General features: G+C 43.0%; 55 protein-coding genes. 27 read left to right on the top strand and 28 right to left on the bottom strand.

All coding sequences use genetic code 11. From position 1 onward, the window contains the following. Window positions 1–168: 168 nt before the first annotated feature. From IJE10_08830 to IJE10_08765, 14 genes are all read right to left on the bottom strand, one after another. Window positions 169–1,128, bottom strand: coding sequence for an AEC family transporter (locus IJE10_08830; protein MBQ2968206.1), 960 nt, complete (start codon window positions 1,126–1,128; stop codon window positions 169–171). A 15-nt stretch (window positions 1,129–1,143) separates the two neighbouring features. Beyond that, a complete protein-coding gene (locus IJE10_08825; protein MBQ2968205.1) occupies window positions 1,144–1,914 on the bottom strand; it encodes a histidinol-phosphatase HisJ family protein in 771 nt (256 codons plus the stop codon). Next, window positions 1,911–2,561, bottom strand: a complete 651-nt coding sequence (locus IJE10_08820; GenBank protein MBQ2968204.1) for a bifunctional phosphoribosyl-AMP cyclohydrolase/phosphoribosyl-ATP diphosphatase HisIE — start codon at window positions 2,559–2,561, stop codon at window positions 1,911–1,913. Before IJE10_08820 ends, IJE10_08825 begins: the two co-directional genes overlap by 4 nt. 12 nt (window positions 2,562–2,573) lie before the next feature. After that, on the bottom strand, window positions 2,574–3,332 hold the full coding sequence (gene hisF, locus IJE10_08815) for an imidazole glycerol phosphate synthase subunit HisF (GenBank protein MBQ2968203.1): 759 nt from the start codon (window positions 3,330–3,332) through the stop codon (window positions 2,574–2,576). Beyond that, entirely contained in the window at window positions 3,329–4,042 is a 714-nt protein-coding gene (gene hisA / locus IJE10_08810; GenBank protein ID MBQ2968202.1) for a 1-(5-phosphoribosyl)-5-[(5-phosphoribosylamino)methylideneamino]imidazole-4-carboxamide isomerase, read from the bottom strand. Before hisA ends, hisF begins: the two co-directional genes overlap by 4 nt. A 6-nt stretch (window positions 4,043–4,048) precedes the next feature. Further along, on the bottom strand, window positions 4,049–4,666 hold the full coding sequence (hisH, locus tag IJE10_08805) for an imidazole glycerol phosphate synthase subunit HisH (protein ID MBQ2968201.1): 618 nt from the start codon (window positions 4,664–4,666) through the stop codon (window positions 4,049–4,051). Further along, window positions 4,666–5,253 carry an imidazoleglycerol-phosphate dehydratase HisB gene (gene hisB, locus IJE10_08800; protein MBQ2968200.1) on the bottom strand — a complete coding sequence of 196 codons (588 nt, stop codon included), beginning with the start codon at window positions 5,251–5,253 and terminating at the stop codon, window positions 4,666–4,668. Before hisB ends, hisH begins: the two co-directional genes overlap by 1 nt. After that, on the bottom strand, window positions 5,253–6,314 hold the full coding sequence (locus IJE10_08795; protein ID MBQ2968199.1) for a histidinol-phosphate transaminase: 1,062 nt from the start codon (window positions 6,312–6,314) through the stop codon (window positions 5,253–5,255). The genes hisB and IJE10_08795 overlap by 1 nt, the downstream gene beginning before the upstream one ends. 5 nt (window positions 6,315–6,319) lie before the next feature. Next, complete coding sequence (hisD, locus tag IJE10_08790; protein MBQ2968198.1) at window positions 6,320–7,594, bottom strand: histidinol dehydrogenase; 1,275 nt, start codon at window positions 7,592–7,594, stop codon at window positions 6,320–6,322. After that, on the bottom strand, window positions 7,587–8,219 hold the full coding sequence (locus IJE10_08785; protein ID MBQ2968197.1) for an ATP phosphoribosyltransferase: 633 nt from the start codon (window positions 8,217–8,219) through the stop codon (window positions 7,587–7,589). Before IJE10_08785 ends, hisD begins: the two co-directional genes overlap by 8 nt. Beyond that, a complete protein-coding gene (locus IJE10_08780; protein MBQ2968196.1) occupies window positions 8,212–9,327 on the bottom strand; it encodes an ATP phosphoribosyltransferase regulatory subunit in 1,116 nt (371 codons plus the stop codon). Before IJE10_08780 ends, IJE10_08785 begins: the two co-directional genes overlap by 8 nt. Continuing rightward, window positions 9,320–9,622, bottom strand: a complete 303-nt coding sequence (locus IJE10_08775) for a hypothetical protein (GenBank protein MBQ2968195.1) — start codon at window positions 9,620–9,622, stop codon at window positions 9,320–9,322. Before IJE10_08775 ends, IJE10_08780 begins: the two co-directional genes overlap by 8 nt. 61 nt (window positions 9,623–9,683) lie before the next feature. Further along, a complete protein-coding gene (gene pfkB, locus IJE10_08770; protein ID MBQ2968194.1) occupies window positions 9,684–10,610 on the bottom strand; it encodes a 1-phosphofructokinase in 927 nt (308 codons plus the stop codon). Between the two features lie 244 nt (window positions 10,611–10,854). Next, window positions 10,855–12,381 carry a hypothetical protein gene (locus IJE10_08765; protein ID MBQ2968193.1) on the bottom strand — a complete coding sequence of 509 codons (1,527 nt, stop codon included), beginning with the start codon at window positions 12,379–12,381 and terminating at the stop codon, window positions 10,855–10,857. 161 nt (window positions 12,382–12,542) lie between these two features. On the opposite strand from IJE10_08765, the gene IJE10_08760 reads away from it, so the two are divergent. Genes IJE10_08760 through IJE10_08750 form a run of 3 tightly spaced genes read left to right on the top strand, consistent with a single transcriptional unit; the run spans window position 12,543 to window position 13,498 of the window. Beyond that, entirely contained in the window at window positions 12,543–12,671 is a 129-nt protein-coding gene (locus IJE10_08760) for a spore coat associated protein CotJA (protein MBQ2968192.1), read from the top strand. Further along, window positions 12,668–12,916 carry a spore coat protein CotJB gene (locus IJE10_08755; GenBank protein ID MBQ2968191.1) on the top strand — a complete coding sequence of 83 codons (249 nt, stop codon included), beginning with the start codon at window positions 12,668–12,670 and terminating at the stop codon, window positions 12,914–12,916. Before IJE10_08760 ends, IJE10_08755 begins: the two co-directional genes overlap by 4 nt. A 12-nt stretch (window positions 12,917–12,928) precedes the next feature. Next, window positions 12,929–13,498: a manganese catalase family protein gene (locus IJE10_08750; protein ID MBQ2968190.1), complete on the top strand. Its 570-nt coding sequence runs from the start codon at window positions 12,929–12,931 to the stop codon at window positions 13,496–13,498. 35 nt (window positions 13,499–13,533) lie between these two features. On the opposite strand, the gene IJE10_08745 is transcribed toward IJE10_08750, so the two are convergent. The 5 genes from IJE10_08745 to IJE10_08725 all read right to left on the bottom strand — a co-directional run bounded on the left by IJE10_08745 (window position 13,534) and on the right by IJE10_08725 (window position 21,805). After that, window positions 13,534–14,805, bottom strand: coding sequence for an alpha-L-fucosidase (locus IJE10_08745; protein ID MBQ2968189.1), 1,272 nt, complete (start codon window positions 14,803–14,805; stop codon window positions 13,534–13,536). 74 nt (window positions 14,806–14,879) lie between these two features. Further along, window positions 14,880–16,223 carry an MBL fold metallo-hydrolase gene (locus IJE10_08740; GenBank protein ID MBQ2968188.1) on the bottom strand — a complete coding sequence of 448 codons (1,344 nt, stop codon included), beginning with the start codon at window positions 16,221–16,223 and terminating at the stop codon, window positions 14,880–14,882. A 225-nt stretch (window positions 16,224–16,448) separates the two neighbouring features. Continuing rightward, a complete protein-coding gene (locus tag IJE10_08735) occupies window positions 16,449–18,140 on the bottom strand; it encodes a DUF5596 domain-containing protein (protein MBQ2968187.1) in 1,692 nt (563 codons plus the stop codon). A gap of 355 nt (window positions 18,141–18,495) precedes the next feature. Further along, a complete protein-coding gene (gene fusA / locus IJE10_08730) occupies window positions 18,496–20,559 on the bottom strand; it encodes an elongation factor G (protein ID MBQ2968186.1) in 2,064 nt (687 codons plus the stop codon). A gap of 175 nt (window positions 20,560–20,734) precedes the next feature. After that, the gene (locus tag IJE10_08725) at window positions 20,735–21,805 is read right to left on the bottom strand and encodes a hypothetical protein (GenBank protein ID MBQ2968185.1); all 1,071 of its coding nucleotides are present in this window, start codon (window positions 21,803–21,805) and stop codon (window positions 20,735–20,737) included. A gap of 101 nt (window positions 21,806–21,906) precedes the next feature. On the opposite strand from IJE10_08725, the gene IJE10_08720 reads away from it, so the two are divergent. The 12 genes from IJE10_08720 (at window position 21,907) to IJE10_08665 (ending at window position 32,862) form a co-directional block, all read left to right on the top strand. After that, window positions 21,907–22,173 (top strand): sporulation protein YqfC, encoded by a 267-nt coding sequence (locus tag IJE10_08720; GenBank protein MBQ2968184.1) that lies wholly within the window; start codon window positions 21,907–21,909, stop codon window positions 22,171–22,173. A gap of 16 nt (window positions 22,174–22,189) precedes the next feature. Further along, window positions 22,190–23,353, top strand: a complete 1,164-nt coding sequence (locus tag IJE10_08715; GenBank protein ID MBQ2968183.1) for a sporulation protein YqfD — start codon at window positions 22,190–22,192, stop codon at window positions 23,351–23,353. Then, window positions 23,331–24,308 carry a PhoH family protein gene (locus IJE10_08710; protein MBQ2968182.1) on the top strand — a complete coding sequence of 326 codons (978 nt, stop codon included), beginning with the start codon at window positions 23,331–23,333 and terminating at the stop codon, window positions 24,306–24,308. Before IJE10_08715 ends, IJE10_08710 begins: the two co-directional genes overlap by 23 nt. Beyond that, window positions 24,302–24,772, top strand: a complete 471-nt coding sequence (gene ybeY / locus IJE10_08705) for an rRNA maturation RNase YbeY (protein ID MBQ2968181.1) — start codon at window positions 24,302–24,304, stop codon at window positions 24,770–24,772. Before IJE10_08710 ends, ybeY begins: the two co-directional genes overlap by 7 nt. A 75-nt stretch (window positions 24,773–24,847) precedes the next feature. After that, window positions 24,848–25,732 carry a GTPase Era gene (gene era, locus IJE10_08700; GenBank protein ID MBQ2968180.1) on the top strand — a complete coding sequence of 295 codons (885 nt, stop codon included), beginning with the start codon at window positions 24,848–24,850 and terminating at the stop codon, window positions 25,730–25,732. Window positions 25,733–25,791: 59 nt separating this feature from the next. Beyond that, window positions 25,792–26,364 (top strand): RpiB/LacA/LacB family sugar-phosphate isomerase, encoded by a 573-nt coding sequence (locus IJE10_08695; protein ID MBQ2968179.1) that lies wholly within the window; start codon window positions 25,792–25,794, stop codon window positions 26,362–26,364. A 417-nt stretch (window positions 26,365–26,781) separates the two neighbouring features. Next, window positions 26,782–27,561: a DUF4393 domain-containing protein gene (locus IJE10_08690; GenBank protein MBQ2968178.1), complete on the top strand. Its 780-nt coding sequence runs from the start codon at window positions 26,782–26,784 to the stop codon at window positions 27,559–27,561. 184 nt (window positions 27,562–27,745) lie between these two features. Then, a complete protein-coding gene (locus IJE10_08685) occupies window positions 27,746–27,931 on the top strand; it encodes a YqzL family protein (GenBank protein MBQ2968177.1) in 186 nt (61 codons plus the stop codon). Beyond that, window positions 27,873–28,610 carry a DNA repair protein RecO gene (gene recO / locus IJE10_08680; protein MBQ2968176.1) on the top strand — a complete coding sequence of 246 codons (738 nt, stop codon included), beginning with the start codon at window positions 27,873–27,875 and terminating at the stop codon, window positions 28,608–28,610. Before IJE10_08685 ends, recO begins: the two co-directional genes overlap by 59 nt. 93 nt (window positions 28,611–28,703) lie before the next feature. After that, window positions 28,704–31,334 (top strand): pyruvate, phosphate dikinase, encoded by a 2,631-nt coding sequence (locus tag IJE10_08675; GenBank protein ID MBQ2968175.1) that lies wholly within the window; start codon window positions 28,704–28,706, stop codon window positions 31,332–31,334. A gap of 291 nt (window positions 31,335–31,625) precedes the next feature. After that, window positions 31,626–31,874 carry a hypothetical protein gene (locus tag IJE10_08670; protein ID MBQ2968174.1) on the top strand — a complete coding sequence of 83 codons (249 nt, stop codon included), beginning with the start codon at window positions 31,626–31,628 and terminating at the stop codon, window positions 31,872–31,874. A 79-nt stretch (window positions 31,875–31,953) separates the two neighbouring features. Further along, complete coding sequence (locus IJE10_08665) at window positions 31,954–32,862, top strand: DUF5596 domain-containing protein (protein ID MBQ2968173.1); 909 nt, start codon at window positions 31,954–31,956, stop codon at window positions 32,860–32,862. Between the two features lie 25 nt (window positions 32,863–32,887). Here IJE10_08665 and IJE10_08660 read toward each other — a convergent pair whose 3' ends face one another. The 8 genes from IJE10_08660 to IJE10_08625 form a co-directional block, all read right to left on the bottom strand. Next, a complete protein-coding gene (locus IJE10_08660; protein ID MBQ2968172.1) occupies window positions 32,888–33,697 on the bottom strand; it encodes a helix-turn-helix transcriptional regulator in 810 nt (269 codons plus the stop codon). Window positions 33,698–33,717: 20 nt separating this feature from the next. Then, on the bottom strand, window positions 33,718–34,515 hold the full coding sequence (locus IJE10_08655; GenBank protein MBQ2968171.1) for a helix-turn-helix transcriptional regulator: 798 nt from the start codon (window positions 34,513–34,515) through the stop codon (window positions 33,718–33,720). Between the two features lie 18 nt (window positions 34,516–34,533). Further along, window positions 34,534–35,334, bottom strand: coding sequence for a helix-turn-helix transcriptional regulator (locus IJE10_08650; GenBank protein MBQ2968170.1), 801 nt, complete (start codon window positions 35,332–35,334; stop codon window positions 34,534–34,536). A gap of 97 nt (window positions 35,335–35,431) precedes the next feature. Then, window positions 35,432–36,409, bottom strand: coding sequence for a WYL domain-containing transcriptional regulator (locus IJE10_08645; protein ID MBQ2968169.1), 978 nt, complete (start codon window positions 36,407–36,409; stop codon window positions 35,432–35,434). Further along, on the bottom strand, window positions 36,409–36,867 hold the full coding sequence (dtd, locus tag IJE10_08640; GenBank protein ID MBQ2968168.1) for a D-tyrosyl-tRNA(Tyr) deacylase: 459 nt from the start codon (window positions 36,865–36,867) through the stop codon (window positions 36,409–36,411). Before dtd ends, IJE10_08645 begins: the two co-directional genes overlap by 1 nt. A gap of 62 nt (window positions 36,868–36,929) precedes the next feature. Continuing rightward, window positions 36,930–38,000, bottom strand: a complete 1,071-nt coding sequence (locus IJE10_08635) for a Gfo/Idh/MocA family oxidoreductase (GenBank protein ID MBQ2968167.1) — start codon at window positions 37,998–38,000, stop codon at window positions 36,930–36,932. A gap of 187 nt (window positions 38,001–38,187) precedes the next feature. Continuing rightward, complete coding sequence (locus IJE10_08630; protein MBQ2968166.1) at window positions 38,188–39,534, bottom strand: peptidylprolyl isomerase; 1,347 nt, start codon at window positions 39,532–39,534, stop codon at window positions 38,188–38,190. An 84-nt stretch (window positions 39,535–39,618) separates the two neighbouring features. Further along, window positions 39,619–40,113 (bottom strand): shikimate kinase, encoded by a 495-nt coding sequence (locus tag IJE10_08625; GenBank protein ID MBQ2968165.1) that lies wholly within the window; start codon window positions 40,111–40,113, stop codon window positions 39,619–39,621. A 150-nt stretch (window positions 40,114–40,263) separates the two neighbouring features. Here IJE10_08625 and IJE10_08620 point away from each other — a divergent pair, with 150 nt between their 5' ends. From IJE10_08620 to IJE10_08580, 9 genes are read left to right on the top strand one after another with little or no spacing between them, the layout of a single operon-like run. Further along, the gene (locus IJE10_08620; GenBank protein ID MBQ2968164.1) at window positions 40,264–40,572 is read left to right on the top strand and encodes a hypothetical protein; all 309 of its coding nucleotides are present in this window, start codon (window positions 40,264–40,266) and stop codon (window positions 40,570–40,572) included. A 34-nt stretch (window positions 40,573–40,606) separates the two neighbouring features. Continuing rightward, complete coding sequence (locus tag IJE10_08615; protein MBQ2968163.1) at window positions 40,607–42,529, top strand: V-type ATP synthase subunit I; 1,923 nt, start codon at window positions 40,607–40,609, stop codon at window positions 42,527–42,529. Between the two features lie 4 nt (window positions 42,530–42,533). Beyond that, a complete protein-coding gene (locus tag IJE10_08610; GenBank protein ID MBQ2968162.1) occupies window positions 42,534–43,010 on the top strand; it encodes a V-type ATP synthase subunit K in 477 nt (158 codons plus the stop codon). Window positions 43,011–43,023: 13 nt separating this feature from the next. Further along, the gene (locus tag IJE10_08605; protein MBQ2968161.1) at window positions 43,024–43,599 is read left to right on the top strand and encodes a V-type ATP synthase subunit E; all 576 of its coding nucleotides are present in this window, start codon (window positions 43,024–43,026) and stop codon (window positions 43,597–43,599) included. A gap of 15 nt (window positions 43,600–43,614) precedes the next feature. Continuing rightward, window positions 43,615–44,583, top strand: a complete 969-nt coding sequence (locus IJE10_08600) for a V-type ATPase subunit (protein ID MBQ2968160.1) — start codon at window positions 43,615–43,617, stop codon at window positions 44,581–44,583. Between the two features lie 3 nt (window positions 44,584–44,586). Beyond that, window positions 44,587–44,916, top strand: a complete 330-nt coding sequence (locus tag IJE10_08595; GenBank protein ID MBQ2968159.1) for a V-type ATP synthase subunit F — start codon at window positions 44,587–44,589, stop codon at window positions 44,914–44,916. Window positions 44,917–44,931: 15 nt separating this feature from the next. Continuing rightward, window positions 44,932–46,695, top strand: a complete 1,764-nt coding sequence (locus IJE10_08590; GenBank protein MBQ2968158.1) for a V-type ATP synthase subunit A — start codon at window positions 44,932–44,934, stop codon at window positions 46,693–46,695. A 4-nt stretch (window positions 46,696–46,699) separates the two neighbouring features. Next, window positions 46,700–48,070, top strand: coding sequence for a V-type ATP synthase subunit B (locus IJE10_08585; GenBank protein ID MBQ2968157.1), 1,371 nt, complete (start codon window positions 46,700–46,702; stop codon window positions 48,068–48,070). Between the two features lie 17 nt (window positions 48,071–48,087). Then, the gene (locus tag IJE10_08580; protein MBQ2968156.1) at window positions 48,088–48,738 is read left to right on the top strand and encodes a V-type ATP synthase subunit D; all 651 of its coding nucleotides are present in this window, start codon (window positions 48,088–48,090) and stop codon (window positions 48,736–48,738) included. Between the two features lie 72 nt (window positions 48,739–48,810). On the opposite strand, the gene IJE10_08575 is transcribed toward IJE10_08580, so the two are convergent. Continuing rightward, window positions 48,811–49,419 carry a cytidylate kinase-like family protein gene (locus IJE10_08575; protein ID MBQ2968155.1) on the bottom strand — a complete coding sequence of 203 codons (609 nt, stop codon included), beginning with the start codon at window positions 49,417–49,419 and terminating at the stop codon, window positions 48,811–48,813. Window positions 49,420–49,556: 137 nt separating this feature from the next. Between IJE10_08575 and IJE10_08570 the strand changes: the two genes are divergently transcribed. The 3 genes from IJE10_08570 (at window position 49,557) to IJE10_08560 (ending at window position 52,983) form a co-directional block, all read left to right on the top strand. After that, entirely contained in the window at window positions 49,557–49,766 is a 210-nt protein-coding gene (locus IJE10_08570; protein ID MBQ2968154.1) for a DUF378 domain-containing protein, read from the top strand. Between the two features lie 103 nt (window positions 49,767–49,869). Next, the gene (locus IJE10_08565) at window positions 49,870–52,578 is read left to right on the top strand and encodes an S-layer homology domain-containing protein (protein ID MBQ2968153.1); all 2,709 of its coding nucleotides are present in this window, start codon (window positions 49,870–49,872) and stop codon (window positions 52,576–52,578) included. 48 nt (window positions 52,579–52,626) lie between these two features. Further along, window positions 52,627–52,983 carry a helix-turn-helix domain-containing protein gene (locus tag IJE10_08560; GenBank protein MBQ2968152.1) on the top strand — a complete coding sequence of 119 codons (357 nt, stop codon included), beginning with the start codon at window positions 52,627–52,629 and terminating at the stop codon, window positions 52,981–52,983. The last annotated feature ends 140 nt before the right edge of the window (window positions 52,984–53,123 follow it).

Here is a 53,123-nt window from a genome sequence, read left to right as displayed (position 1 = left end):
TGACAAAAAGCAAGCAATGGAGCGGAATCCTCGATGGATTCCGCTCCATTCAACATCTGTTCAAACCGGAGATTCTTCGCTTCGCTCAGAATAACAAATAGTTCTTTGCTTGCGGTAGAACGACTTTTTCGACAGTCTGAGCGAAACAGCAAACTGTTTCGCTTTCTTTTATATTAATGCTAAAGTTCGCAAAATAAACACACCTAAAAACAACGTAAAGATGCACATCAAGGTAGAAATTACGATAATCTGACCTGCCATTTTATAATCGCTTTGCATCTGCTTTGCCATAATATAGCTGGAAACGGCTGTAGGACCACCGAAAATTATCAGAACAATACCAAGTCCAACCGTTCGTATTCCGCAAAAATAAGCACAAAACACAGCGACAAGCGGAACAACAACGGTTTTCATTACAGAAGACAAAACCGCAAGCCCAACTCTTCCCTTTAACGCATTTAAATCAAAGCTCGCACCAAGGCTTATAAGTGCCAACGGCACTGCCATCTCACCCAAGTAAGAAATGCTCTGGTTTGCAAAACCGGGCATTTTAAGTCCCGACACATTCCATAAAAGTGCAAGGGCGATGGCGATAATCAGCGGATTGGTGTAGATTTTTTTGCAAACATTGACCGTCATTTCTTTGGCGGTCATTTTTTTGTCAACCGGAGCGAACACACTTAAAACAATTACAGAATAGATATTGTAAAGTGTTACCACAAACGGCAGACACATGGCGATGGCAGGCTCGCCAACTACCGGAAACATATTACGAGCAACCGTTACACCCAAAATTGCCGCATTGGAGCGGCACATACCCTGAATAAATGCTCCACGTTTGGCATTATCTTTTAAAAAAACACTTACAATTGATGTGGATAACACAAAAAGAACCGTCACTGCCATACAGCAGAACAGAATCAGTTTTAAATTCAGACTTTTATTTAAGTCCACAAATGCGATGTCAATAAAAAGTAAACAGGGTAAACAAAGCTTAAAGCCGATTTTATCACAGCCGTTAAAAAAGCTTTCGCTTAAAAATTGTGTCTGCTTTAAAACAAAGCCGAGAATGACCATGATAAAAATCGGTGCTATAACGCCGGCGCTGTACAAAATGTCATTTAGCATGTTCACACTACCCCTTTATAAGCTATATCCGAGCTTTTTTACGATTTCTTCTGCTAAATCAAATTTATAACACAAAGTGTCTTTGCTGTGACTGTCGCTGTTAAGCATAATTTTACCGCCGTTATCCAGAATATATTTTAAAATTTCAGGGTTAGGATAAGGCGTGGTGCGATAGCCCCGGGAAATTGCACCTGTGTTGATCTCAAAAGGTTTATTAAATTGCAGAAGATAATCGACTGCCTTTTTCCATGCCGCACGGTACATTGGATGCGTTTCGTCAATCAGAGGCTCCTGCTCGTTAAATTTTGTGAGCAAATCAAAATGACCGATAATATCTGCGCCTGTCTCTTCCACCACTTTAGAAACATTTTCAAAATATTTCTCGCAATAAATATAAATATCATTGTCAAAGTGGGTAGAAACCATTTCCTTGATTTCCTCTAATGTACCATCCACATCATACCACTTATCGTCCGCCTGCTGATAGTGAACAGAACCGATAACATAATCGTACCCGTGCTTCGGTTTCCCTGCGCGCAAATCCTGCTCAATACCGCAAAGGATTTCCATTTTTCCTTTGTATTTTTCTTTTAATTCTGCAATCGTCTGACGGTATAGAGCTTCCTTTTCTTCCGGCATACAGTATCTGTTGTCAAAAGGCGTAAAGCCGTGCTCTGAAAAGCCCAGCTTTAAAACGCCCATTTTGTATGCGGATTCTGCAACCTCTTCAGGGGTATGCTTACCGTCACTAAAGCAGGTATGTACATGCATGTCTTGTAAAATCATTTGGTCATTTTCTCCTGCTTTACTTTATGGTCAATAACATGCCGGGATGCAAGCTCTTTGTGCACATCCTCAAGGGTGATGCCCATTTCAACCATCATCACCATTACATGGTATGCAAGGTCTGCAATTTCATAAATGGTTTCTTTTTTATCATCGTCTTTTGCAGCAATGATAACCTCTGTGCTTTCTTCGCCAACTTTTTTAAGGATTTTATCAATCCCCTTCTCAAAAAGATAAGTTGTGTACGAGCCTTCTTTCTTTTCTTCTTTTCTGCCGATTAACAAATCCATTAAGGACTGAAGCGAAAACTCGGAACGGCTATCACTTTCCCAGAGCAGATTTTCAAAACAGGAATCGGTACCCAGGTGACACGCAGGGCCGTCTTTTTCCACCACAACCACCAAAGCATCTTTATCGCAATCTGCAGTAATGGATACAATGTGCTGATAGTTTCCGCTAGTCTCCCCTTTCAACCAAAGCTCTGCTCTGGATCGGCTCCAGAAGCAAGTTTTTTCCTTATCCATAGAAATGCCGAGGCTTTCCTTGTTCATGTATGCAAGGGTTAAAACTTTCTTTGTGATGGCATCCACCACAATAGCAGGAATCAACCCTTTTTCATCAAATTTCAAATCGTCAATTGTAATCATTTTCATTCTCCTTTAAATTCTTACGGGGATATTTTCAGCTTTTAAAGCCTGTTTCAAATCCGGAATGGCAACCTCTTTGAAATGGAAAATGGACGCTGCAAGCCCGGCATCCACTTTAGGCAGAGCGTGGAATAATTCAATAAAATCCTTGATTCCGCCTGCGCCGCCCGATGCGATAACAGGAACAGAAACTGCATTGCAGACCGCATCTAACATTTCTAAATCAAAGCCATTCTTCACACCATCGGTGTCAATGGAATTCAGCACCACTTCACCTGCACCTAAGTCCACACATTTTTTGATCCAGGAAACCGCTTCCATGCCCGTGTTTTCTCTGCCACCTTTTGCAAACACACGAAACACGCCATCTACCCGCTTTACATCAGCAGAGATTACAACACATTGGTCACCATAGCGCTTTGCAGCCTCATAAATCAGATTTGGATTACGGATAGCACCGGAATTCACACTCACTTTATCCGCACCGCATTTTAAAACCCGGTCAAAATCCGAAACCTCGTTGATACCGCCTCCAACAGTGAGCGGAATAAAAATGGTTTTGGCAACCTCGGTTAAAATGTCGGTAAAAAGTGCTCTGCCTTCAGCTGACGCTGTGATATCATAAAATACAAGCTCATCTGCACCGTTGTCACTGTAATATTTTGCAAGTTCCACAGGTGAAGAAACATCCGAGATTCCTTCAAAATTTACGCCCTTAACCACACGTCCGTTCTTTACGTCCAGACACGGAATAATTCTTTTTGTTATCATTTTGCCACCTCAATTGCCTGCTTTAAATCAATTGCACCGGTGTAGTATGCTTTGCCGATGATTGCACCGTACATATCAATTTTTGCAAGCTTTTCCACATCTTCAATAGAGGAAACACCCCCTGAAGCAATGATGTCAATATCAAATTTCTGCTGTAATTCACGGTACAAATCATGATTGGTTCCCTGCATGGCGCCATCTTTAGAAACGTCGGTACAAATAATGGTTTTTACACCCAAATTCTGCATTTTTTCGCAAAATTCCATGCAAGAATACTGTGATTTTTCAGTCCAGCCTTTAATAGCAACAAAACCGTCCTTCACATCTACCCCCACGGCAATTTTTTCGCCGTGTTTTTTTACGGCTTCTTCCAAAAATGCCGGGTCGCTTACCGCAGCTGTACCTAAAATAACACGGTTTACGCCAGCTTCAATATAAGTATCAACCACCTGCATACTGCGGATGCCGCCACCTACTTCGGTAAACAGATTTGTATTTTCTTTAATATATTTAATGGTTTCAAGATTGGGGGTACCGCCTGTTTTAGCACCCTCTAAATCTACAAGATGCAAAAAGGACGCACCTTTGCTTTCAAAATCTTTTGCAATCTCTACGGGATTTTCGCTATACACCGTCATTTTGTCATATTCGCCCTTTAAAAGACGAACCGCTTTACCTTCATAGAGGTCAATTGCAGGGTATATAAACATATGTTGTTACGCCTCCATTTCACAAAATGCTCGTAAAATTTTTAGTCCCACTTCTCCGCTTTTTTCGGGATGAAACTGACAGCCACACACATTTTTATATGCCACTGCCGCGGTTAATTCAGCACCGTATTCCGCTGTAGCAATCACACTTTCAGAGCAGTTTGCACCATAATAAGAGTGCACAAAATAAACGAAATCGCCCTCTTTCAGATGTTTGAAAATAGGATGCTTTTCTTCTCCGAAATGCAATGCATTCCAGCCGATGTGCGGGATTTTATAATCCTTAGGAATAACATCCGAAATGGGACGGATTTCTCCGGGAATTAACCCTAAGCCTTCATGCTCACCATATTCAAAGCTTTTATCCAAAAGAAGTTGCATGCCAAGACAAATTCCCAAAATCGGTTTGCCTTTTTTCGCTTCTTCTTTCAACACGGCATCTAAGTCCGAAGCACGAAGTTTATCTGCCGCATCTCCAAACGCACCAACACCGGGAAGAATAATCTTATCGGCTGAGCGAATCACCTCTACATCCCCGGTTACAACCGTTTCCACATCAATTGCGCCAAAGGAGCTTGCCAGAGAAAACAGATTGCCTACACCGTAATCTACTATCGCAACCATTATAAAACCCCTTTCGTGGACGGGATTTCGTCTGCAAAAGCGGGGTCAATAGCAACCGCTTGCTTTAAAGCTCTTGCAACAGATTTAAAAGTTCCTTCAATGATGTGGTGTGCATTGGAACCTGCAAGTTGTTTGATATGTAAGGTGCATTTTGCACATCTTACAAACCCTAAGAAAAACTCTTCGGTAAGCTCTGTATCAAATGTGCCAACTTTTGCAGTCGGAATTTGCAAATCACAATTTAAATAGCTTCTGCCCGACAAATCCACCGCAGATAAAATCAAGGTTTCATCCATGGGAAGAATCATGTTGCCATAGCGAACACAGCCCTTTTTATCGGAAAGTGCTTCAAAAAAAGCCTCGCCCAAGCAAATAGCGATATCTTCAACGGTGTGGTGATCGTCCACCCATGTGTCGCCTTTACAAACTACGTTTAAATCAAAACGACCATGCTTTGCAAAGAGAGTCAGCATGTGATCCAAAAAACCACAACCGCTTTGAATGTCACTTTTGCCCGTGCCGTCTAAGTTAAGTTTAAGTTGAATATCGGTTTCCGCAGTTTTGCGGTTAATTTCTGCAATACGCATCATTTGCCCTCCAAAATTTCTTTCACAGCCGAAAGAAGCGCATCCATTTGCTCTCTTGTGCCGACCGTGATACGGTTATACTCTTTAATTTCTTCTTTGGTGAAATGCCGAACGAGAACACCTCTTTTTTTAAGCTCCAGATATAAAGTTTCTCCTGAAAAAGAGGGATGTTTAACAAACAGGAAGTTTGCAGTAGAATCAGTCATTTCAAAACCCATTTCTTTTAAAGCCTTTGCAGTATAAGCGCGGTTTTCAATAATGGTTTTGCAATTTGATTTTGTGTATGCTTCATCCAGCATGCAGCCAACGCCCATCGCCATGGTCATGCGGTTTACGTTATACGGATTTGTGGAATACTTAATGGCATTTAAATCACAAATCAGCTTCTCGTTTGCGATACCCACGCCAAGTCTTGCGCCGGCCAAAGAACGGGATTTGGAAAAGGTTTGGGTTACAAGCAAATTGTCGTATTTATGAATCAGTGAAACCGCGCTCTCGTTACCAAAATCCACGTACGCTTCATCCACAACCACAATGTTATCCGGATTGGATTTTATAATGCGTTCAATGTCCGAAAGCGGAAGTGCGATACCCGTCGGTGCGTTGGGATTTGCAATAAATACCGTTTTGTTTACACCGCAGTAATCGCTGATATCAATTGTAAAATCCTCTTTGAGCGGAATTTCGGTAAAGGGCACTCTGTTAATTTCTGCAAACACGCTGTAAAAGCCATAGGTAATGTTTGGGAATATCGCAGGCGTGTTTTCGTCACAGTATGCCATAAATGCAAAGTTTAAAATTTCGTCCGACCCGTTGGTAAAAAGGATTTCCTTTTCTGAAACGCCGTAAACGGTCGCAAAAGTTTTAACCAGGTCACGGCACTCGGGGTCTGAATACAACTGTGCATTTTCCGCTGCCTTTGAAGCATACTCTATCGCTTTTGCAGAAGGCGGAAACGGCGATTCATTGGTATTTAATTTTATGTATTTCATTTCTTTCGGCTGTTCGCCGGGTGTATAAGGGACAAGTGTTTTATACTTGTCACTGAAAAAACGACTCAAATGATTCACTCCTCAAAACGGATGGTTGCACTTTTTGCGTGTGCTGTCAATCCTTCTTTTTCCGCAAAGAATGCCACATCCTCTGCAACGCGCTTCAAAGCATCTTTTGTGTAATAGGTATACTGGGTTTTCTTCACAAAATCATCCACCGACAAGGGACTTGAAAATTTTGCCGTACCGCTTGTGGGCAGGGTGTGATTCGGACCTGCGTAATAATCACCTAAAGCTTCAGGACAATTTTTGCCCATGAAAATAGAACCTGCATGCCGGATACCGTCTAAATAATCAAAGGGGTTGTCTACACAAAGCTCTAAATGCTCGGGTGCAATCTCGTTTGCAATTTCGATTACCACGCCCAAGTTATCGGCTACAATGATTTTACCGTTTTCATCAATAGAAGTTCTTGCAATTTCAGCCCGTTCCAAAAGCGGAATCTGTTCTTCAAGCTGTTGCTGTACAGCCAAAGCCAATTCCATGGAATCGGTAACCAGAACCGCACTTGCCATTTTATCATGCTCCGCCTGAGAAAGCAAATCTGCCGCAACAAATTTCGGGTTTGTGGTTTTGTCTGCCACAACCAAAATTTCACTGGGACCTGCAATCATGTCAATGGAAACAATACCATATACCTGCTTTTTCGCTTCTGCAACAAAGGCATTACCCGGGCCTACAATTTTGTCCACCTTCGGAACGGATTCTGTGCCATATGCCAGTGCCGCAATTGCCTGCGCACCGCCAAGCTTAAAGATTTTATCCACACCTGCAATCTGTGCAGCGGCCAAAATAACCGGATTGATTTTTCCGTCCGCACCGGGAGGCGTTACCATAACAACCTCTTTTACCCCTGCGATTTTAGCAGGTATAGCATCCATTAAAACGGTGGACGGATATGCCGCTGTACCGCCCGGCACATAAAGACCTGCGCGGTCAACCGGAATAACCTTCTGCCCGGTTACAATGCCGTTTTCGTCATTCTGAATAAAGCTTTGACGAACCTGCTTTTCGTGAAATTTACGAATGTTTTCGGATGCTTTTTGTAAGATCTCCAAAAAGCGAGGCTCTACCAACTGCATTGCTTCTTCTTTTTCGGCATCCGAAACCAGTAAAGCGTTAAGTTTTGCCTTATCAAATTTTTCGCAGTACATCAAAAGTGCTTTATCTCCATCCTTACGTACTGTCTGAATGATGTCCGAAACAATTTCTTCCACATTCATTTTCGGGACAACTCTGGCAAAAATATCTTCGTTTGCCACTTCCCCGTATTTTAAAATCTTAATCATTTTTTGCCTCCATTTGTTCTGTCATACTCCGGATGATGGTTTCAATCTGTTCGTTTTTAAACTTAAAGCTGGATTTGTTGGCAATCAATCTTGCGCTGATGGGCACAATGGTGTCTACAACCTCCAGATTGTTTTCTTTTAAAGTGGTTCCGGTTTCTACAATATCCACAATGACGTCCGAAAGCCCTAAAATCGGTGCGATTTCAATGGAACCGTTCAAGTGAATAATATCAATGTCTCTGCCCTGCTCGGTGTAGAATTTTTTTGCGATATTGGAAAATTTAGTGGCAACACGCAGAGTCTTTTGCGGGTCGTCATAAAAATCATTCTTTGCGGCAACCGCCATTCGGCATTTACCGATATCCAGATCCAAAAGCTCATAAACTTCAGGTGCATATTCCAACAAAATATCCTTGCCTGCAACACCGATGTCTGCCGCACCGTGTTCAACATAAATGGCAACATCCGACGGTTTTACCCAGAAATAGCGGATACCTTTTTCAGGGTTTTCAAAAATCAGTTTACGGTTATTTTCATGAATAGACGGACATTCAAAGCCTGCTTTTTCAAACATGGCATACACCTTTTCGCCAAGCCGTCCTTTGGGGAGTGCAACATTAAGCATTGTTTTCAACAATCTCCACTCCTCTCTCTTGTAATTTCAAAAGTTGTTTATAACGGATTTTCTCGGGTACACTTCTTTGCACCATCACGCGCTTGCCGTTATCGGTCAGAAGCTTTACTGCGTTATAAAGCGCATCCGCATTTGCATCTTCATCATACAAAATCACCGCATCCACATCATAGCTTTCGGTGTTTTCGTTCAAGCGCTCCAATAAATCCAGATATACAGCAAAGCCGATAGCTTTTGTATTTCTTTTCATTTTCTGCATCAGCTTGTCATATTGACCGCCTGCTAAAATACCGGTAGGAATACCGTTTACAAAACCTTTGAACACAATCCCGTTATAGTAATGGGTGTCATTGATTACCGAAAAATCAAGACGGATTTTTTCAGACACACTAAAGTTTTTTAGCATCAGAAGAACTTTTTCAAGCTGTGCAACTGCTGTTTGCACCGCATCGCTTTCTGAAAGTTCTTTTAAAACAGGCAAAACGGTTTCGGGACTTCCGTATGTAGCGGCAAGTTTTTTGAGCTTAAAGCCGTCCTTTTGCTCTTTCTGACAAACGTTTTCGATGCCATGTACATTCTTTTCGGAAATGCAGGCAATTACTTCCTTTTCCGCCTCGGGCGAAAGATGTAATTCTTCCAAAAGTGCCGAAAGAATGCCCAAATGCGAAACATCTAAAATAAAATCACCTGAAATACTGTTTAAGCTTTCCGCTGCAAGCATTAAAACTTCAAAAATGCAGTAGTCATCCACTGCACCGATACATTCCAAGCCCACCTGCATAATTTCTTTAAATGCATTTGTACCTTTGGAAACACGGTATACGTTTTCGTCATAGTATACCTTTTGCACATAGTCTTTCGTTTCTTTTGTATTTTTTATAATAGACAGTGTAACGTCTGGTTTTAACGCCATCAGTCTGCCATCGGTATCATTAAATGTGATAACGTTCTCAGAAACCAGAAAATCCTTGTTCCGCACATACAGGTCATACTCTTCAAATTTGCTCATTTTGTACTGGGTATATCCGTATTTGCGATACAGAGAACGAAGCGCAAAAACCGCCTTTTCATCGTTTCTGAGCACTGTGTTGTCAATCATTGTTTTTCCCCTTTTCTGCCATTTTCTGTAATGCCGAAGTATAACCGTCTCTGCCGTACACAAGACATTTGTTTACACGGCTGATGGTTGCGGTACTCGCACCCGTTTTTTTTGAAATTTCCTGATAGCTGATATTTTGGTTTAAAAGCTCTGCCACTTCCCAACGCTGGGAAATAGACTGCAATTCTTTTACCGTGCAGATATCTTCAAAAAAATCATAGCATTCATCTAACGACTCTAAGTTTAAAATCACCTGAAAAAGTCTGTCTGTTTCGGGATTTCTCATTTTATCCATAGTATGACCTCCAATACACTTTCACATTTTAACACACTAAATCGCTAAAGTCAATAGTTTTTTATAATTTTTTAACTGTTTCAGGGCTAATTTTGCCAAAAAGAGCAAGAATTTGTTCTTCTGTTGCCAAATTCTGCGAAAAAGCGGATGCACTTCCTGCGCAAGCTGCAAAACGCAAGCAATCTGCATAATTAAAATGTTTTTCTTTAGCTGTCAGGAATCCTGCAACTGTAGAATCACCTGCACCTGTAGAGTTGATTACCTTACCTCGGGGTGCAGGACAAAAACAGACCTCTCCGTCTTCCGATGCCAGTATTGCACCGTCCCCTGCCATGGAAACCATTACATTTCTTGCGCCAAGTTCCCGAAGCTCCACTGCATAATGCTTTACATCAGCCAAAGACCTGATTTCAACACCGAAAAAGTCAGCAAGCTCAATGTGGTTCGGCTTTATAAGATATGGCTTATATTGCAAGCATGGAGAAAGCAAATTTTTTTCAGCGTCCACAATCAGCTTTATATTTTTGTTTTGGGTAAATTCAGCAATATCTGCGTAAATGGTTTTAGGGATACTACCCGGCACACTGCCTGCAAGCACCAAAATATCTCCCTCATTTAACTGCTTGATTTTACCATACAACGCATCTAACGCATTCGATGAAACCGCAGGTCCGTTTCCGTTCACCTCGGTTTCCTGTTCAGCCTTTAATTTAACATTGATTCGCGAAAATCCATTTTCTAACCGTATTAACTCACTTTGAATGCCTCGATTCAAGAGAAGTCTCTCTATTTCAGCACCCGTAAAACCTGCAGTAATGCCAAGTGCAACACTAGGAATGTGAAGATTTTGTAGCACTAGCGAAACATTAATACCTTTTCCGCCCGGCAAAACCGCCTCTTCTGCAGAACGGTTTACTTCGCCATCTCTGAAATGCGGAATCCGCATAATATAGTCAAGTGACGGATTTAAAGTTACTGTGTAAATCATTTTCACCAAATCTCCTAAAAAACATTTCTTATATTATATATGCTTTTGCTTAAAATGTCAATGAACGTATTGAAATATGTGTTTTTGGTTGACTTCTTCTGCGTTTTGTTGTATGCTTAAATTAGAAATAGGAGTTGACTCGTTTTTTACGTCGGTTACACCTTCAATGGTGGCTGCGTCGGAGTCAACTCCTATTTTTATAAAACGTATAGCATTCTATCTGTTGTACATTCCAATCTATCTTTCAAACAACATCCACAAAAACGGCAATGGACTCCATCTGCTTTCTGTGTTCTGCCTCAATTTCTGCATTCAAAGGAATCATATACTGCTTGTTCAAATCAGTTACCCGTTCTTCAGCCCATCCATCAGATACTCTAGAAGAAGAGATTTCGTCAGCTGTTGTCCCTTGTCGTCCAGTTCTATTATATAATCCGCTAGTCTTAGTATATCCTGTTCCTTCGGGCAAAGAAATAATGTTAGCGCTATAACGTCTCTTGGAATTCCTAATTTCGTCAACCACACTATCATTTGCTTGTGTGCTTCTGTCAGATTGTGTTTTAATGAACTCATCTGCCTCATACCCCATTTCTTTTAAAACAAATTCTATTTCTCCACTGTAATTATCTAAATAGTTAAAGTCCAATCGGAATATTGGTGCAACAGTTCCACCATCACCTTTGTAAAAAAGATAGAAATAATGCTTTGTGTCCTTACGCCCGGAACACGCAATACAATCAAGCAATCCCTCAGTCCTGTTCGAATAATGTTCGGCTGTCTTAAAAGTGTGCCGTAAAACCTCCATATCGGAATTCGGTATTTTTATAGTTGCACCATTATTATACAAAATACCGGGCATACCTCTCAATGAATCCGCAATCGATAATACCTGTTCTTCATGATTGACAAAAACATCATTCGCACTCTTTTGATTTGATTTTATCACATCAGCCTGAACTGTGTCAATACCAACCTTCGCATACTGTTTCGTTCCATCATTTTCCGGCTTGACATTTGACGTGTTTTGTGTTATATTTTTTATAGAGGAACTTTTATTCGATAGCAGGAGATTCTGTTTTGGAATCGTATTGCTGACCGAAGAAGTTCCTCTCTTTTTAAACTCAATAGAATATTGATATTGTGAGTCACCTTTATCTCTAATAGAAAAAACCACGTCAAACGGAACATTATCAAGATATATTTTACTTTCAAACTGATACCAATATTTAACGTTTTTATGTGCGTCATTTTTAGGTTTTTCTCCCAAAACGCTTGGTTCAATTTCAAGTAAAGGACTACGTTGAACATATACACTGTTTTCAAGAATATCGGCCATATCATAAAGCGAATTAATTTTCGCATGAAACTCTTCGCTTGAACTTGCGTTATCCCCATAAATATTTTTCTTTGCAGTAAACTTATCACCTTGGACTGTAATTTTTTTCTTTCGAGCATCTAAATGAACTGCACCAAAATTAAAAACAGATGCAATTCTTTTTTCAAACTCATCAATACGTGTTTCTAATGAGACATCAGGAAGGAACCCACTTTTATACATACGTCTCCCATCTCGACTCTTGCCAACAAATGAATATGAAACGTCAGTTGGTTTTACTATATGTTTGTTCAAGCCATACCCCTCAGCAAGTGCCTGCATACCGATATTCACACTGTTTTGTCTCGAGGTCTTATACATTGCATCCGAAAGCTTCTGTTGCACCTGTTCTGCAAAAGTAAGCTCCGTTCGCTTGCCACGAATACCGTTAAACACATCCCCCACCTTCTGAATGGTGTCGGAGATTTTTTGCACCAAAAATTGACATTTTCATAAACTGTTATTGTAACCGTTTGGTTACGGAAAGGTTGAAAAACATGGCAAATCAGACAAACAATAATAACAATAACGATAAAACTGTATGGTTTGTCCCGAATATGTTGGCTGCGGCATTTGTTGTTCCGCAATACGGTGCCGACACCTTTGAGCCTATGGAAGGCTTAAAGCGCGGTACAATTTATCCGGAGCTTTATATGCCCTATATTACAAGGAGGGACCGTAAATGACGCAAAAAGAAATGATGGAACAGATTATGGCTTTGCAATTTACGCTGATTGACTTAGGTCAGTATCTGGATACACATCCTTTCGATTCCAATGCCATTTCCTATTATAATGACTATAAAGAAGAATGGCAAAAATTATGGAAAGAATACGAAGAAAAATACGAACCCCTGACCGCCGGAAGCAACAATCCCACAAGTTGGGCTTGGCTTGACAATCCGTGGCCCTGGGAAAATATGTTTGAATAAGGAGGATGAACTATGTGGCAATATGAAAAGAAATTAGAGTATCCAATCAATATCAAACGCCCCGATCCCCGCATGGCAAAACTAATCATCAGCCAATACGGTGGTCCGGACGGCGAGCTTGGTGCATCTCTTCGCTATTTATCCCAGCGTTATTCCATGCCTACCAAAGAAGCAAAAGGCATTCTGACGGATGTGGGCACAGAAGAACTGGCGCATCTCGAAATGGTTGGGACAATGGTACGACAGCTTTTAAGAGGCGCATCCGAAGAACAGATTATGCGTGACTACGGCCCGATGTATGTAGACCATGGATTGGGCGTATATCCTATGTCCGCAGGCGGTGTGCCTTACAATGCCTTTTCTATGCAGGTAAAAGGCGACCCCATCACCGACATCGCAGAGGACATGGGCGCAGAGCAGAAAGCACGTTCGACGTATGAGTATCTTTTGGATATGGCGGATGATCCGGATGTTATTGACCCACTACGCTTCTTGCGGGAGCGCGAAATCGTGCATTTTCAGAGATTTGGCGAAATCATGAATCAACTGAACGAATTAAAAGGTAAAAAGAAGCTGTATTAAATTTAAAGCGACAACCGTACGGTTGTCGCTTTTATTTATATGTTCATCAATTTCATCATGTTTGGTGGAACCAGCTCGTAAATTGGTGCTTCGTCGCCGAAATCCATCTCAAATACTGCAATGTTTAAAATATCATCCGGCGATTGTTCCGGCAAATTCAAAAAATGAATTACGCCGTTTTCATAAGAAAAATCTACATTTTCGCTGTTAGTGATGCACCGTACCGATTTCGGCACATTTTTATATCCGTTTATACGTTGAGATGTACCGCCCCAAATCCAGTTCCAGAGATAGACTTTATTGCCCTTTCTTGCAGAAGTGCTGATTCCGTTTGCCCCGCTCCCGCCTCTTTGTGACGCGCCGTACACCGCTTCTTTATGTCTTTCAATCCACCTTCCGACCGTTTCAAGGGTTTTCTTTTCGTACTCGTCGATACTGCCATCCGCATTGGGCGAAATGTTAAACAACAGATTTCCGCCACCATACTGACATTTGGACATAAGCTTTATAATATCATGGGCATTGATTTTAAAGGGATATGCCTTTTCGTGATCCACACCGCCAAAAGCTGTTGTGCTAAACCGCATACACGCCTCCCAATCCCCTTTCATTTTGCTGTAATTGAGTTCATCCTCAGGCGTTCCGTAATCTTCGGACAAAATGCTTCGGTCGTTTATAATAATGTTTGGCTGCAGCTCGCGCACCATTTGATTTCTCTCTAAGCTACCCCACTCTTCAGCCGTGGAAAAAGTGCCTTGTCCATCGTACCACAGCAGGTCAATTTCACCATACTGTGTCATAAGCTCACGCATCTGCTTGTTAATATGTGCAAGAAATCTAAGACGTGCTTGTTCATCAAACCGACAAAGGCTTCCATCCGGAAGCTCCCAGTTCGCAAGGGAAAAATAAAGTCCGACTTTTAAACCGTGTTTACGGCAGGCATCCACAAATTCTTTTACAATGTCTGTTTTCGGACCGTAGTTAACAGCATTGTACGGATTTTGTTCAGAATTCCACAAGGAAAAACCATCATGATGCTGTGTTGTGAGCACAGCATATTTCATGCCCGCTTTTTTTCCGCATTTCACCCACTCTTCAGCCATTCCGGGCTTGTAATTAAGCTTTGTATTCAAGGTTTCCATGTACTCTTCCGAAGAAATGCCCTCGCGCAGTTTTATCCATTCTCCTCTACCATAGCAGGAGTAAATGCCGTAATGCACAAAAAGACCGAATTTTGCATCCCGCCACCAATACATTCTTTTATCACGGGTTTTTGCATTTTCTTGTTGATAGGCTTCCAGATTCATTTTATTATCCTCTTTCATTTTTAGTATAAGCACTGTCGAAAATCCAGTTTGGTTTAGTATGCTCTACACATTCATTACGGCTCAACAATATTGAATTTTGCCGGCATAGAAACATCAAACTCCGTAAGATTATCCGTAATCAGGTCAAGATACTTCGTATTTCCTTCAACCTGAATAAATTTCTTTATACCATCATAATTTCTCTGCAATATCAAAAACAGTGCATTCCTCGGACAGGTAAGCATCATATCCGCATTGTCCGAAAGCTTGTTTTCATAAACAAGCATCACACCAAATTTAAAGTGCACCGTATAATTTTCTGCAACGTCTGTTAATTTAAAATTAACAACAAAATCCTCGTCGGCAAGCTTCTGCTTATCAAGAACAATGCTTATATAATCAAACAGCATAGACGCAGTCATGTTCTTCTGCATATCACCATCATAGGTAGCAGCCTTTCCTCGTCCTGCGGAATTCCCCTCCCGAAGCTCTTTTGCTGCAGACAGATATGCATTTCTCCATGTACCGGATTCAGCCTGATAGCCGAGCTGTTCCAATGCATCTGCGCACAAATATCTCGCATCCTTATTTTCGGGATCGGCAAAAACAATCACATTTGTGATTTCAGCAACCCACTGATATTCGCCGTTTTCAAAGTCTTTTTTTGCCATCTCCAGCACTTTGTCAACATCCCCAAGATACTCTATCCACTTTTTTGCGCTCTCTGATGGAGCAAGCGGATTCAGATGAACAGGATTCGCATCATACCAACCCATATATTTTTCACTTACTGCATGCTCCATAAAATGCTCGAGAACAATCACAGGAATTTTACCGCTTGCAATTTGTTCTGATAAAGGAAGTGTTCTGTCTGCAACCTCTTCCTGCGTTATTATCCCTTTTATTCCGCCAAAGTGGTCAACATGCGAATGTGAAATGACAACCGCCTGCACGTCTCTTTTTCCAAGATTCTTTTCAACAAGCTCCATTGCTGCCTTACTGCACTCAACGCTTATAAGCGTATCGAACACAATCCATCCGGTATCACCCTCGATAACCATCAGATTCGCCATATCATAACCGCGAACCTGATAAATTCCGTCAACCACTTCAAACAATCCGTACGCGTAATTGTTTTTTGTGTTTTCCCACAGGCTCGGATTAACAGTATCGGGTGCTTTTTCGTTTTTTTCGATAAAAGCATACGCCTTCTGACTCCATATTACATGACCGTCTTCATCCTTGATTTCAAGGGCATCAGGTGCATCAATCAAGCCCTTTACGGCAAACTCCGACTCCTTCGTTTCATCAAAATCCAACTGATTATACACATCGGTATTCAACACCAAAGTGTGTTCCGTAGCAGGCTTCACCTCTGCCGTAAAGCCAAGATTCGTACCGCAACTGCAAAGGGACATGAATATTGTCAGACAGAGTAAAATTGATGCTGTTTTTTTTCATATACTGTTGCTCCTTTTCAATTCATTAATATTTTTGCTGTCACAAGCAATTATTTAACCTTATTAAATATATTTTAACATAGCTTGCTTTAAAGTTCAATCTATTTTATCAGAAATGTCACTTTTGAACAGAAAAAAGTAAATTTCAAAAAAGCAGATGCGCTTCGCATCTGCTTTTCCGCTTTACTTTTCGATTACACCAAGACCGTTATAAAATTTGCCGTTCTTTAAAATTCTGTCCTTTACGCGCTGAGCAAAACCTGAGTTGCATACACAACTTAGTGCCTGACGGCGGTTAATTTTCCACTTGAAAATATAACCTAAAAGAGAGTCTGCTTCATCACGGTCCACAATTTCAAACAGTTCCTGGAATTTTAAAATATTGCTGTTTTCGTTTAAAATTTCAGAAAGGGTCTGGTCTAACAACCAGGAATGACATGTGAAGTATTTATACTCAAATTCAGGGAAATATTTAGAAAAGAATGATTTCGCCTGCTCGATGGATGCTTTGCACGCTTCTTTATCCAGCGGACCGGCTTCAGGAATATGTATTTCCATAACCGTGTCGCCTACTTTCAAACCTTTAGAAGGGATATCATGTTCACATTCACCCATGCAGAACTGCAGTCTGCCGATTTTAAAAAGCTTCATTTCGTAATGGTGCTTCAGCCAGGACAATTCGCCCAAATATAGCTCGTTTTTCACATCTGTCCAGGTATCTGTCCATCGGGAAAGATCTTTTACCGTATCGTCAAAGATTTCTTTCGGGATTCCCTTTTCTTCGTATTTCTTTTCCAAAGCATCCAACATAAACAGATACGAAAGAAGATTGCGTTTGCCGTCTTTTTCGTTCACATCATAGTCTTCAATGGTTATCGCGTCCGAAATTTTAATCGTTTCCAATGCTTCGGAAAAAGCTTCATTGTAAGAAGGGTCGAAGCCAATACTTTCGTATCGCTTACGGATAATATCCTTTACTTTCGGATTGTCACATCTCCAGGAATTGGAATTGTCACACTCGGGACTGAGATGTTCAATTTTAACCGGTGTTTTCCCTAAGAAGCGCAAAAGATTGTCATGATAAAGCTTTTGGCGGTTTTCTTTTGAAACCCCGAGCTTATCCATAATCTTTCTGTCGGTTTCGAGCCAGTCGGCCGCCCATTCGGAATTATAATCAAACGCATTGGCATCAGTACCAAAGAAAATATTGTTACCTACATCGTAACCAACGGTATAAAGCTTTGTCAAAAGCTCTTCACGGTAAATTTGGGGTGTGCCTGGTGTAATATCAAAAAACATTTCCGCCGTGTTTTTGGAAATCAAACCGTTTAAAAATTCGCCATACATAGCAATACACTCATCCACCCAGGGCCAGGAGCAATGTCCCATGGAAAAACGGAGTCCTTCAATTTCAATGAGAGCTTCCCAGTTGAGCGGTTTATTGTATTTGGATTCCGGCGTGCCGTCACTCCACAAAATTCCGGAATGGAAAAATACCGGCATATCTATACGCGCCATTTCCTTTAGCACTTTAATGGCTTTTTCTTCATACACATAGTAATCATTAGCACACATTTTAAAAGCACAAATGCCATTTTCTTTCGCCAAAGAAAGATTCTCTATTAAGTTTTCTTCATCGGGATGCACCCAGATAACCGGGAACAATCTGTCAGGACAATCCTTTGTCCAGGAAAGTACTTCATCCATTCTTTGTTGAAAAGAATACACGGTTTTATAGGGCTGACCCGGAATATAGGGCTTATTCGAAAAAACACAACCGCCATATACACCAGCCTTTTCCATTTTTTGAAGCAGGTCCCTCGGATTTGCTTCAGTCATACGAGCATGAAAATGTCCGTCAAAAATCTTCATCATCAATCACCTCTTTTCCTATTTTACAATATATTTTTAGAAAAGTAAATAGTAAAAACCGACTTTTATAAAAAAGTCGGTACAGCGTGTCGATAAACCTATCGACACGCTGTCAGAGCGCGAAAAAGGAAGTTATATTTTGTCAATTTGAATTCGTCGGCGTACAGAGGTACGGTAGAGTTCAAATTGACAAAAAGCAAGCAATGGAGCGGAATCCTCGATGGATTCCGCTCCATTCAACATCTTTTCAAACCGGAGATTCTTCGCTTCGCTCAGAATAACAAATCGTTCTTTGCTTGCGGTAGAACGACTTTTTCGACAGTCTAAGAAACCATCCAACGGATGGTTTCTTTTGCTATTATTCTTCGACTTTTGCTTCCGCAACAACCTTTTCTACGATGTGCGGCGGTGCATCCTCATAACGTTCAAATGCGCGCGTGAACGAGCCTCTGCCCTGAGTCAGCGAACGCAGGTCGGTTGCATATTTTGCAAGCTCGGAAGACGGAACTTCTGCAATGATTTCCTGGTCACCCTCTGCATTGGGCTGCATACCGAGTACTCTGCCGCGACGCTTGTTGATATCACCGATAACATCGCCCATGTATTCATCGGGAACAATGACTTCCACATGGTCAACGGGTTCGAGCAATACAGGATTTGCCTGTGCCAGACCTGTCTTAAATGCTGCAGCTGCTGCAATCTTAAACGCCATTTCAGAAGAGTCTACCGGATGATACGAACCGTCAAGCAAGGTAGCCTTTAAGTTTACAACCGGATAGCCTGCCAGTACACCATGCAGACAGCTTTCTCTCAAGCCCTTTTCAACAGCCGGGAAGTAGTTCTTCGGAACCGAACCGCCGAATACCTGTTCTTCAAAAATCATGGAATCGGATTCAACCGGTTCAAATTCAATCCATACGTGACCGTACTGACCGTGACCGCCCGATTGCTTTTTGTGCTTACCTTCTACCTTAACCTTACGGCGAATGGCTTCACGATATGCAATTTTAGGCTCGGAAAGTTCTACGTCAACCTTATATTTTTCCTTCAGCTTCGCAGTGATGATTTCAATATGTAAATCGCCCATACCCTTTAAAATGGTTTCATGAGTTTCGGAATTGATTTCCATTGCGATGGTCTTGTCTTCTTCACGGAGCTTAGAAAGTCCTGTGCTGATTTTTTCTTCGTCGCCCTTCTGTTTCGGACGGATGCGTTTTGCAAGGTTCGGAATGGGGAATTCAATGCCTTCTAAAGCTACCGGAGACGAACGGCTGCAAAGAGTGTCACCGGTGTTGGTGGTGGCAAGCTTCGGAATTGCACCGATATCACCTGCGGTGATGGCATCGGTTTCTTCCTGCTTCTTACCCTTCATAATATATACCTTACCGATTTTCTCCAGAACACTCTGGGTGCCATTGAATACAGTAGAATCTGCCTTAATGCGACCTCTGTAAACACGAACGAACGAAAGCTTGCCCACAAACGGGTCAGCAATGGTCTTAAATACAACTGCAGCTAAAGGTGCTTCTTCTTCGGGGGTAACGGTCATGATAGAACCGCCGTCCGCGTCGATAACCGGGTTGATTGCTTCCGGAGAGGGCAGATATTCCAAAATTGCATCCAAAACCTTACGGATGCTGGTGGTGGTAAAAGCAGAACCGCAAAGAACGGGTGTAATTTCGTTGTGTTCTACACCGATTCTGAGCGCTGCCTGAATTTCCTCAGTTGTGAATTCTTCCCCTGCAAAGAATTTGTCCATCATTTCTTCGCTGGTTTCTGCAACCGCTTCTAAAATCATCTGGCGGGCAGGTTCAATCTGGTCTAACATGTTTTCCGGAACGGGCACATCTACGATTTTGCCGTCTTCAAACATACGGCCTTCCATTTTAACAACGTTTACATAGCCTTTGAATTTATCGTTTTCCAGAATGGGGAAGTAGAAGGGGGCAATGCTGTTGCCGAAATGCGCTTTCAGGTCTTCTAAAACCTTGTTATAGTTGGCATTGTCCTCGTCCATTTTGCCTACGAAAATAATTTTGGGGATATTTCTCTTTGTTGCGTATTTCCATGCAAATTCAGTACCAACCTGAACACCGGCTTTTGCACCGACTGTAATAATCGCACCGTCTGCAACACGGGTTGCCTGCAAAACTTCACCCGAGAAGTCCAAAAATCCGGGCGTATCCAAAATGTTGATTTTAGTATTTTTCCATTCCAACGGCAGAACCGATGTGCTAATGGAAATTTTTCTTTTGATTTCTTCGCTTTCGTAATCCGAAACAGTGTTGCCGTCGGTTACTTTACCCAAACGGTCGGTCCCGTTGCCAAGAAACAGCATACTTTCGGCAAGAGAAGTCTTTCCGGAACCGCCGTGGCCTAGGATACACACATTTCGCATGTCTTTCATGAGATACGTTTTCATAATTTTTGCAACTCCTTTGTATATATATTTCCCTATCTTAGATAAGTGCAGACCTATATGTCTGTATACTGCATAAATTCTTCTGTTTTTTCGCATTTCCTTTAAATTTTAACAGTATTTTTTTGTGCAATATGCACAAATTTTTTATCTATTTTTATGTAAAAATCATATATAGCTACCTATTGTCAAAAGTGTGTCCCATAAATTTGCGTAGAATGAACAAAAACAGGGTCGAAAGGGCAAAAGCGATATAGCACAATACCAAAAAAGAATCCGAAAAAGAAAAGGAATCGCTTTTTACAGGCAACCCAAAGGTTTCTATCGGGAAGTAACGTAACACCAAAACAGAAAGCAGAAACGAAACAACTCCCATACAAAGCTTGTATAATACATATTTAGAAAGAGAGAGTCCGCAGTCCCGCACCGCGTGTGCCACCTGAAGCATCACACAAAAGCCTGAAAAGGAACAGAAGAACGAAAGCAGGCCTGCTTTTATATGCAGAGGAATGTCCGAAAGCACAATGCGGTTACATCCGCAGGACAGCTCGGTCAGCCCGTATAAAAAAGGCGGATAGGGACACAAGTTTTCCGCAAGTCCCGTCACCAGAAGCATTTGACAAACCACCTGAAAAAACACAATGAATCCGCAAACGGCAATCAGGTTGGAAACACTTTTTTCAATGGCATCCACCAGATTTTTTTTCGGTAAGACAAGCTGTGCCGAATTTGGTGCGTAAGGAGCATGTCCCTTAAACAGCAGACTCACCAAAACCAATGACAAAAGCTGGATGCCATATAATATGTAGCCAAGCTTATACGAGCCGAGCATTCCGCCACCCACAACGCCAATCATAAAAATCGGTCCGCAAAGGGTGCTGAGGGGGAGCAGATGCGAAGCAATGCTTTTGGTGATTGCGTTATTTTTAACTGCATCACCGATTAAAACTGCGCCCACAGGAAAGCCGGAAAGTACCCCTAAAACAAACAGACTGCATGCGTTTTCAGGCAGTCCCGTAAGATGACGGAAGGCACGGCAGAAAAATTGCGGAACATATATTCTGCCCGAAAGATACCCCGCGATTACCGAAAAAGGAAACAGAGAAGGGAGCACCAGATACATCGCCATGTTCAGCCCATCCTTGGCGGCACGGGTGCAGGGGTCCGGAAACAGCAGAAAAACGGCTAAGAACAAAAGTGCAGAAAGGGTTTTTGCAATTTCTTTTGCATGAATGGCTTTCAAGAGCATCTTAAAATTCCTCCTTTGTTTTTTCGATTCAGTGTATGGCATAAAGCAAAAAGTTATGCATTATAATAAAAGTGAAGTGTAAGAGCAAGGAGGAAATTACATTGAAAAAACTGAAAGAAAAGCTGAGTGAGGCGCTGGAAATTCCCAAAGAAATTTCCATGGATTATCCGCGTCTGACTTTGATTGGCAAGGACCAGCTTTATATAGAAAACGGCAAAGCCATTGTCAGCTACACCGACACCTTTGTACAGATGAATACCAGCACCTATTTTCTGAAGATTTCGGGCGAAAATTTAAGAATTAAACAGATGACGGGCGAGCTGATGGAAATTCGGGGCGATTTTATGAAAATAGAACTGGAAAAATAGGAGAAACCAAGTAAAAATGTTTAAAAAAGTATTTTATTTTTTAAAAGGATATGTTATAATAAAAGTTGAGGGAAAATTCCCCGAACGGTTTTTGAATGTGGCAGGCAGAAAGAATCTTCTGATGTGGCAGGTGCGTCCCGTTTCGGGCGGTATTGTTTTTTGCGCACCCGTGTCGGATTTTAAGAAAATGCAGGAAATTTCCGAAAATACCGACTGCACCGTAAAGCTCTTAAAAAAAGTTGGTTTTTGGCATACCGTTAAGATGCATCAAAACCGAAAAGCGCTCGCCATTGGCGTTTTGGTGTTTGTGCTGGTGCTTTTTGGTATGCTGTCTTTGCTGTGGGATATCCGAATTACGGGCATCGACCGCATTCCCGAAAAGCAAATCCGTGCCGAACTAAAACGAAACGGCATTTATCCCTTTGCCTTTGTGTACGGCATAAACAAGACGTCTGCCTGCAAAAACATAGTGGCGAACAATGCAGATATTTCGTGGATTGGCATTGAAATCAAAGGGAGCCGAGCCTTTGTGGAAATTGTAGAAACCGTTCCAAAGCCTGCGATACAGGACAAATCCGTCCCTTGCAATCTGATTGCGGATAAAAGCGGTGTGGTAACTGCTCTTGAAATTGAAAGCGGTGTGACCATGGTTAAAATCGGGGACACCGTAACAGAGGGTCAGCTTTTGGTCAGCGGTATAGCAGACAGCTCTGCACAAGGCGTACGTTTTTTGCACGCAGAGGGCGAGGTGTATGTGAAAAACTGGTACCAAAAGGATGTGGAATTTCCGCTCACCCAAAAAGATATCCGAAAAACGGGCAACCGTAAAAGCCATTTTACAGTAAGGTTTTTCGGCAAGGAAATTCCCGTATGGCTGAATACCGATATTCCATTCCGCTCTGCCGAGCAGACGTTTAAATATTACGGACCGGTTAAAAGGGCGGTGTATGACGAGGTGGTTGCGGTTGAAACGCAATATACGCAGGAAGAAGCTTTAAAACAGGCAGAGGACGACTACAGACAAGAGCTTTTGAAAATCGGAAAGGTAGAAAAAATAGAAAGTACAGTAAGCGAACAAAACAACATTTTACATATTCACTTCACAGCCGAAGTGACAGAAAAAACAGGCGTGAAACGCATGATAGAAAGGGAAACCGATGGAGAGAATTTTACAGGTTAAAAACCAAGAGGAAATGGCAAATGTATTCGGGGTGTTTGACGAAAACATCCGTACCGTAGAACGGGAATACAATGTGCAGATTACCCAAAGGGACGAAATCGTAAAAATCAAGGGCGAGGAAGAACAGACCGAGCTTGCAGCAATGGTCATCGAAAACTTGCTGACCGTTGCGGCAACAGGCGAAAAAATCACCGCTCAGAATGTAAATTATATGATTTCTGCGGTGAACGAGGGCAACAGCCAAAGAGCGGTAGAGCTTTCAAGCTCTGCAATCTGTGTGACCGCCAAGGGCAAAACCATTAAAGCCAAAACGGTGGGGCAGGCACAGTATATCGAAGCCATTATTGCAAACAGCATTGTGTTTGGCATCGGGCCTGCAGGTACGGGTAAAACCTATCTTGCGGTGGCGGCGGCTGTCAATTCCCTGCGCAACAAAGAGGTTAACCGCATCATCTTAACCCGTCCTGCCATTGAAGCAGGCGAAAAGCTTGGCTTTTTACCGGGCGACCTGCAAAATAAAGTCGACCCGTATTTGCGACCCCTTTACGATGCGCTTCATGATATGTTAGGTGCAGAGCTTTGCCAGAGCTATCTGGAAAAAGGGATCATTGAGGTGGCACCCCTTGCCTATATGCGCGGCAGAACCTTAGATGATAGCTACATCATCTTAGACGAAGCACAAAACACCACCACCGAGCAGATGAAAATGTTCTTAACCCGAATCGGCTTTTCTTCCAAGGCGGTGGTAACAGGTGACGTGACGCAGATTGACCTGCCTTACGACAAAACCTCCGGCTTAAAAGAGGTGCAGAAAATCTTAAAGGATATTGACGGCATCGCCTTTTGCCGGCTCACCGAAAAAGACGTGGTGCGTCATCCGCTGGTACAAAAGATTATCACGGCGTACGAGGAATATAACCGCCGTCAGATAAAGGAGAAAAACAAGAAATGGTAATCTATGCAAATGAACAGGAACGGTTTGAAACCGAAAAGCTGTCGGATATGATAGAAAAATGTGTGCAGGAAAGCTTAAATGTCCACGGCATCACCGACGAAGCGGAAATTTCGGTGCTGTTTACCGATAACGCAGGCATTCAGGAAATTAACGCAAGTATGCGGAATATTGATAAAGAAACCGACGTTTTGTCCTTTCCCCAGTATGAATTTGAAACGCCGGGCGTTTTGGTAAAGGACGAGGGGTATCCGTATCTGTTGCTTGGCGATATTGTGTTAAGTTTAGAAAAAGCGGACGAGCAGGCAAAGGAATTCGGACATTCGTACGAGCGGGAAGTGGGATATTTAACGGTGCATTCCATGCTCCACCTTTTAGGCTACGACCACATGACCGACACCGATAAACCCATCATGCGCGCAAAGGAAGAGGAAATTTTAGAAAAAATAGGCTTAACACGAGATTAACGTGAAGCGACATTGTAGGGCAGGGGCTTGCTCCTGCCGATAAAAGTTTTACGGAAGACAAAGAGAGGTAAGAAAATGAAATCAGGATTTGTATCCATTATCGGACGTCCCAATGCGGGCAAGTCCACATTATTAAACGCCCTAAACGGCGAAAAACTGGCGGTGGTATCGGACAAGCCCCAGACCACCCGTAACACCATCACAGGCATTTTGACCGACAAGGACAAGCAGATTGTATTCTTAGATACCCCCGGTATCCACACCCCAAAAACAAAGCTTGGTGAATTTATGGTAAAGGAAGCCAAGGAAGCCATCTCCGCAGTGGATATGGTGCTGTTTGTCATTGAGCCGGGGCATGATTATGACAACGAAAATATCATTGCAACCTTAAAAGATACCGATGTGCCTGTACTGCTCATCATCAACAAAATTGACATGTACGAAAAGGAAAATTTGCTGGAAATCATTGCAAAATACAGCACTTTGATGTCTTTTGATGAAATCATTCCCATCTCTGCAAAAAAAGGGGACGGTGTAATGCTTGTTATGGAAGCCATTGAAAAGCGTCTGGAGGAAGGACCCATGTATTTCCCCGACGACATGATTACAGACCAACCCGAAAAGCAGATTGCGGCAGAAATTATCCGCGAAAAAGCGCTGTGGTGCCTGGATAAAGAGGTGCCCCACGGTATTGCGGTGGAAATCTCGTCTTTCAAAGAAAATAAAAAGGGAATTTTGGAAATCGGTGCCACCATTTATTGCGAAAAGAGCAGTCACAAGGGCATCATCATCGGCAAAGGCGGAGCGATGCTTAAAAAAATCGGAAGTCTGTCGCGCGGTGACATGGAACGGTTTTTCGGCACAAAGGTTTTCTTAGAGCTTTGGGTGAAGGTCAAAGAGGGCTGGAGAGATTCGGATTTCCTGCTTCGCAACTTCGGCTACGATAAATCCGATAACTGATTTTGCATTATAATATGGGCAAACCGTTTATAAAAAAATAGGATGAAGGAGAAATTGAAATGAAAAAAGTAAAAGATAAGCAAATTTTGGTAGGTGCAGATTTTGCAGGATTTCCGCTTAAAGAAGCGGTATGCGAACATTTAAGAGAAAAAGGGTGGACAATCACCGATGTTGGTGTGAAAGTGGATTCCGATCCCGATGACACAGATTTGATGTTTCACAGAGTAGGTCTTCGCGCAGGGGCTATGATTTCTGAAGGCGAGTTTGAGCGCGCACTTCTTTTCTGCGGTACAGGTATGGGTATACACATTGCGGCAAGCAAATGTCCACATGTGCATGCAGGTGTTGTGGAAAGTGTTCCTGCGGCACTCCGCGCGATTACCGGTAACGGCGTGAATGTACTTGCTATGGGCGCGTTCTATGTTGCGCCTGCGATGGCATGTGATATTGTGGATGCGTATCTTAACGCAGAACTTGGAACAGGCTACGAGTGGTGGAAGAATTTCTATGAGTTCCACAAACTTGCAATAGACGAGCTTGAGGCGTTCAACTATGAAGAATACAAAGCAAACGGCTTTAAAGTAAATAAACTTGGCGACTTTCCTTTAAAGCTTGAGAAAAAGCCCGAATGATTGATTCGTACATAGACCGCGACTTGATATGAGGATATAAAGATTGTCGAAATTTGGCGAAAGCGAGGATGTATAGATGATAACAATATTTAACAGAAAAGAACTTATAATAACTTATGATATGGCAATTCAATCAAAAGTCAGAGATATTCTTTCATCCAATAACATTGATTATATTATCAAGGTGCGTAACGTACATCCTTACGCGTTAAATTTGCGTTCGTATGAATATAAAATATATGTTCATAAAAACGATTATGAACAAGCGTGTTATTTAACAAAAGATGTATTCAGATGATTTATGTCTCTAACTTGATACGAACTTAGTAAGATTGTCGAAATTTGTTAAATTTTACAATAATTTTTTTCGTAAATTAAACTAAGAAAAAAGTATTTTTGCACAAAGGAGAAAGATAAATGCCAGAAGAATTAGGAAAAGAACTTTTAGTTGAATCTGCTAAAGCAGTTGCAGTCGAAGGATATAACGATACATTGAAACCCACACTTGAATCTATCGGAAATATTATTGCACTTCCTTTTCAAGCCATTGATGCGGCGCTTGCAAAACCGAAGTTGTGGGTTGCAGAAAAACAATATAATTTTGAAAAAACAAGAGAATTATTAGCGTACAAAATGAAAGATGTTTCCGAGAAAAAAATTGTTCCTCCTGAAAGTTATGTTGCAGTTCCTGCGTTACAACAGATTTCGTATTGTTTCGACAGTGATGAGTTGAGAGAAATGTATGCAAATCTTCTTGCTTCTTCTATGAATATTGATACGAAATATGATGTTCATCCTTCGTTTGTTGACATTATTAAACAGCTAACACCTGATGAAGCAAAGTTGTTAAAAAAACTTTCATCCCAAAATGATTATCCTTTGATAGATGTTGTTTTGAGAAAAAAAGATGGGGGATACGTAACTTTAGTTCATAATTTCACTAATATTGCTGAAAATGTGTGTGATTGTCCGAGTGAGATATTTGCATACTTAGATAATTTTGAAAGATTGAAATTGATTGCAATTCCAAACGGAGTATATCTTAACACAGAAGCGTTATATAAACCGTTAAAAGAACATGTGTCCATTAAAGGATTATTAAATAGAACTGTTAATGAAGGAGAAAAAATTGAAATTGAAAAAGGTAAATTTGAGTTGACAGCGTTCGGGAAAAACTTTATTAAAGTGTGTTTATAAATCGAAAGATTAATTTTTAAATTCTAATCGATATGAGCATTCGCAAAAAGCCTGGCATCTAAATTATACAGTCTTTATAGTAAGATTGTCGAAAAAAGTCGCCTGCCTGCGTGGGAGATAAACCATTTTTTACATCACATATCTTTAAGTCCGTCACACAAACTAAGTGTGGGGTGATTGAAAAATGTTTGACACATGGCCATACTTTCACGAAACGGGCGATATTGAGGCATATTTGCTGTATCGGGAGCTAAACCGCATCTTAGACAGCGAATACGCCGAGGAAATTGCATTGGAGAAGAAGGAAGAACATGAACGAGAAATTACGGGGACTTATCCTGAGGGAGACCAACCTTGGGGAAGCGGATAAAATTTTAACCGTCCTTACCGAAAAGGACGGTAAAATTTCTGTGCTCGCAAAAAATATCCGCCGCGTAAAAGGCAGATTCGGCGCAGGCGCTACCTTTCTTTGCTACTCGGATTTGGAGGTCAGCCCTTCCAATAACGAGCTGTATTTTTTAAAGCGCGCAACCCCCATCGAAAATTTCTTTGCCTTAAGCGAGGATATTGAAAAGCTAACTTTAGCTACCTATTTCGGGCAGTTGGCATCCTATGCGGTGCCCGAATGCTTTTCAAGCGACTCGGAAACCCTTTCGCTTCTCTTAAATACCTTTTATATGCTTTGCAATACCGATAAGGATTTGCATTTTGTAAAAAGTGTATTTGAAATGCGTTTGATGGCAGAAGAAGGGTACGCACCGCTCATTTCAGGCTGTGCCGCCTGCGGAAATACGGAATTTCCGCTTTTGTTTAACATAAAGGAGGGATATCTGACCTGCCCCGATTGCGGCAAAGAGGGGATTGAGCTGAATGCTTCCCTTTTCAAAGCCTTGCAGTACATATTGCATGCGGATATCAAAAAGCTTTATAATTTTTCGGTGGGCGAGGAGAGCTTAAAGGTGCTTTCAACCCTTACAGAGCAGTACTGTATCTACCGTTTAGGGCGCGAATTGCCTGCGCTTGACTATTTAAAATCTGTAATTTTGTAAAAAATACATCATTTTTAAAAATTTTTCTTTACAAATGCAAAATTATAGAGTATAATAGATATGATAATGAAGTATTAAGGAGGAAACTTAAAAATGAGCAAAAAGTATGTATATCTTTTTAGCGAAGGCGACGCTACAATGCGTAACACATTGGGCGGTAAAGGTGCGAACCTCGCAGAAATGACCAAAATGGGTCTGCCGGTTCCCCAGGGCTTTACCGTTTCTACCGAAGCCTGCACAAAGTATTATGAAGACGGCAAAAAGATTAACGAAGAAATCCAGAAAGAAATTATGGAAAACATCGTTAAGATGGAAGAAATCTGCGGAAAGAAATTCGGCGATAAGGAAAATCCCCTTCTCGTATCCGTTCGTTCCGGTGCAAGAGCTTCCATGCCCGGTATGATGGACACCATCTTAAACTTGGGTCTGAATGAAGACGTTGTTGAAGCAGTATCCGCTAAATCCGGTAACCCCAGATGGGCTTGGGACTGCTACAGAAGATTCATCCAGATGTATTCCGACGTAGTTATGGAAGTAGGTAAGAAATACTTCGAAGAACTCATCGACAAAATGAAAGAAGAAAAGGGTGTTAAGCAGGACGTTGAACTGACTGCTGAAGACTTAAAAGTTCTTGCCGGCCAGTTCAAGGCTGAATACAAGAGCAAAATCGGTAAAGACTTCCCGACTGATCCTAAGGAACAGTTGATGGGTGCTGTTGAAGCTGTATTCCGTTCTTGGGACAACCCCAGAGCAAACGTTTACAGAAGAGACAACGATATCCCGTACTCTTGGGGTACCGCTGTTAACGTACAGATGATGGCATTCGGTAACATGGGCGACAACTGCGGTACCGGTGTTGCATTTACCCGTGACCCCGCTACCGGCGAACCCGGCTTGATGGGTGAATTCCTTGTAAACGCACAGGGTGAAGACGTTGTTGCAGGTGTTCGTACTCCCATGCCGATCAATGAAATGGCTGAAAAATTCCCCGAAGCATTTGCTGACTTTGAAAAAGTTTGCGCTATTTTGGAAGACCACTACAGAGACATGCAGGATATGGAATTCACCGTTGAAAACGGTAAACTCTATATGCTCCAGACCAGAAATGGTAAGAGAACTGCAAAAGCTGCTCTTAAGATTGCTTGCGACCTCGTTGACGAAGGCATGATCGATAAGAAGCAGGCTGTTGCTATGATTGACCCCAGAAACTTAGATACACTTCTCCATCCCCAGTTCGATGCTAAAGCATTGAAGGCTGCAACACCTGCAGGCCGTGGTTTGGGTGCATCTCCCGGTGCTGCTTGCGGTAAGGTAGTATTTACTGCTGAAGACGCCGAAAGCTGGAATGCAAGAGGTGAAAAGGTTGTTCTGGTTCGTCTGGAAACCTCTCCTGAAGATATTACAGGTATGAAGGCTTCTCAGGGTATCCTGACCGTTCGTGGCGGTATGACCTCTCACGCAGCCGTTGTTGCTCGTGGTATGGGTACTTGCTGTGTATCCGGTTGCGGCGATATCGTAATGGACGAAGAAAACAAGAAGTTTACACTTGCAGGTAAGACCTATGTGGAAGGTGACTACATCTCCATCGACGGTTCTACCGGTAACATCTATGATGGTATTATCCCCACCGTTGATGCTGAAATCGCTGGTGAATTCGGCAGAATCATGGAATGGGCTGATGAATTCAGAACCTTGAAAGTACGTACCAATGCTGATACTCCGGCTGACGCTAAGAAGGCTCGTGAACTCGGCGCTGAAGGTATCGGTCTTTGCCGTACCGAACATATGTTCTTCGAAGCTGAAAGAATCGCAGCATTCCGTGAAATGATTTGCTCCGATACTGTTGAAGAAAGAGAAGCAGCACTTGAAAAGATTCTTCCTTATCAGCAGGGCGACTTTGAAGCTCTCTATGAAGCACTCGAAGGTAACCCCGTTACCATCCGTTTCTTAGATCCTCCGCTGCATGAATTCGTTCCCACAGAAGAAGCTGATATTGAAGCTTTGGCTAAAGCACAGGGCAAATCTGTTGCTGACATCAAAGCTATCATCGCTTCTCTCCATGAATTCAACCCCATGATGGGTCACCGTGGTTGCCGTCTGGCAGTTACTTATCCTGAAATCGCAAAGATGCAGACCAAAGCGGTTATCCGTGCTGCTATCAATGTGAAGAAGGCGCATCCCGATTGGAATATCGTTCCTGAAATCATGATTCCCTTGGTTGGCGAAATTAAGGAACTTAAGTATGTTAAGAACGACGTTGTAGCAACTGCTGATGCTGAAATCGCAGCTGCAGGCATCGACCTGAAGTACGAAGTAGGTACCATGATTGAAATCCCGAGAGCAGCTCTTACTGCTGACGTGATTGCAACTGAAGCTGAATTCTTCTGCTTCGGTACCAACGACTTGACCCAGATGACCTACGGTTTCTCCCGTGACGACGCTGGTAAGTTCTTGGATGCTTACTATGATGCAAAGATTTTCGAAAACGATCCCTTTGCTAAGCTTGACCAGACCGGTGTTGGTAAGCTGATGGAAATGGCTGTAGAACTCGGTAAAAAGGTTCGTCCCGAAATGCACTGCGGTATCTGCGGTGAACATGGCGGTGACCCTGTATCCGTAGAATTCTGCCATAAGATTGGCTTGGATTATGTATCCTGCTCGCCGTTCCGTGTGCCGATCGCTCGTTTGGCTGCTGCTCAGGCTAAGATTAAGGAAGATAAATAATTCTAACTTAAACAGTAAAAAGACCTTGCGTTTTGCAAGGTCTTTTTTTGTGACGTTCTTTTTGATTTTACTATTGTAATTGCTTGAAATTTGTGGTATACTAAAGATGCGATAACAACTTAATATAATCCTGAAAAAGAGATATGCTATTGTTAAAAAGCGTACCTCTGTTTGGTCATAAATCTCTTTTTTAGGGTTTCATGAGTTGTTATCGCAAAACATCACCGGAGCTCTGCGCTTTTTAGTACGCAGCTTCGGTTGCGTACTTTTTTATTTAAGGAGGAAAAAGAGATGTCGGAGATTTTTTATAATGAGGAAGATTTTCGCATAGACATCACAAACCGCATGATAAGGACATACATCACCGATGCGGTGTGGAAATATATGCAGAATAAGGATTTTGACCGCATTCGGAACGAAGCCTACGAGAACTTTTTCAAAACAGTAGAAAAAATCGTACAAAGCGAAGAATTAGACAATGACAAAAAGGTGGAAAAGCTATTGCGCCTCATAGACAAATACGAAATTAAGCTGTATTAAAAAAAGACCGCATCGCGGTCTTTTTTTCTTGCTTTTTTGGGCAGAATGTGGTAAACTGCTTAATAAAGAGGGGATATGCATGGAAGAAACATTACGAAAAATCGGTTTTGATAAGACGGAGATCAACTTCTTTTTAAACAGTTACAATGGATTGGACGAGGCAGACCGTGCCCTTTTTACAAAGCTTGGCGAAGAATTTTCGTTTTGCCAAAACAGAGCAGAAAGCATTACCTTGCAGGAAAAATTAAAACCGATGGCGACCAAATACGATATGGATTCGCGTAGCTTAGACATGCTGTTTTTGCTGTCCAACTTGGAAAAATTGCGTGAAGCCTACTTAAAAAAGGGCATAAGCGAAGAGATTTTTTATGATACGGCAAAAGATTTTAAGTATAAGCTTGATGAATGCAAAGAGAAAGTCGGTGTTCTGGGGGTTATACCCTTTTGGTGGTACGCCATCTTTTTCAGAGCGGAAATTGTGGCACTGGGCAGATTTCAGTACCACACAAAACCGTTTTTTGAGGGGCTTACTTATGAATGGGGTGACTTTAAGATTAATTCCGATGATGAAGTGGTAAATTTTCACATTCCGTCCTCGGGACCTATGCCGAGAGAAGCGCGGATAGATTCCTACAAAAAAGCCTTTGCATATTTTGGCAGGAAAAAGGGAGAATATCTGCCGATTATTTGCGAAAGTTGGCTGATTTTTCCGGGTTACAGAGAGGTTTTTCCAAAAGGTTCCAATCTTGCCGATTTTATGGAGGATTTTGATATCATAGACCAAAGCTTTGGCAAGGCAGGGGAGTTTTTAAATGCCCGTGCGGTGTTCGGAAAGCCTTACGACGGTGACACAAGCAAGCTTTCTGCAAACACAACCCTGCAAAAGAATTTTATCAAATTTTTAAACGATGGAAAGATAGCAGGCTGGGGAAAAGGCGTCATTTTATTTGACGGTGAAAAGATTGTAAACAATAAACGGGACAATTAAAAAAAGACCGCGGCGCGGTCTTTTTTTAATTGTCGGACGGTCTGTTGGAAACCTCGGTAGGATGCATGCCGAAATGCTGTTTAAAGGCGTGAGAAAAGCTGGTGGAATCCTCGTAGCCTACCTGCATAGCCACCTGCGAAATGCTGTGGCTTCCTGCCCGGATCAATTGATAAGCGGTATTTAAGCGGTAGGTTCGGATGTACTTATAAGGCGGAACACCCATAATCTGCTTGAATTTGCGTATAAAAACATGCTTTTGGTAATTGGTAAGTGCCGAAAGCTCTTCTATTGTCAGCTCCTTTTGATAGTTTTTGTGAATATAGCTCAAAACGTCGGCAATAAACGGCGAAGAAACCGTTTCAATGGGCGAAATCAGCTTGTCAATCAGCTTCAGCAGATTGACACAATAATTCTCAATCAGCGGAACGTATTCGTGATGGTCGTTCACATTTTTCTTTGGATATTGCTCTGCAAACAAGAGTAAAATGTCGAGTGCTTTTTGAATCAGAGGTGTCTCGGAGGGGTCAATCACTAAAGCCTCTGTCATGCGTGTGGGCGGATAGACAAAGAAGTCCAAGGCGGTATGCTCATAAAACGAGCCTTCTTCCATTTCTGCCCGGAGCGAAAGATTCTGCGGAAAGAAATACAGCTTGCCCGGTTCCAGCTTATAAGGCTTTTCATCGCAGTAAATGGTGGGCGAACCTTTGTGTACATAATGCAGTCTGCCCGGAACAAAACGGAATTTTAAGTCATTTGCAGGTAACGATGCCAACCACCAGTCGGTGGATGTTTTTCGCTTTTTTTCGCAGTATCGTAGTACTATGGAATTGAACATTTTCTACCTCCGTGTGGGATTTAAACAGACTTCATGGCATCTTTAGGATAGATGCCAAAATGCTGTTTGAAAGCATGGGAAAAGCTTGTGCTGTTGTTATAGCCAATCTGCTCTGCCACTTCTGCAATGGTAAAATTACCCGTCCGCAACAGATAATACGCGTTGCTTAAGCGGTAATCCTTAATATATTTGTAAGGCGAAACGCCCATAATCTGCTTAAATTTTCGCATAAAAGCATGCTTTTGGTAATTGGTGCGCGCAGAAAGCTCTTCTACCGTCAGCTCCTTCTGATAGTTTTCGTGGATATAGCTCAGCGCATCTGCAATGGCTTTAGAAGAAACCGTTTCGATGGGGGATATATGCTCGTCAATCAGCTTCAGCAAATTAACACAATAGCTTTCAATCAGAGGCGTGTGCGTGTGTTGCTCAGTATAATCCGTCATAGGATATTTCTCTGCTAATTGCATAACCACATCAGTGGCGCTCTTTAAAAGCGGTGAAACGGAAAGGTCAATTACCAAAGCCTCAGACATACGCGTGGGTGGATACATAAAAAAGGTCAGCACGGTGTGGTCGTAAATATCTCCCGCCTCCATCGATGCGCGTAAGGAAAGATTTTGCGGAAAGAAATACAGTTTACCGGGTTCTAATTTGTATGCTTTGTCACCACAATACACAGTGGGTGCGCCACTGTGCACATAATGCAGACGGCTGGGCAAAAAGCGAAATTTCGGATGCTGTGCCGGCAATGAAGCCAGCCACCAGTCGGATGCACTTTTGTCTCTTCCGTAGAATCTGAGTGCTATGGAATTGAACATGTTTTCACCTCCCGTAAATTACAGAAAAACTGTTTTGGAAACTTCGTTGGGATAAATGCCGAATTGTTGCTTAAAGGCGTGTGAAAAGCCGGACGTGTCGCTGTAGCCGACCCGCTCTGCCACCTGTGCAATGCTGAACTTTCCAGTCTGAATCAGATAAAAAGCAGTGCTCATGCGATAGTCCTTGATATATTTGTAAGGGGGTACCCCCATAATCTGCTTGAATTTACGGATAAAGAAATGCTTCTGGTAATTGGTGCGCGCAGAAAGCTCTTCTAAGCGCAGTTCTTTGTAGTAGTTTTCGTGAATATAGTTTAAAATGTCTGTGATAAACGGATCGGAAATCGTTTCAATGGGATACACCTCATGAATCAGCTTTAAAAGATTCATGCCGTAGCTTTCAATCAGCGGGCTGTATTCGTTTCGGGTCCCGTATCGCGCCATGGGATGCAGCGCAATCAGCTTAGCACAGATTTCTGTAGCAGGTTGGAGCAGGGGAGAGGCGGAAAGCGATATTTCTAACGGCTTTGACATGTGGACCGGCGGAAAGGTCAGAAAATCAAGCGCAGTATGGTCATATTCTGTTCCGTCCGCAACCTCACCGCGAAAGGACAGATTCTGCGGGAAAAGATACAGCTTACCCGGCTCTAACGTGTAGGGCTTTTCGTCACAGTAAATGGTGGGACTGCCACTGTGTACATAGTGCAGGCGGTTTTGCCCGATATGAAAAATCGGACGAAAGCTGGGCTTTGCAACACACCACCAGGTCTTGTCAACAATTCGCCTGTCGCAAAATTTAACCTCTATGGAATTAAACACATTTCTCACCTCCACACCTTTATTTTACAATGTTTTTTGTGTGTTGTCAATAAAAAAATAAAGTCGGCGTAAGCCGACTTTTGTTGTTTAAAATTGCTCATTCATTTTTAAAACTACGAAGCAGATTCATAAAATCCTCTTTGACATCTGACGGCTCTAAGATTTGTATCTGTCCACCGAAAATTACAATCCAGCTGAAAAAGGTGGGGCTGACTACCACATCTACCTTTAAGGTGAAACGGTTCTCGTCGTAGGGAACTACAAAAATATTTTCACCGAATCGATCAATCACCGCGTTCATCATGCTGTTTTCACAAAGCAGAGTCAGCTTCTTCTTTTCACCGGTGTACATGTTAAACTGCCGTTTGGAATATTCACCCAAATCGAAATCCGCACCTGCCGTCTCGGCCATGGGGAACACTGCATCCTCTAAAATACGGATATGCTCCATACGGTCCACACGGAAGTTTGAAATCTTGTTACGCGCCCCGTAATAGCAGACCAGATAATAATGCTCTTCAGATATCATCAGTGCATAAGGATGTACGGTGTATTCCTTGTCTTTTCTTAGTACCTTCTGCTTGTCGGTGGTGTAGGTGGTGTAGTGGAAAGCAATCTGCCTTTTTTGGTTGATGGCATCATGCAGGGTGTCAATGTTATAGTAAATCTGTTCGTTTACGCTTTTAACGCGGTTTGCGATATACACCTGCCGTTGCAGGTCCTGCGCCTGATGGCGGCTTAAAAGGCTTTCGAGCTTACCAATCAGCTGACTGCTCTTTTTAGAGGTCATAAAGCGGTTGGACTGAATGCAATCCACCAGAAGCTTAAGTTCTGCAGGCTCAAAGGTGCGCGAAGCGATATAATGTCCGCGTGCCCGGTCGGAAAGAATGTCCGCACCAAAGGTGCGCAAACGTTCTAAGTCTGCGTACACAGACTTCCGCTCTGCAGAAATGCCCAAAGCGTCAAGATGTGCAATGATTTCGTTTGTGGTTATCGGATGCTGTTCATCCGAGCATTCCTCTAAGAATTTTAAAATATATAATATTTTCAAGCCCTGCATAGAGGATTTCGGCATTATTTTGACTCCATTCTCAGCTCTTCACTATCTAAAATTACAGTAAAGGGACCGTCGTTTAACAGTTCAATTTTCATATCTGCACCAAACCAGCCTGCGGCAACTTTGTCAAAATATTCGGGTGCATGGTCTACCATGTAGCAAAACAGACCCTTTGCCATGTCAGGCGGTGCCGCCTTGGTAAAACCGGGACGGTTGCTTTTGCAGTCTGCATACAGCGTAAACTGCGGAATTAAGAGAATACCGCCGTCTACTGCTTCTAAGTTTAAATTGATTCTTTCGTTCTCGTCCTCGAAAATGCGAAGCTTTTTGATTTTTTCCAGCATTTTAAGTGCAATTTCGGTGGTGTCGGTTTCTTTAATGCCAATCAGCGCCGCATAGCCCTTTTCGATTTTGCCGGTACAGGTGCCGTCTACCGTACAGCTTGCATACTGTACTCTCTGAATTACGATACGCATAAGTTGTATTCATCCTTTCTTAGAAAAATAAGCGGCGAAACCGCCGCTTATGTAGTTTATCCTTAAATGTCGGTGTGAATTGCATTACCGGTTTTCGCAGATTCGAAAGCGGCTTCCATAACCTTGATAACACGCAATGCCTGCTCGGGAGTGATGGTCAGTTCTGCTTCGCCGTCCAGCTTTGCAACGTAGGGGTTATACACAGAGGTCAAATCATCCGGAATGCCCCAAACGGGTGCAGCCACGGGAATGATTTCCACAGTAGACGGGTCTCTGGGTGCCATGGTCTTGGAAGGACCTGCCTTGGTGCTTACAATGTCCACACCCCAGGAATTCTGCTTGTCGGTGGGACGAACGATTTTACCGAACGCATCCCAGTCGTCAATCTGTAAGGTTCCCTTTGTACCCAAAACATACCATCTGGGATGACGGATGTAGTTGTTGGTGGAAACCTCTACATGTGCGGTCAAACCGCTTTCAAAGGTCATAGTCAGACGGAAGTTGTCATCAACCTCGGGGTAGTTAATGCTGTACATTTTGCAGAATACATTCACAACCTTATCGGTGTACATATACATCAGCTGGTCAATCAAGTGTACACCCCAGTCCAGCATCATGCCGCCGCCTTTTTCTGCTTCGCATCTCCAGCCTGCAGGCAAACCTCTCGAGCCTTCTACGCGGGATTCAATTACATAAACATCGCCCAAAAGTCCGTCTTCTACAGCCTTTTTCATCGCTAAGAAATCCTTGTTTACACGTCTGTTCTGGTCAACCGAGAACACCATGCCGGTTTCCTTTGCCACAACCATGATGTCCTCTAAGTCCTTGCTGGTCATGGTAACGGGTTTTTCGCAAAGTACATTTTTGCCTGCCTTAAGGGCATCAATACAAAGCTCTTTGTGGCAGTCGTTGGTGGTTGCAACCAATACAATGTCAATTTCCGCGTCGTTTAAAAGCTCCTCTTTGGATTTATATGCATAATAGCCGTTGTCCTCTGCAGCCTTTGCACGGGCGGGGTCGATATCGTACACGCCCTTAACGTCAATGCGCTCATAGTTGCAGAGCACTTTATCAATGTGGATACCTGCCATGCCGCCGTATCCGAAGCTCGCTAATTTGTAAACTTTTTTCATTTTAATCACCACATTTTGTCAATATTTGAATACAAGGTCATTGTACCATGCTTTGGTATAAAAGTCAATATAAAAATGCCTTAAAAAGTATTAAATTTTTGCGAAAATCTGCACTTGCATATTTATCTGTACCGTAAAAAGATAAAAAAGAAACAACGCTTGTTTGGCGTTGTTTCTTCGGTTTGATTTAGTAGGGCATCATCTGCTGCTGTTTTTCAGGATCATGTTCAGCCTTGTACATTTCAATCATCATAGCATCCGCTAAATCCTGATCGATTTTTGTTTCGTATTTACCTTCCAGAGATTTCATGAATGCATCGTTTGCCACAGAATATTCGTCAGCTTTAACAATGGACATTGCATAAAGCACATCGCCCTGGGCATCTTTAAAGATTTCTTCGTTTTCGTTGATGTCAAGCTTTAAGATGACATGGTAGCCGTAGTTGGTTTTAACAGGCTCGGAGATTTCGCCGACTTCTAAGTTGACAGTAGCTTCGGTGAATTCATCTACCATAGTAAGACCGGTGTTGGAAAGGCTGGTCTTAATTGATTCGTCCATGCCGGTGGTGTTGATAAATACATAGCCGTTGGGGCTTGATTCAGAGCCTGCTTTGTCATCCGAAAGTTCGGAAATCAAAGCGTCAATGCTTTCGCCTGCATTCAGGCGTTCCACAACTTCGTTTGCTTTAGCCAGTGCTTCTGCTTCCGTCAAAGCGCCTTCGGGCAATTCACCGTTTTCATCCGGGGTGCCGGTTGCAATCAATACATGCTTTGCACGCAGGAAATTATCATCATAGAAGGGTTTTACTTCCTTGGTGGTAAAGCCTTCCACAAGACCAAGCTCGGGAATACGATTCATTACGTTTCCGTAAATTGCATTTTCTTCATTCATGAGCTTGAACTGGTCAAGTGTCAGACCAAACTGTTCAAGCTGTGCTTCAAACTGTTCGCCGTATTCCGAAACAGTCATTTCAAAATATTCTTCCATGTCCGCTTTCTGTTCTTCGGTCATGGTAATGTTGTTTTCCTTTGCCAACTGAAGCATACGCTTTTGTTCAGCCAGAAGATTGATGGCATCCTCTACACCGTAGCCCATCTTGCAGTAGTAACGCACTTCGTATGCATAAATGTTCTGGTCATCAACTGTTGCAATGACATCGGTATCTTTTACGGAAGTGGGGGCATCTTTAAAAGTATTCCACACGATTAAACCGAGCACAACCACCAGACCGATAAGTAGTGCTGCAGAGAAAATGGGGCTTGTGAATAAACGCTTAAAGAAAGAAGGCTTCTTTTCTTCCACAATTTCTGCTGTGTCTTCTTCATTTTCTGCATCTTCTGCAGTTTCTTCGGATTCATCTGCAACGACATCTTCCGCTGCATCCTCTGTAACCGCATCGGTTACCTCTTCAACAGCTTCTTCTGTTTCTTCCGCAACAATTTCTTCTGTTACTTCTTCAACAGCTTCTTCTGTCAAAACTTCATTGTTTTCTTCAATCGGGTTTTCAGCCGGATTGTTTACTTTGTCAGACATGTTTCATAACTCCTTTTTCTTTATTTCTTTTCTATTATAGTATATTTTTTTGCTCACGTCAAGATGATAAATGTGAAAGTTTTGTCAAATTTCAAGAAGTTCGGCAATTTTTACGGCACTTTCCTCTAAATCCAGCCCGTCGGTGCAAACGGTAAGGTCTGCATATTTTTCATAAAGGGCTTTGCGTTCGTTGTAAAGCTCGGGAATTGTCTTGGCATTTAGTGCCACAACACCGCGCTTAGACATACTTTTTACCCGCTTTTCGATTTCGGCAAGCGATACTTTAATATACACAACCTTGCCAAGTTTTTTCAGGTGAAGTATGCTTTCTTCCCTATACACAACACTGCCGCCCGTGGCGATTACCGTATTTTTGAAGTTGGTCTGCAGTATGGTCTCTTTTTCCAGCTCCAAAAAGCCTTCCGTACCGCTTTTTGCAATAATTTCCGCAAGCTTTTGCCCTGCGGATTGCTGAATTAAAATATCGGTGTCTGCAAAATTCAAGTTTAAAATTTTGGACAAAATAACGCCAACCGTGCTTTTGCCTGCACCCGGCATGCCAATGAGTGTAATATTCATGAAAAATCTCCTTTTTTGGTTGGAATTGCGCTTTTTAGGATATACTATGCATTATATCGTAAAAAAAATTCAATGTCAATCAAAAAAAGCTTGAAAAAAATGGAAAAACAGTATATAATAAGTAATGTATATTTGTAAGGAGGTGCATATATGGCATTTCAGGCAGTAGAACAGGTAAAAAAAGCGGAAGCGGAGGCGGCAGCGGTCATTGCAAAAGCCGAGCAGGATGCAAAGGACATAATCGCAAGAGCCCATGATGACGGGGCAGCATTGTTAAACCGTATGCAGACCGAGTCGGGCGCGGAAGCGAAGAATATCATTCATTATGCGCAGACCGAAGCGGATAAGGTGCGTGAAAAAGCTAAAATTCCTACGCAGGAGGCTTTAGAAGCATTGAACCGCGAAACAAGTCAGAAGCAGGCGGATGTAATTCAAAAAGTGATTGACAGGATTTTTTAAAAATTTGACCTGAAAGAAAAGTGGTGATAAATGCATGATAGCCAAAATGAAAAAAATTTCGGTTATCGGATTAAAAACACAGCGCAAAGCCGTTATGGAGCTGTTGCAGAAAACCGCCTCGGTAGAGTTTATTCCCGCAAAGGATAAAAGCTTAGAGCAGGTGGATGTTTCAAACAGCATTATCGGCTTTGAACGGCATTTAAATGCCGCGGTGCAGGCGCTTGCAATTTTAGAAGAGTATGCACCCGAAAAAACAGCCATGTTTGCCATGCGCAAAGAGGCGGATGTGACTAAGATTTCCATGCAGGCCAATGAGGCAAAAGAAATGGGTGACCTGATACTCGGCATTTCCACAGCCCATAAGCGCATTGCAGAAATTGATACCGATATTGGCAGACTTTTAAGCCGTATCACCGTGTTAGAACCCTGGAAAACCTTAGACGTGCCTTTAAATTCGGGGGGGACACAAGCCACCGAATCGGCACTCGGTGTGGCGCAGGGTTGCCTGGAGATTGCGCAAATCGAAGCGTTACTGGGTACAGCCAAAGATTTTGTTTACTTTGAAATCGTAAGTGCGGACAAAGAGTGCACAAGACTGTATTTTATGTATCCGAAGGATAAAAAAGCAGATGCAGAAAAGGCAATGCGCGAAGCGGGCTTTGTACCCCCGGCATTTTCCCTTTCCCATTTGAGTGCAAGAGACAAAATCAAGCAGTTAAGCCAGCGGATTGAAGCGTTGAAAGAAGAAGCTAAGGTTAAAAAGCAGACCATTCTGGATGCGGCAGAGCGCAGAGCAGAAATTCAGATGTTTCACGACCGTCTGGTAATGCGTATTGATAAGTACAACGAGCTGGAAAAGCTTTGCCAGACCGAAACGACTTTTGTGATGCATGGCTATGTTCCGCAGAAAAAAGCGGAGAAAATCCAAAAGCTGTTAACCGAAAAAACAAATTCGTATGTGGAAATTACCGATATTCCCGAGGATGAGGAGACGCCGGTATTGCTCGTAAACAATGCCTTTGCCAAGCCGGTGGAGGGCATTACCACCACCTATTCCATGCCCGGCAAAACCGATATTGACCCCAACCCGATTATGGCGTTTTTCTATTATCTGTTTTTCGGCATGATGTTCTCGGATGCAGGCTACGGTCTTTTGATGGTTCTGGTTTGCGGTTACTTGGGCTTTTTTGCCAAAGTGGAGCAGAGCACAAAGAACAACATGAGAATGTTTTTCTACTGCGGTGTGTCCACAACCTTCTGGGGCTTTATGTACGGCGGCTTTTTCGGTGACCTGATACCGGGACTGAAACCGATTTGGATTAACCCCATTGAAGAACCGCTTACCCTGATGATTTTCTCAATCGCATTGGGTCTTGTGCAGATTCTTGTGGGCCTTGGCATCAAATTCTATACCCTCTGGAGACAAAAAGAGCGTCTGGCGGCACTTTTTGATGTAGGCTTATGGATTGTGGTGCTGTGCGGTGTCTGCGTGATGGCAGGCGGTATGCTGTTTGGCATTGACGGTTTATCCGATGCAGGTATTTATATGATGATTGGCGGTGCGGTCGGTCTGGTGCTGACCCAGGGACGCAGTCAGAAAAACATTATTATGAAGCTGTTCAGCGGTATACTGAGCTTATATGATGTAACAAGCTATGTGTCGGACGCACTGTCTTATTCAAGACTGATGGCGCTTGGTCTTGCCACAGGTGTTATTGCCAACGTGGTGAACACCATGGGCAAGCTGGCAGGCGGCGGTGTTGTGGGGATGATTGTGTTTGTGGTGATTTTCATCATCGGTCACCTCATCAACTTTGCATTAAACTGCTTGGGTGCGTATGTGCATACAAACCGATTGCAGTATGTTGAATTTTTTGCGAAATTTTATGAAGGCGGCGGACGCGCTTTTGCCCCTCTTAAAATGAATACAAAATATTATATGTTTATGGAGGAATGAAAAAATGAGTTATGGTACATTATTTGCATGGTTAGGCGTAGTTTTCGCCGTAGTATTGGCTGGTATCGGTTCTTCAAAGGGCGTTGGTATGGCGTCTGAAGCGGCTGCAGGTGTTGTTTCGGAAGACCCGTCCAAGTTCGGTAAATTGCTGGTTTTACAGCTTCTGCCGGGTACACAGGGTCTTTACGGCTTGATTGTTGGCGTTATGGTTCTTTTAAACATTGGTGTATTGGGCGGCGATCCTTTGCCCGCAAGCACAGAAGGTACCGTTCAGGGATTATTATATCTGGCAGCTTGTCTGCCGATTGGTCTTGGCGGTCTTTTCTCCGCAATGTATCAGGGCAGAGTAGCAACCTCTGGTGTAAGCCTTGTGGCAAAACGTCCCCAGGAATCCTCTAAGGCTATCGTTTCTGCTTCTTTGGTAGAATTGTATGCACTTCTGGCATTCATCACCTCTTTCCTTATGGTAACAGGTATGTAAGGAGGAGCGGACAATGGCAGATTTGCGGATTATAACCGACCGTATTGCCGCTGACGCGCAGGAAAAAGCCAAGGAAATTCTAAAGCAGGCAGATGCAAAGTACACAGAAATTCTGGCAGAATATAAAGCGCGTGCGCAGGCAGACGGTGAAAAAACTTGCGAACAGGCAAGAAAAGACAGCGAAATCTTAACCACCTCCGCAATTTCGGGTGCCGCAAAGGAAAAGGCACAGGCAATCTTAGCCGAAAAAAACCGTTTAATTACCGAAACCCTTTTAAAAGCAGAAGAAACGGTTTACAATATGCAGGATGCCGAGTATATGGCGCTTATGGAAAAGCTTCTTGCAAAGCATAAAAACGACGCTCAAAAGGGTGAGATCGTATTTAATGCAAAAGATAAAGCTCGCCTTTCGGACGGCATGAAAACCGCTATGGAAAAGGCAGGACTTACTTTGTCGGCTGACACAGCGGACATTCGGGGCGGATTTATCTTAAAGTATGGCATGATTGAAGAAAACTGTGCGGTAGAAGCCCTTTTCAGAGAGCATCACGAAATGCTGGTGGATATAGTATGCCACGAGCTGTTTTAAGGCGGAGGTGTAAAGGTGAGACAGGCAGATTACGCTTATGGCGTTGCATACATCCGCGCGTTGGAAAACAAGCTTTTGGACAAAAGTGATATTGAAAGCCTGATTTTGTGCAAAACACCCGAAGAGGCTATGCGTGTCCTTGCAGATAAGGGCTACGGCTCAGAGCCTTGTGCACCGCAGGATTTTGAAAAACTGCTTAAAGCCCAGCAACAGCTATGCTGGGAAACGGTGCGGGAGGTTATGCCAAAGGGTGCATCTCTTGATATTTTAATGTATGAAAACGATTTCCATAATATCAAGGTGATGATTAAGGCAACCTTTGCAGGGGTAAAGGAATACAAGCATCTGTTCTTAGAGCCGGGCACATTGGATGCAGCGCAAATTGAGCAGGCGATTTCTACCAAGAATTTTGGGTTGCTGCAATCGCCTTTTAAAGAGGCGGCAGAGTATAGCTACAGCCTTCTTGCGGAAACCGAGGACAGTCAGCTTTCGGATATTGCTTTGGACAAAGCGGCAATGGATGCTATGATGCAGGCGGCAAACGAGAGCGGAAGTTCATTTATCAAAGAGTTTGTGACCTTAAAAAATGCACTTTCGGACATCAAAATTGCTTACAGAGCGCAAAAGACCGAAAAGGACAGAAGCTTTCTGGAAAAAGCCCTTTCTAAGCATTCGGCATTCAATCGGGAAGCCCTGATTGAAAATGCCTTAAGCAACAGCGATGCGCTTTTTGGCTACATCGAATCCTGCAACTACGGGGAAGCGGTGTCTGCGTTGAAAGAGGGTATCAGTGCTTTTGAAAAGTACGCGGACGAAAAGATAACCGCTTTTACCGAGCAGGCAAAATACGTTATCTTAGGTGTTGAACCCCTTCTGGCGTTCATTTTAAAGAAACAGGCAGAGCTTTTGTCGGTGCGGATTATTTTATCCTGCAAAATCAACGGCTTTTCCGAGCAGGAAATCCGGGAAAGATTGAGAGGGTAGTCTATGGCAGTGAATAAACGTATCGGTATTTTAGGCGATTACGACAGTATTTCTGCATTCAAGGTGCTGGGGCTTGACCCTGTACCCGTTAAAAACGGGGAAGAAGCAGAGGATGCACTGAAAGCGTTGATTGCCAGAGAATATACGGTGATTTTTATAACCGAAAACTTTGCAGAAGCGGTGTCGGATATTTTGGACGAATACCGCACAAAGCCTACACCTGCAATCATTCCGATTCCGTCGGTTTCAGGCAGTACGGGCTTTGGTGTAAGCTATGTAAAGAAGGCAGTGGAACAGGCTGTCGGTTCGGATATTATTTTTAATCAGGAATAAGAATGGAGTAAGATTATGGCAAACGGAACAATCGTAAAGGTTTCAGGACCGTTGGTTGTAGCGTCGAACATGCGCGATGCAAACATGTTCGATGTGGTAAAGGTAAGTCAGCACGGCTTGATTGGTGAAATCATTGAAATGCACGGCGATCAGGCATCGGTGCAGGTTTACGAGGAAACCTCCGGCTTAGGCCCCGGTGAACCGGTAATTTCTACTGGTGCACCCCTTTCGGTAGAGTTGGGACCGGGTCTGATTTCAGGTATCTATGACGGTATCCAGAGACCTTTAAATAAAATCATGGAGCAGGTAGGTACAAACCTGCACAGAGGTGTTTCAGTACCTTCTCTGGACAGAGAAAAGAAATGGACGTTTGTACCGGTGCTTTCTGCAGGCGCTAAGGTTGTTGCAGGCGACATCTTAGGAACGGTGCAGGAAACACAGGCAGTTGTACAGAAAATTATGGTTCCCTATGGGGTAGAGGGTACAATCCTTTCTATCGAAAAGGGCGATTTTACAGTAGAAGAAACGGTTTGCGTGGTGGAAACCGCAAAGGGCAAAAAAGAGCTTACCCTTATGCAGAAATGGCCGGTACGCCGCGGCAGACCGTATAAGCAGAAAATGTCTCCCGATATGCCCCTTGTTACGGGTCAGCGCGTCATTGATACACTTTTCCCCATTTCCAAGGGTGGTGTAGCTGCAGTTCCCGGACCTTTCGGCAGCGGTAAAACGGTTGTACAGCATCAGCTGGCAAAATGGGCAGACGCAGATATCGTGGTCTACATCGGTTGCGGTGAACGTGGCAACGAAATGACCGACGTTTTAAACGAATTCCCCGAAATCAAAGACCCCAAAACAGGTCTTACGCTTATGGAAAGAACGGTGCTGATTGCCAACACCTCCGACATGCCGGTTGCAGCGCGTGAAGCATCGATCTATACAGGTATTACCATCGCAGAATATTTCAGAGATATGGGCTATTCTGTGGCACTTATGGGTGACTCCACCTCCCGTTGGGCAGAAGCGCTTCGCGAAATGAGCGGACGTTTGGAAGAAATGCCCGGTGAAGAAGGGTATCCTGCATACTTAGGTTCGCGCCTGGCACAGTTCTATGAACGGGCAGGCAGAGTGTACACCTTAGGTAGCGAAGAACGTACCGGTGAGCTTTCGGTTATCGGTGCAGTATCCCCTCCGGGCGGTGACATTTCCGAGCCTGTATCCCAGGCAACCTTACGTATCGTAAAGGTGTTCTGGAGCTTAGACTCTGCCCTTGCGTATAAGAGACATTTCCCGGCAATTAACTGGCTGAAATCCTATTCGCTGTATTTAGACAGCATGAAGAACTGGTTTGATCAGGAGGTTTCGCCCGACTGGATGGTTTGCAGAAACCGCATGATGCTTCTCCTGCAGGAAGAAGAGGAACTGGACGAAATTGTAAAACTGGTTGGTATGGACGCCCTTTCCGCGCCCGACCGTATCAAATTGGAAGCAGCACGCTCTATCCGTGAAGACTTCTTGCATCAGGATGCGTTCCATGAAGTGGATACCTTCACTTCTTTAAATAAACAGCTTCTGATGATGAAATTGGTTCTGGCATACTATGACAAAGCCAATGAAGCATTAAAGAACGGCGTTCCGGTAAACGCAATCTTCTCTTTGCCGGCACGCGAACAAATCGGCAGATTCAAATACCTGCCTGAGCAGGAAACAAAAGATGCATTTGAAGAAATTCTGCATGCATTGGATGTTCAGCTCGAACAGGCAGCAGTAAAGGAGGACTAAACCCATGGCAAAAGAATATCGTACCATAAAAGAGGTTGCAGGTCCTTTGATGCTGGTGCAAGATGTAGAACAGGCAACCTATAATGAGCTTGGTGAAATCGAGCTGGAAAGCGGTGAAATCCGTCGTTGCAGAGTGCTGGAAATCAACGGTACCAACGCATTGGTGCAGTTGTTTGAAAACAGCGCAGGAATCAACCTTTCCAATTCAAAAGTACGCTTTTTAGGACGCGGTATCGAGCTTGGCGTATCCGAAGATATGTTAGGCCGTATGTTTGATGGTCTCGGAAACCCCATTGACGGCGGTCCCGAAATTATCCCCGAACAGCGCGTAGACATCAACGGTGTGCCCATGAACCCTGCCGCAAGAAATTACCCCTCCGAATTCATTCAGACGGGTGTTTCGGCAATTGATGGCTTGAACACCTTAGTTAGAGGGCAGAAACTGCCTATCTTCTCGGGTTCGGGTTTGCCGCACGCAAATTTAGCGGCACAGATTGCCCGTCAGGCAAAGGTGCTCGGTAAGGATGAAAGCTTTGCAGTAGTATTTGCGGCTGTAGGTATCACCTTTGAAGAAGCAAATTACTTTAAAGAAGAATTTACAAGAACCGGTGCAATCGACAGAACGGTGCTGTTTGTAAACCTTGCAAACGACCCGGCTATCGAACGTATCGCAACTCCGAAAATGGCGCTTACTGCCGCAGAATTTTTGGCTTTCGAAAAGGGGATGCACGTTCTGGTTATCATTACCGATATCACAAACTATGCAGACGCCTTGCGTGAAGTGTCCGCGGCAAGAAAAGAAGTGCCGGGTCGTCGCGGTTACCCCGGTTATATGTACACAGACCTTGCGGCAATGTACGAACGCGCAGGCAGACTGAAAGGAAAAGACGGCTCTATCACCTTAATTCCGATTTTAACCATGCCGGAAGATGATAAGACTCATCCGATTCCTGACCTTACCGGCTACATCACAGAAGGTCAGATTATTCTGTCCCGTGAGCTGTACCGTAAAAACATCATGCCTCCCGTGGATGTTTTGCCGTCGCTTTCCCGTCTTAAAGATAAGGGTATCGGTGAGGGCAAGACCCGTGCAGACCATGCAAACACCATGAATCAGCTGTTTGCGGCATACGCAAGAGGTAAGGAAGCCAAAGAACTGATGGCAATCCTGGGCGAAGCAGCTCTTTCGGATATTGATAAGCTGTATGCGCAGTTTGCCGAAGCTTTTGAAGAAAAATACGTGTCCCAGGGCTATGACAACGACCGAGGCATTGAAGAAACCTTGGAAATCGGCTGGGAATTGCTTTCCATTCTGCCGAAATCGGAACTGAAACGTATTAAAGACGAATTTATTGAAAAGTATTACAAAAACTAACGCAGGAGGTGTAAGCCGTGGCAATTTTATCTGTGAATCCCACCCGTATGGAGCTGAGTAAGCTTAAAAAGAAGCTTGCCGTGGCGACACGCGGTCATAAGCTTTTAAAAGATAAGCGGGATGAGCTGATGCGTCAGTTTTTGGATATTGTGCGGGAAAATAAAATCTTGCGCGAAAAGGTGGAGCAGGCGATTGAAAAGGCAAACCGCTCTTTGATTATGGCGCAATCCGTCATGTCCAAAGAGGTTTTGCAAACTGCCCTGCTTTTGCCAAAGCAAGGGGTAGAGGTTACCGTTTCCGAAAAGAATATCATGAGCGTGGATGTGCCGGTTTTTAATACCAAAACCAAAACCGATAACCCCCATGACATTTTCTCTTACGGCTATGCCTATACCAACGGCGACTTAGACGCAGGCGTTCTGACTTTAGCCGAAATCTTACCTGATATGTTGCGCCTTGCTCAGCAGGAAAATGCAGCACAACTCTTGGCGGCAGAAATTGAAAAGACGCGCCGTCGCGTAAACGCCTTAGAGCACGTCTTAATTCCCGATACACAAGACACCATCCGCTATATCGTCATGAAGCTGGACGAAAACGAGCGCTCCAGCACCACCAGACTGATGAAAATCAAGGACATGATGATTGAACAGAATTTACAAGCAAAATAAAAAAGAGGCTTATGGCCTCTTTTTTAAAAAACAGAAATAGAAAAAAAGAGCCTTATCGGCTCTTTTTTTAGTTTATTTTACTAATTTTTCAGCCAGTACGCGGATGACATCTGCAGTGCCGTCCAAGCCCACTACCGAAGCATTTAAGCAAACATCGTATTCGCTTGCGCTGCCCCAGGTACCGCTTGTAAAGAAGTTGTAGTAAGATGCTCTCTTCTTATCGGTCTTTTTCACAAGGGTTTCAGCTTCTTTTCTGCCGATATTTAAATTGGACATAACGCGGTTAATACGGTATTCCTTGTCGGCATGTAAGTACACCTTTAAAACATGCGGTTCTTCTGCCAGAACCTGATTGCCGCAGCGACCAACAATAACGCAATTGCCTTTTTTAGCCACTTCACGGATTACGTTTGACTGAATCACAAACAAATTGTCCGAATTGGAAATATCTGCATTGAAAATAGATGTGGTATACCCTGCATAATTTGCGGTTGCCAGGGAATACAGAAAACTGTTATGCTCCTTTTCCGCTCTCTCAAACATTTCTTCGCTGATGCCGCTTTTTTCGGATGCCATTTCGATAATTTCCTTGTCATAATAATCGTAACCTAACATCTCTGCTAATTTCTTGCCGATTTCGATACCGCCTGTACCAAACTGTCTGCTGATGGTGATTACCATATTTGTTGCCTCCTTTTTATATATTCTTATCTTTCTGATTCCAGTATAACATAAATTTTAAAAAATTTCAATGGGCAATGCATTTTTTTTAAATTTTTTGGTTATACTGTTACCGAATAGGAAAGGAGTTATATACCATGGATACAATTTCTCTTATTTTAGTCATCATCGGCGCACTCAACTGGGGCGCAATCGGGCTTTTTGGTATTGACGTGGTGGCAACCATCTTCGGCGGTCAGTTTTCTGTCATCAGCCGTATCATTTACACCCTTGTGGGTATCGCGGGCATCTGGAGCATTACCCTTTTGTTCCGGGACCGTACAGGACACGAAGAATCCATGAAATGAGAAAATGTGCACCCCGTAAGGGGTGCATATTTTTATTGACTTTACATAGCTTTTGTGTTAGAATATAAAGAGACAAAATTTTTAAAAGAAAGAGGGTTTTAGCATGAAGAGACTGTTTTGTATACTTCTTTGTCTGTCTTTGCTGTTTTCATGTGGCATATCGGCTATGGGCGCAAGCTTTACCGATGTTTTTGAAACGCATGAATATTATGAAGCAATTGATGTCCTTTCGGATTTCGGCATTATTTTAGGTGACGCAGGTACGGGTGCATTCCGTCCGAACCACGAGATTTCCCGTGCGGAATTCAGCGTTATCGTAACCAGAATTTTAGGTGTCAGCGATTTGAAAGCAGATTTGAATAATCTGCCCTTTACAGATGTTACACCCGAAAGCTGTGATGAATGGATTTTAAATGCGACTAAGGTTGCCTATGACATGGGCATTATCGCAGGCTATGGCGACGGTACCTTTGGTCCTTATAATCCTGTAACTTATGAACAGGTTGTAAAAATGCTTGTTTGCGCATTGGGTTATGAAAGCAGCGCCATCGAAAACGGCGGCTGGCCTGCAGGTTATCTGGTAGTGGCAAATGATTTGGGCATTACTAAAGATGCGGTTATGGCTTACAGTGAAAACGCGCCCCGCGGTATTGTGGCACAGCTTGTATACAACTGTCTGGAAGTAGACCTGATGGAAAAAGTAAACGAAACCGATTATCAGGTACGTCCCGGTCATAACATTTTAACCGATAAGCTTGGTTATGTGAAAGATGAAGGTGTTGTAACCGGTATTGCAGGCAAGGCATTTACCCATACCGGCAAACGTATCGGTGCAACCGAAGTGGAAATTGACGGTGAAATTCATGCAGCGGGCGAAACTGATGCAAAAAAATACTTCGGTTATTTCGGTGAATTCTATTACAAGCTTAAAAACAATGTAAAGATCTTGATTTCTTTCACTCCGTCCGACCGTAACGTTGTTTATGAAGTGCACAGAGATTTGGTGGAAGACCTGGACGAAAACGGTATTACTTATCTGGAAAATGAGGATGCGTCCAAAACCTCGTATCTTGCATTTAACGGACAAACCGTATTCCTTTATAACGGTCTTGCAACCGATCTTGACAGAATTTCCAAACCCAACACCGGTGTGGTTCGTATGATTGACTGTGATGATGATGAAGTGATTGACTTAATCGAAATCAAAGATACCCGCGTGGTGGTTGTAAATGCACTGGATTCTCTGAATAAAACCGTAACCAATAAATATAACACAAGCGAAAAGATTGTGCTCAATCCGGATGTGGTTAAGGTTAAGTTCTATAAAAACAAATCTGAAGTAGAATTCTCCGCAATCAAAAAAGAAGATGTTTTGCTGATTGCAGAAAACGATAATAATATTACAGTAACAATTGTAACCGCAACAAAGACCGGCGAAGTTTCCAGAATTGCCGAAAATGGCGAGGTGTATTATGTAGCCGGCAAATCATATGAAGCCTGCAGTGATTATGTGGAATACATGAGCAAAACACCTGCAGAAGCATTACAGGTAGGGGATAAGGCAACTGTATATCTGAGTGAAGAAAACCAGATTCTGTATTCGGTTCGTGCAGAGCTGAATGCAAAGGTTGGTTACCTGATTGCAGTAGGACCTGATGAAGATGCAGAAAAAACACAGATTAAAATGCTGACCTTAGATGGTAAAATCGGCATTTACGACTGTGACAAAAACATGACTATCAACGGTGTCCGTTATGACTGGGATGAAATTGAAGACGAGTTAAAGGATACCTGTGACCTCACCAACAAGGATGAAAATGCCAAAGGTACAGAAACCTCCCAGTTAATTAAATATGAACTGAGCGGAAGTGTTGTAAGTGCAATCTATACAATGGTGGAAAATGGCGACAAAGCCCGCGAGCTGGTTCTGGGCAAGGGCTATACCAAAGATGCGGTATACCAGAGTTCGACCCGAAGCTTTAAGGATATGAACCTTTCCTTAAGCACCAACACGTCAAAGGTTATTTTGATTCCGTCTGACCGTGGCAACACGGAAGATTATGTGGTGGCAACCTACAGCAGACTTTCTAACCTCGGAAAATACAATATTGAGGCGTATGATGTATCTGCTACCGGTGTTGCAGATTACCTCCTGGTGTATGGGTCTGCGGCGGTAAGTACAACAAGCTATCCTGCGTTGCTGACCGATGCATATATTGTACAAAACAGCGAAGGAACAAACGTTTATGAGCTGAAGTTTATCTTAAACGGTAAAGAGGTAACCCGTCAGACCAAGAACCGTGCTGTATTTAACAGCAGCGGTGCAAAGATTGGTGATATTGTTCGCTACAAGCAGAACAACAAGGGCGTTATCGAAGACATTTACCGTATCTTTGACCCGGAGGATGAATCCTTTACCTTGTTGTATCCTTCCAAGGCGGCAGGCAAGCGCTACTATACAGAAGGAACGGTTACAACCGCAACCAACGCAACACAGCTCAGCATCTGCGGTACGGTGTACAGCCGTGACGAAGAACGTTTCGTTATTTCGCTTGGCACTGTAAATGAAAATGGCGATTTAGTGGATCTGGAAGGCAATATCAACGACGAAATCACACGATACACCATCAATTTCAGTTCGGGTACAAAATTCTTTGTGTATGACAAGAAAGAATCCGAAGCTAAGAGATTGAACACCGAAGCAACCAAGGAATACATCATGGACTGGATTGATTCGGGTGCAGGTGCGTCTAAGGTTATGATTTATGCAAATACGACCAATCTGCGTTTCGTTTATATCATTGTAGAGTAAAATCAAAGAGGGCGGGAAACCGCCCTCAAACTATAGGAAGTGAGTTCTATGCGAAAAACAACCAACCGGGAAATTGGCATCCGATTAAAAGAAAGCCGTTCCAACAAAGGATATACCTTGCAACAGGTAGCACAGTTTGTTGGGGTTGACCGTTCTACAATTCAGCGTTACGAGGTGGGCGGTATTGTAGTCATCAAACGTCCGGTGGTGGAATCCATTTGTGCCTGTCTGGGTGTAAATCCTGCATGGGTCTTAGGGGAAAGCGAAGATAAGTATCCGCTTGAGGGGAAAGAGTACTTCCCGGAGGATGTGCTTTTTGCGGCAAGACGCCTTTCGGACGTGCCCGAAGAAAAACGCAAAGAGATTCTGGAACGACTGATGCAGGAATTAGATGAATTAGAATGAAAGGGAATGTAAAAAAAGTCCGGATCGCAAAAACGCGAGTATAAAGGCGAACAAAGTTTGTGCAAACGCACGAGAAAGACACAAAATGAAGAAAACACGCAAAATTTTGCGCGTTTTCTTTTGATAAATGCGTTTTTGCT

The organism is Clostridia bacterium (assembly GCA_017410375.1).
In the GTDB taxonomy this organism is placed as follows: Bacteria; Bacillota; Clostridia; order RGIG6154; family RGIG6154; genus RGIG6154.
The sequence above is the reverse complement of the archived record's forward strand: the minus strand, read 5'-3'. Positions and strand labels throughout refer to the sequence as shown.

Coding starts and splice junctions, on each gene's coding strand:
- IJE10_08695 (MBQ2968179.1), top strand. CDS start 25,792: ATGAAAAAAGTAAAAGATAAGCAAATTTTGGTAGGTGCAGATTTTGCA.
- IJE10_08775 (MBQ2968195.1), bottom strand. CDS start 9,622: ATGGATAAAATGAGAAATCCCGAAACAGACAGACTTTTTCAGGTGATT.
- ybeY (MBQ2968181.1), top strand. CDS start 24,302: ATGGTAATCTATGCAAATGAACAGGAACGGTTTGAAACCGAAAAGCTG.
- IJE10_08675 (MBQ2968175.1), top strand. CDS start 28,704: ATGAGCAAAAAGTATGTATATCTTTTTAGCGAAGGCGACGCTACAATG.
- pfkB (MBQ2968194.1), bottom strand. CDS start 10,610: ATGATTTACACAGTAACTTTAAATCCGTCACTTGACTATATTATGCGG.
- IJE10_08665 (MBQ2968173.1), top strand. CDS start 31,954: ATGGAAGAAACATTACGAAAAATCGGTTTTGATAAGACGGAGATCAAC.
- IJE10_08625 (MBQ2968165.1), bottom strand. CDS start 40,113: ATGAATATTACACTCATTGGCATGCCGGGTGCAGGCAAAAGCACGGTT.
- IJE10_08615 (MBQ2968163.1), top strand. CDS start 40,607: ATGATAGCCAAAATGAAAAAAATTTCGGTTATCGGATTAAAAACACAG.
- IJE10_08830 (MBQ2968206.1), bottom strand. CDS start 1,128: ATGCTAAATGACATTTTGTACAGCGCCGGCGTTATAGCACCGATTTTT.
- era (MBQ2968180.1), top strand. CDS start 24,848: ATGAAATCAGGATTTGTATCCATTATCGGACGTCCCAATGCGGGCAAG.
- IJE10_08685 (MBQ2968177.1), top strand. CDS start 27,746: ATGTTTGACACATGGCCATACTTTCACGAAACGGGCGATATTGAGGCA.
- IJE10_08570 (MBQ2968154.1), top strand. CDS start 49,557: ATGGATACAATTTCTCTTATTTTAGTCATCATCGGCGCACTCAACTGG.
- IJE10_08635 (MBQ2968167.1), bottom strand. CDS start 38,000: ATGAAAAAAGTTTACAAATTAGCGAGCTTCGGATACGGCGGCATGGCA.
- IJE10_08820 (MBQ2968204.1), bottom strand. CDS start 2,561: ATGATTACAATTGACGATTTGAAATTTGATGAAAAAGGGTTGATTCCT.
- recO (MBQ2968176.1), top strand. CDS start 27,873: ATGAACGAGAAATTACGGGGACTTATCCTGAGGGAGACCAACCTTGGG.
- IJE10_08560 (MBQ2968152.1), top strand. CDS start 52,627: ATGCGAAAAACAACCAACCGGGAAATTGGCATCCGATTAAAAGAAAGC.
- IJE10_08655 (MBQ2968171.1), bottom strand. CDS start 34,515: ATGTTCAATTCCATAGCACTCAGATTCTACGGAAGAGACAAAAGTGCA.
- IJE10_08780 (MBQ2968196.1), bottom strand. CDS start 9,327: ATGATTGACAACACAGTGCTCAGAAACGATGAAAAGGCGGTTTTTGCG.
- IJE10_08760 (MBQ2968192.1), top strand. CDS start 12,543: ATGTTGGCTGCGGCATTTGTTGTTCCGCAATACGGTGCCGACACCTTT.
- IJE10_08715 (MBQ2968183.1), top strand. CDS start 22,190: ATGTTTAAAAAAGTATTTTATTTTTTAAAAGGATATGTTATAATAAAA.
- IJE10_08605 (MBQ2968161.1), top strand. CDS start 43,024: ATGGCAGATTTGCGGATTATAACCGACCGTATTGCCGCTGACGCGCAG.
- IJE10_08670 (MBQ2968174.1), top strand. CDS start 31,626: ATGTCGGAGATTTTTTATAATGAGGAAGATTTTCGCATAGACATCACA.
- IJE10_08565 (MBQ2968153.1), top strand. CDS start 49,870: ATGAAGAGACTGTTTTGTATACTTCTTTGTCTGTCTTTGCTGTTTTCA.
- hisA (MBQ2968202.1), bottom strand. CDS start 4,042: ATGTTTATATACCCTGCAATTGACCTCTATGAAGGTAAAGCGGTTCGT.
- IJE10_08630 (MBQ2968166.1), bottom strand. CDS start 39,534: ATGTCTGACAAAGTAAACAATCCGGCTGAAAACCCGATTGAAGAAAAC.
- IJE10_08755 (MBQ2968191.1), top strand. CDS start 12,668: ATGACGCAAAAAGAAATGATGGAACAGATTATGGCTTTGCAATTTACG.
- dtd (MBQ2968168.1), bottom strand. CDS start 36,867: ATGCGTATCGTAATTCAGAGAGTACAGTATGCAAGCTGTACGGTAGAC.
- hisD (MBQ2968198.1), bottom strand. CDS start 7,594: ATGATTAAGATTTTAAAATACGGGGAAGTGGCAAACGAAGATATTTTT.
- IJE10_08745 (MBQ2968189.1), bottom strand. CDS start 14,805: ATGAATCTGGAAGCCTATCAACAAGAAAATGCAAAAACCCGTGATAAA.
- hisB (MBQ2968200.1), bottom strand. CDS start 5,253: ATGCGTATTGCAGAAATTAACCGCAAAACTGCGGAAACCGATATTCAA.
- hisF (MBQ2968203.1), bottom strand. CDS start 3,332: ATGATAACAAAAAGAATTATTCCGTGTCTGGACGTAAAGAACGGACGT.
- IJE10_08595 (MBQ2968159.1), top strand. CDS start 44,587: ATGGCAGTGAATAAACGTATCGGTATTTTAGGCGATTACGACAGTATT.
- IJE10_08750 (MBQ2968190.1), top strand. CDS start 12,929: ATGTGGCAATATGAAAAGAAATTAGAGTATCCAATCAATATCAAACGC.
- IJE10_08725 (MBQ2968185.1), bottom strand. CDS start 21,805: ATGCTCTTGAAAGCCATTCATGCAAAAGAAATTGCAAAAACCCTTTCT.
- IJE10_08740 (MBQ2968188.1), bottom strand. CDS start 16,223: ATGTCCCTTTGCAGTTGCGGTACGAATCTTGGCTTTACGGCAGAGGTG.
- IJE10_08825 (MBQ2968205.1), bottom strand. CDS start 1,914: ATGATTTTACAAGACATGCATGTACATACCTGCTTTAGTGACGGTAAG.
- fusA (MBQ2968186.1), bottom strand. CDS start 20,559: ATGAAAACGTATCTCATGAAAGACATGCGAAATGTGTGTATCCTAGGC.
- IJE10_08590 (MBQ2968158.1), top strand. CDS start 44,932: ATGGCAAACGGAACAATCGTAAAGGTTTCAGGACCGTTGGTTGTAGCG.
- IJE10_08575 (MBQ2968155.1), bottom strand. CDS start 49,419: ATGGTAATCACCATCAGCAGACAGTTTGGTACAGGCGGTATCGAAATC.
- IJE10_08710 (MBQ2968182.1), top strand. CDS start 23,331: ATGGAGAGAATTTTACAGGTTAAAAACCAAGAGGAAATGGCAAATGTA.
- IJE10_08620 (MBQ2968164.1), top strand. CDS start 40,264: ATGGCATTTCAGGCAGTAGAACAGGTAAAAAAAGCGGAAGCGGAGGCG.
- IJE10_08610 (MBQ2968162.1), top strand. CDS start 42,534: ATGAGTTATGGTACATTATTTGCATGGTTAGGCGTAGTTTTCGCCGTA.
- IJE10_08660 (MBQ2968172.1), bottom strand. CDS start 33,697: ATGTTCAATTCCATAGTACTACGATACTGCGAAAAAAAGCGAAAAACA.
- IJE10_08645 (MBQ2968169.1), bottom strand. CDS start 36,409: ATGCCGAAATCCTCTATGCAGGGCTTGAAAATATTATATATTTTAAAA.
- IJE10_08585 (MBQ2968157.1), top strand. CDS start 46,700: ATGGCAAAAGAATATCGTACCATAAAAGAGGTTGCAGGTCCTTTGATG.
- IJE10_08735 (MBQ2968187.1), bottom strand. CDS start 18,140: ATGATGAAGATTTTTGACGGACATTTTCATGCTCGTATGACTGAAGCA.
- IJE10_08690 (MBQ2968178.1), top strand. CDS start 26,782: ATGCCAGAAGAATTAGGAAAAGAACTTTTAGTTGAATCTGCTAAAGCA.
- hisH (MBQ2968201.1), bottom strand. CDS start 4,666: ATGGTTGCGATAGTAGATTACGGTGTAGGCAATCTGTTTTCTCTGGCA.
- IJE10_08785 (MBQ2968197.1), bottom strand. CDS start 8,219: ATGCTTAATGTTGCACTCCCCAAAGGACGGCTTGGCGAAAAGGTGTAT.